A 57,671-nucleotide genomic window follows, 5' to 3' on the forward strand; every position below is an offset into this window, starting at 1 on the left:
TTTCTATGCCCTTTTTCTGTGTATAACTAGATTCTCCAAAATTAACGAGCATATTTATTTATTGAATTAAATTTCCCTTTGTGGATAACCTTAGATAATTTCAAAACTCTATTCTGCAACTATCTATGAAAATATATCTTGAAGGCTTTCAAGGTATATATCTCCACCTATTTCTTTATACATATCCTTTGATTTTCTAAAAGCATCTCCTCCTAGTATAAACTTTATACCATAATTGAAGTGATTTTTTATCATATCTATTGTTCGCTTTGTTTCTATTATATTATAAAAGTTTGTCACACTTATAGATATTATATCTGGTCTTATAGTTTCTATAGCCTTTAAAACTGCCCTGCAAGGAGTATCTGCTCCTATAAATGTAGTTTGATATCCTGCAATTGTAAAGATATCTGTAGCCATTCTAGCTCCTATTATATGGTCTTCATACTTTGGGCAAAGTACCATTACTTTTCCTTTTTTCTCTAATCCTAGCTTTGTTCTTTCTTTTAAGACGTATCTATAACAGTTTTCTATTATACTTAGTATAATAGCACTTCTTACATGTTCTTGCCAGATAAGAATATCTTCATCTTCAAATTCTTCTTCAACGCTATTTAATGCCTCTGTAAGTATCTTTTCATAGAGTGATATTATATCTATATTTCCATTTTCTAATTCTTGCATACAAATCTTCATAGCTGTTTCTTTATCTTGTTTTCTAAGTGCTGTTAAAAATTCAACATACAAGTTTTCCATTTTATACCCCCCTTAATTAAAAGTGAAAATAATAGCTCTCTAATAAATACTTATTTTCATACTTTACTGCCATCTTAAGCCATAGCCCCTTAACCGTATTTAGTTAATAGATACCCTGAATTTAAATTTCCAATTTAAAAAACCTCTTAAATTTAAGAGGTTTTTAATTTATATTCTTTTAGAGCACCTTCGTAAACTATCTCTAATTCTTCACATTCTAAAAAGTCTACCGGGCATGTAAGACTTGGAGTCTTTTGTATTATATTTATGCCACTGTTTGAAAGTACTTCTGAAACAAATTGTGAACAAAAGTAACTATATTCCCTATGTACTGGTCTATTTATCATTACTCCTACTAAGCCTAATAGATTATATCTATATTTTTCTTGTTCCTTTTTAAATTTTTCTATTTCTACCTCTAATCTTTCATATTGTGATTTTGTAACGGTTAGAAGATATATTGCACATTTTGTATTGGGAAATCTATTGTATGTTCCGTTTAATATATCTTCTTTTATAAATCCTCCTAAAACTGGGTTATAAGGCCTTAGTCTTCCAAAGCTATATAGTTCGTCTAAATCTTTATCAAGACCTAATGATACATGAGTATAATTTTTTCTAGTGTATATATTGATAAGTTTAGAAAGTATAGAACCACTATGAGATAATAAAATATAAATTTGTTTTTGCTTTTCCATTTTACACCTCTATAATTATTTTATAATATCATTATTATTATATCTCTTTTTTCACTAATTTGATACCATTATATTATCTATCTTGATAGTTATCAATCTCTCTTTGTACTTCTAGTTTTATAAGGTCTATTACTCCAATTTCCATGAGCCCATATATGCCTATATTGATTAAAAGAATAAATATAACTATAAATATAGAAAACACATCATACTTTATTTTTATGTCATCTCCATTTATATATACATAGTATAAAACCTCAAGACCTATAATAATTAGTATAACAGGCCAAAATTTTATAAACAGTTCTACTCCAGAAACTTTACTCACCTGTGATATAAGAAGTATTACTCCAAAGAATATTAGAACGAAAGCCATAGATAGAGTACCTACCCTTTTAGTTTTCATCTTCTTCACCTCTTAGTATTTCTTTTTTAGTTTTAAGCATTTTTATACCTATAACGATAAATATTATAGCTACAATACTTGTTTGAATATAGTTTACAAATCTATAGTCTAAAAGATCTGCGATAATTGGGTAAAATATATTGTTAAAGAAGATTATTATACCAATACCTATAAGAATCTTACCTATAAGACTATTGCTTACTTTAGGTAAAAAGCTTACTATATCAAAGTCTTCTGTATCTTCACCATTAACTAAATGAAATGCATCGAAAAATACATAAAACCAAATTACAGGTAGTAAAAATATTAAAAAGTTAAGTCTAAGCCATCCCATAAAAAATATAGTAAAGAAAAATATACTCATAAAGCTAAGACCTTTCTTTTGCTGACCTAGGTACATGTGCCCTGCACCTGGTACTATTGATAGTGCTAGTGTTATCATTTTTTTATTTAAAAAACTTGTAGGTTCCACCTTTTTCTCCTCTCCTTCTATATGATCTTCTTGTGTCGCATTTATTGAAAGTTTATTTATAACAGAAAACGCATCTATTAGTGATATAAGCCATATTATTGGATATGAAAAGATGAATATTAAAATAAACGCATCGTCTCCAAATACAAATGAAAGTCCTAAGCTCCCAACAAATATAGCAACTGTTAATATTAAATATATAAGCCCTCTATCCCCATATCCTATATAAAAGTGTGACATTCCGGGTATAAACGATAATAAAAATGTAATAAATTTACTTTTGCCCCTCATTTAGTTTCCTCCTCTATTTTTTATTCCAAAATTATATATAAAACTGTTTGTCTTATTTGTTATCTTTTCTGTTAAACCATAGATATCCTCGACTCCCTTAGGTGTTGTTGTATCTAACTGTATATTTTCTATAGGTATTTCTGCCATCTTTGTAAATACTCCTCCAGCTGTAAGAACAAGGACAACTGAAGCTACTGCTATATAATACATAAATATATTTTCCATCATCTTTTTCTTTTTTATAGGTTTATTTCTAGCTTTGAAGATTGGTGTAACTCCTTCTATTTTTTCCATTACACTTTGAGTAAAATCTGAAGGGATTATTTCTCCTGCAAAGTCTAAGTCTTTACTATCTATTAAACTTAAAAATGTATCCATGCAAGTATCACAAGTGTATAGATGATCTTCCATCTTTATTGAATCTTCTTCTGATAATAAATTCTTTTTATATAAAATCCATTCTTCTTTGCTAAAGTGAGTCATCTTTCATCCCTCCAATTCTCTTTTAGTATTAGTCTTGCCCTATATAGTCTTGATTCTACAGTCTTTATAGCTACATTATCTTCTAGGGCTATCTCTTCATAAGACTTTTCTTCCAAATAAAACTTTATTATAGTAGATCTATAGATTTCTGGTAAAGAATCTATTTTCTTTTTTATTTCTTCTCTATTTTCCTTATCTATGAAAAGTGATTCTGGCTCATTTCTATCTACTGATAAAAATTTTATATCTATATTTTCTAGTTCATCAATTTGTGACTCTTTTACTCTTGCTCGCTTCTTTCTTAAATAATCTATTGCTTTATTTGTAGTTATCCTACTTATCCAGGCCTTAAAATTATCTTCTTTGAATTTAGGAAGGGAGATATAGATTTGTAAAAAGACTTCTTGGGATATGTTTTGGACTTCTTCTGAGTCTTTTATAAAGTTTAAGATAATTGCAAATACATAGTTTTTATATATGTTTATTATTTTTTCAAAGCTTTCTTTCTCTCCCTTAGAAGCTTTTTCAATTAATAATTTTTCTTCCATCTCTCCCCTCCTTCCTTCATTAATTATAACGCATAGAAAAATAAAACTACTGCAAGTTTTAAAAAGTTTTTTAAGTTTTTTTATTTTTATACTAAAATCTTCTTATATTGACCGATTCTCTTAAATTTGTTAGTATTAGCATTATAGATAAATGGGTAAACTATCCATATTATACTTTAAAATAGAGGATGATAATTTTGATAGAAGAAAAGTTTAAACAGATAATAAAACGGGAAGAAGATACTATAAAAAAAGAAACAAGCTCTTTTAATATACTAGGTGCCCTAAGACTTATATCTTTTATGGTTATAATATACTTTTCCTATAAATATATAAAAGAACCCTTAGATATACACTTTTATTTACTGCTTTTAAATATATCTATCTTTATAGTTTTAGTAATTTTTCATATAAAAGTAAAAAACAGATTGAATTATTCTAAAAAAATGATAGCTATAAATAAGAAATATTTAGATAGGATAAGCGGAGACTGGATTCATTTTACAGATATAGGTGAAGAATTTGTAGATAAGACTCATAGATATTCTTCAGATTTGGATATAGTTGGTGAAAGGTCCCTCTTTCAGCTTATAAACTTAACTCATACATTTTATGGAAGAAAGATATTAGCTAAAGATCTACTCGATCCTAAATACACAAAAGAAGAAATAAAAACAAGACAAGAAGCTATAGAAGAATTAAAAGATAAATTAGAGTTTTGTGAAAAACTAGAGTTAAAAGCTTCAGATGATAGTATAAAGAATCCTCAAAAGATGATTGAGTATTTTACCGAAAGTAAGAAAGCTTATTCTAAGGCGATAATAAACATCTTAAGGATAATGCCTATAATAGCAGTTTTATTATCTATCACTATTATCATTTTAAAGATACAAAGTCTTTATAGAGTAGTATTTTTCCTATTTACTCTACAAAGTATAATTTGGCTAGTAGGAATGAATAAAAATAATGAACTCTTGGAAAAAGTAAGTTATTTAAGTAGCAGCTTAGAGGACTATTTAGAGATATTACGTCTTATAGAAAAAGAAGAATTTAAATCTACACTTTTAAAGGATATAAAGGAAAACCTACTGGGTAAAGAAGTCTCTGCTTTAACTGGTATACAAAAGCTTGAAATGATAGCTCAAATGATAAGCATAAGGAGTAATGGTCTTATATATATAGTTTTTAATATATTGTTTCTATGGGATTATCAAAGTGCATTTGCCTTGGAAATTTGGAAAAATAACTTTGGTAAAAACGTAGAAAACTGGCTACATTCTATAGGGGAAATAGAAGCTCTTATGAGTTTAGCAGTTCCACTTCAGATAGAAGATGGATTAACTTTTCCTATAATAGATAACAAAAACTTTAAGATAGATGCTAAGAAAATAGGTCATCCTCTTATAAAAAAAGAAGAAAGAGTTTACAATGATATACTAATAGACGATAAGATTTTAATAATAACAGGTTCAAATATGTCTGGTAAGACTACATTTTTAAGAACATTAGGTATAAACATGGTATTGACTAATGCAGGAAGTGCCACTTGTAGTAGTGAACTTTCTCTTCCAATTATGGATATCTATACTTCTATGAGAATAACTGATGACCTTAAAAATAAGATTTCTACATTTTATGGAGAACTTTTAAGAATTAAAGATATACTAGATTATAGTAAAACTCATAAAAATACTTTTTTCCTAATAGATGAGATATTTAGAGGCACCAATTCAAAAGATAGAATATATGGAGCTAAAAATGTCGTTAGAAATTTAAATAATTCAAGTCTTATGGGAGCTATAACAACCCATGACCTAGAACTTTGTGCACTAGATAACCATAAGAGAATAGTAAACTATAACTTTAGCGAAGACTATATAGATGGAAAAATAAACTTTGACTATAAGATTAGAAAAGGAAAGTCTACATCTACAAATGCAAAGCATTTGATGGAACTTGTGGGAATTGATTTATTGGAATAAAAAATAGAAGTCTAGGCTTCTATTTTTTTATGTTTTTTAAATTTATTTAATTAAATATTAGTTTATTTATATCTCGAAAATCTTCATAGAAAATATAATCTATACTCTTTTGATCTAAATATTTAGCCAGAGAATCTTTTGCAAATACTACATCTGCTACTTCTGCAACGGGCATATCTGTAGTGCCATCTCCTATAAATATTACTTTTTCTGCATCTTTTTTATATCTATTGTAATGTTTGATCTTACAATTTCCACAAGGACCTTTATCACAGCATTTAAAATCTTGTCCATCTAAAAATTCTATATGAGGAATGTCCCCATCGAATATTAATTTATTTGAAAATATTTCGATATCTTTTATTCCATGTTTTTTTAAAAAAGATATTATACCATTTTTAAATCCACCACTAATAATTCCTATTCTTATTCCTTTTTCCTTTATATTTTCATAAAACTCTAAAAAACCAGGGGATATTTCAACTTTCTCTAATAAAAAATTTATATACTCATCTTCTGTAAGCCTTAACTGGGACATTTCCCCTTGAAAGTATTCTGGGAAATTAAGTTTTCCCTCTCTAAACTCCTTTTTAAGTCTATCAGTAGTCTCGTTTCCATATACTTCAACAAGTAAATTGTTTGTATCCTTTGTAGTTATCGTTCCATCAAAATCTACAAGTATTGCAATTTCATTAAAATCAATATTTTTTAATAGCATATCTATCTCCTTTTTCTTTATAACTATAATGTTATTGTATAGAAAGACTGTTGTCAATACGAAAAGACCTTTCATAGATGCTATGAAAGGTCTTTTTTATATTATTATATCTATTTCAATTCTAATAAGCTTTTAAGCTTACATCATTGGCATTCCCATGCCGTTCATTCCACCCATACCACCACCAGGCATTCCAGCCATTGGGTCTTCTTTTTCTATATCTGCTACTGCTGATTCAGTAGTAAGAACCAGTGAAGCAACACTTACAGCGTTTTGAAGTGCATATCTTGTTACTTGAGTTGGGTCTACTATTCCTCTTTCTATCATGTTTACATATTCTCCATTTAAAGCATCAAATCCCATTCCTTTTTCTAAGGATTTTACTTTTTCTGATATTACAGATCCTTCAAGTCCTGCGTTTATAGCTATTTGTCTAACTGGCTCTTCTAGTGCTCTTATTATTATACTTATACCAGTTTTTTCATCTCCATGAGCATCTTTTAAAAGATTTGTTACTTCCTCAATAGAATCTATCAGTACAGTTCCACCTCCTGGTACTATACCTTCTGATACAGCAGCACGAGTTGCAGCTAAAGCATCTTCTATTCTTAGTTTCTTTTCTTTTAGTTCAGTTTCAGTTGCAGCTCCTACTTGTACAACTGCTACCCCTCCTGCAAGTCTAGCAAGTCTTTCTTTAGTCTTTTGGAAGTCAAAGTCTGATTCTATAGTTTTAAGTTGTCCTCTAAGAAGCTCTATTCTCTCTTCTATTGCTTCTCTTTTTCCAGCTCCACTTACTATTACAGTGTTTTCTTTGTCAACTTTTACTTTTGCTGCACTACCTAACATTTCTAGAGTAGTATCTTTTAGATCATATCCCGCATCTTCAGATACCACTTGACCACCTGTAAGAATTGCTACGTCTTGTAACATTTCTTTTCTTCTATCTCCAAATCCTGGTGCTTTAACAGCTACACAGTTAAATGTGCCTCTTAATTTATTTACTACAAGAGTTGCCATAGCTTCACCTTCGATATCTTCAGCTATTATAAATAGTGACTTACCTTGTTGAACTATTTTTTCTAATATAGGTAGTATCTCTTGTATACTTGTAATCTTTTTATCAGTTAAAAGGATATATGGATCATCCATTTCAGCTACCATCTTTTCAGTATCACTTACCATATAAGGTGATACATATCCTCTAGCAAATTGCATACCTTCTACTACTTCTAAAGTAGTTCCAGTTGATCTAGATTCCTCTACTGTAATAACTCCATCTTTTCCTACTCTATCCATAGCTTCTGCTATAAGGTTTCCTATTTCCTCATCACCTGCTGAAATAGAAGCAACTTGAGCTATATCTTCCTTAGTTTCTACCTGTCTTGAAAAGTTTCTTATTTCTTCTACAGCTTTTGAAACTGCTTTATTAAGTCCATTTTTAAGAATAATAGGGTTTGCTCCTGCTGCTACGTTTTTAAGTCCTTCTCTTACAATAGCTTGTGCAAGTAAAGTAGCAGTTGTAGTACCATCTCCTGCTACATCTTGAGTTCTTGTAGCTACTTCTTTTAATAATTGTGCACCCATATTTTCAAATTTATCTTCTAATTCTATTTCACGCGCAATAGTTACACCATCATTTGTAATAAGTGGCGCACCAAATTTTTTATCTAGTACTGCGTTTCTACCCTTAGGTCCAAGAGTTACCTTTACAGTATCTGCTAATTTATTTATTCCTATTTCCATAGAACGACGTGCATCTTCGCCGAATTTAATTTCTTTAGCCATTTATCAATCACTCCTAATTAATTTTTTTAATTTATTGATAGCTTAAAATTGTATAGCTCCTTGATAAGTAAGAACTATATACTAGAAAAGTTCATCTAATATAAGCTTTCTTTATTCAACTATAGCTAATACTTCATCTAATTTTAAAATTGTAAGTTCTTCATCATCTAATTTAACTTCAGTTCCTGCATATTTAGAAAATATAACTTTATCCCCAACTTTTATTTCGTCGTTTTTTATTTCTGCTCCAACAGCTAATACTTCAGCCATTTGTGGTTGTTCTTTAGCAGAACTTGGTAATACTATACCACTTTGAGTTTTTTCCTCAGCCTCAAGTTTTTTGATAACTACTCTATCTCCTAATGGTCTTAAATTCATGATTATACCTCCTAATATTATATGTTTTTTATTTTTGTTAGCAATTAAGTGTCCTTAGTGCTAATCCTTATAATGTTTATACTACCTTAAATACTAATCTATTTCAAGTAATAAATATCATCTTATTTAAAGCCTATAGCGATTTATGTCCAAAATAAGTCAATAATATTCATTTTTACTTTGAATTTCATCAATTTGCTTTAAAATCCTACAAATCCTTTTACTAATATATAGATTATAGGTACTATTAGTGCTGGAAGCATATTGGAAACTCTTATTTTTTTTATTCCCATTAAGTTTATAGCGATCCCTGCTATAAGTACGCCTCCGACTGCTGACATCTCATTTATAATTGTAGGAGTAAATACATCTCTTAGTATTGTGGAAAGAATGGTTATTGTTCCTTGATAGATAAATACGGGAAAAATAGAAAATATAACTCCAATTCCAAGTGAACTTGCAAATATAATAGATGTTACACCATCTATTACAGATTTTGCAAATAAAGTTTTATAGTTTCCAGTAAGTCCCGCTTCAATGGATCCCACTATAGACATAGCGCCTATACAAAACACTAAGGTAGCCGTGATAAATCCCTTGGAAAAGTTTGAATCCCCTTTTCCAAACCTTTGTTGTAATTTAAATCCAATCCGATCTAACTTTTTTTCTATTCCTATAATTTCCCCTACTATACTTCCAATTACAACGCTAGTTATTACAAGTAAGAAATTCTCCGTTTTCATAGTAGACATTATTCCCATTATTAGAACGGATAATGCTAGTCCATCGATGATAGTAGCTTTATATTCCTCTTTTATTCCATTTCTCATAAAATATCCTAAAAGAGAACCTGTAATTATCGCTAACACATTTACAATACTTCCTATCATAGATCCGCCACCTTTATCTTCCTATTTTCGTTTCTCTAGCATAGTAAAATAGATATTGTTGTGCAAAACCTGCAAGTTCTCCAAATATCCTCTTACCATGCTCTCCTATATATTTTACATTGGTATCTTCCTTCAAATAAAAATGCTCCATAACTCTTTTTACCCATACATCAACAGGAAAAGCCTCATCCTTATTAAATGCAAATAAAAGTATACAATCACTAACCTTTGGTCCAACTCCTGGAAGTTTCATAAGTTCAAGTTTGCCCTCATCCCTTGTCATATGAAATATTGGATTAAGATCTAAATCCTTATTTGCAATTATTTTACTTGTAGCAAGTACTCTCTCTCCTCTAAAACCTACCTTTGTTAAAGCGTTGAACTCTTCAAGCTCTACATTTTCTAGCTCCCAAGGGGTGGGAAAACTATAGTACTCCCTATTATTTAAATTGGTATCTATCCTTTTACCATAATTTAGTGCAATTGATTCTATAGACTTCTTTATCCTTGGAATTTGATTGTTCGCAGAGATTATAAATGATATTACAATTTCAAATGGTTCTTGATTTAATATTCTTATTCCCTGTCCAAACTCTATAGCCTCTTCTAGTATAGGATCTACAGATAAGGCCTCTTTTATAGCTGTATAGTTTCTTTCTAAGTCAAAATAATGAAGCCATATATTATTAAAATCATTTATATCAGTTGGGTAAAGCACTACATCTCGTCCTTCTTTTTTTACATTCAATACTTTCCCATAGGCAACTGTTGTATAAGAATTGTCTTTTTCCTTATACCATCTAAACGCTTGCCCACATTCAAATATATCTTTGGGATTGAAATTGTCTATATCCTTTAGAATTATCTTGTCTTTTTCTTCTACTAATTTATACTTTTCTATCGTAATCACCTCGGGAGTATTTATACCCTTTTAGCATGAATAATAATACCTCTAAAGTTTTAAAACTTTAGAGGTATTATTATTCTACAGTTTCTTGTATAAAGTAAGTCAATGTGTAAAGACTTTCGCTTAGTCTTACATCTTCTAATTTTACATTTTTAGGAAGTTTTAAGTCAACAGGTGCAAAGTTCCAGATTCCTTTTATACCAGCTTTTACGTAGATATCGGCTATTTCTTGGGCATATTTTTTAGATATAGTTATTATACCTATTTCTACATTGTGTTTTTTTATAAATGATTCTAATTCTTCTATTGGCTTTACATCTAATTTCTCTATATTTGAATGTCTAGGATTTTCAGGATCTTTATCAAATACACCTACAATATTAAATCCTGCTTCTTTAAATCCTTTGTAGTTAGAAATTGCATGACCTAAATTTCCTGCTCCTGATATTACTGCATTATATTCTCTATCAAGACCCAATATTTTTCCTAATTCATCTCTGAGTTCTTCTACATTATATCCATAACCTTGCTGACCAAATCCTCCAAAATTATTTAAATCTTGTCTTATTTGAGAGGCAGTAAATCCTATAAGATTGCTCAATTCTTGAGATGATATTCTATTGACACCTTTTTCAAGAAGTTCTGTCAAATGTCTATAGTATTTAGGTATTCTTCTTATTACTGTAATTGATACTTGTTTATTCATCCTATAATTCAACCTTTCATCCTTTGTCATAATAATCTTATTATACCACTTTGCTAAATAATAATCAATTATATCTCCTTGTGATTTTTAGCATATTTATCAATTGTTTTGGAACAATATTTAAAAAGGAGTGATTTATTTATGGCAAGTTTAGAACAGTTTAGAAAAATAGCAATTTATTGTGAGAGATATAATAAAAAGACAGATGATAATTCTTCTTTAAAAAACAACTCTTCAGTGGAGTATGAATCATGTACAAATTGTACTCATTTTACAACTGGAAAATATTGTGAGTTAGATTTAATAGATAAAGTACTTTCTTCTTTATCTATGGAGCAAGATTTAAAAAGTTAATTCTACTTTTATTGGATAAAGTTTTTTGATACAATGATAGTATTAACATTTAGGGGGATTTTTATGTCAGTGCTATCATGTAGAAGTTTAGAAAAAACATATGTAATAGATACAATACTTGAAGATGTAAATTTTAATTTAGAATTGGGTGATAGAGTAGGTGTGATAGGGTTAAATGGCTCTGGAAAAACTACTCTTTTTAATATATTATCAGGAAATCTTGAAAAAGATAAAGGCGATATATTTATCCAAAAGGATGTAAGGATAGGATATTTAAAACAACATATAAAGATAGATAGTGAAAGAAGCATATTTGAAGATTGTTTAGAAGTTTTTGAAAAACTTATAAAGATGGAAAAAAACTTAAGAGTCTTAGAAGAAAAAATAGCTATTAATAGTGAAGATGAACATTCCACGGTTTTAGAAAAGGATATGAAAGAATATGGTGATCTGTTAGAAAAGTTTATATCATTAAATGGCTATGGTTATAAATCAGATATAAGAGGAGTTTTGATAGGTTTAGGATTTACTGAAGAAGATTTTGATAAAAATATAAACTTATTAAGTGGTGGTCAAAAGTCAAGACTCTCACTTGCTAAACTTCTATTAGAAAATCCAGACCTATTGTTACTAGATGAACCTACTAATCACTTAGATATAGAAGCTATAAGTTGGTTAGAGAAGTTTTTAAGGGATTATAAAGGTGCAACGCTTATAATCTCCCACGATAGGTTTTTCTTAGACAATGTAGTAAATAGAATATTCCTTTTAGAAAATAAGACCATAAAAATCTACAATTCAAATTATACAAAGTTTATGGATAGAAGGAAAAAGGACTTAGAAATATTAAAAAACCAATATGAAAACCAACAAAAAGAGCTTAAAAGACAAGAAGAAATTGTAAGTAGATTTATGAACTATGGTGGAGCTAGATATATAAAACAGGCTCAGAGTAGACAAAAGCTATTAGATAAGATTAAAACTCTAGATAAGCCTATGGAAGAAGCTAAAACCCGTATAAAGTTTGAACCAAAGATAAAATCAGGAAGAGATGTGCTATTAGTAAAGGGAATAAAAAAGAGCTTTGGAGATTTTAAACTTTTAAAAAATATAGATTTAGAAGTTTATAGAGGTGAACGAGTGGGGCTTATTGGAGCAAATGGTATCGGAAAGACTACTCTCTTTAAGATAATACTGGGAGAATTAAAACAAGATGATGGAGAAATAAAAATAGGTCATAAAGTAAATTTTGGATACTTTGATCAAGAGATGGAACGCCTTCACTCCCAAAAGACTATAATAGATGAAGTTTGGGATGAAAATCCAAAGCTTGATTACTATGATATTAGAAAGATACTTAGCCAGTTCTTATTTGTAGGAGATGATATATTTAAAGAAGTAAAAGATTTAAGTGGTGGAGAAAAGGCTAGACTTAGTCTATTAGATTTAATGCTATCAAATGCAAATTTTCTACTCATGGATGAGCCCACAAACCATTTAGATATAGACTCTAAAGAAATACTTGAAGATGCACTTCTAGATTATAACGGAACCTTATTTGTAATATCTCACGATAGATATTTTTTAAATAGAGTCTGTAATAAAATATTAGAACTAACTCCAGAAGGAGTAAATGAATATTTAGGAAACTATAATTATTATCTAGAAAAGAAGAATGAATCCATTGTTTCAGAAGAAGAAACACAAGAAAAGACTAAAACTCAAATTAAGCTAGATAGAAAAAAGATAAAACAAATTGAGTCAGAAAAAAAATTCAAGAAAAAACAAATTAGTTCTATAGAAGAATCTATTTCTCAAAAAGAAGCTAAGCTTCTTGAGATAGATGAAAAACTATGTGATGGTGAAGTTTATGAAGATTTGGAAGTAATTGTCGAATTATCTCAGGAAAGAGAAGTTATAAAAAATGAACTTGAAGAGTTATATGAAGAGTGGATAATTGTGAATGAGGAGTAAATAGACTGAAAAGTCATATTTACACACACCATCCACAAACTTATCCACAAACTAGTCCACCTTTTAACCGTATTCCTTCTTTTTTCCCACATTATCCACAATAATAACTTATGGTTAAAAAACATAGTGTTAACTAATTGTGGATAATATTTATCACTTTTTGTCAGTTTAAGCCTAGATTTGGCTCTACTGTAAAGCCAAGATCACTTTCTTTGCCATTTATATAGTTAAAGTATGCAGCAGATCCTATCATAGCAGCATTATCAGTACAGAGTATTTTAGAAGGATAGAAGATTTCTATGCCTTCTTTTTTCCCCTTCTCTTCTACTAAAGCTCTAAGACCTTTATTTGCAGCCACTCCTCCAGCTAAAACTATTTTTTTAGAATCATTTTCCCTTGCAAGTCTAAAAGTTTTATCCACAAGCACATCTAGCACGGCTTGTTGAAAACTTGCAGCTACATCCTCTACTATTATTTCTCTTTTGTTTTGCTTTTCACCATTTAAATAATTAAGCACAGCTGTTTTTAGTCCACTAAAACTAAAGTCATAAGAATTATCCTCTAAAAATATCCTTGGAAAGTCTATAGCATGTGGATTTCCTCTTTTAGATAACTCATCTATAACTGGTCCTCCAGGATAAGGAATTCCAAGGGCTCTAGCTACTTTATCAAATGCCTCTCCTGCTGCATCATCTCTTGTTCTACCCACTAGTTCATAATCCACATACCCCTTAGCATAAAGAAGATAGCTATGTCCTCCAGAGACTACTAAACATGTAAATGGAGGCTCTAATCTCTCATGTGTTAAATAATTTGCACATATATGACCTTCTATATGATTTACTCCTATTAAAGGTATATCTAGTCCATATGCCAACGCTTTAGCACTAGATATACCAACTAGCAGCGCCCCTACAAGTCCAGGCCCACGAGTTACCCCTACTAAATCTATATCTTTAAATCCTACTCCTGCAGTATTTAAAGCTTCTTTAATTATATTGTTTATACTTTCAATATGTTTTCTTGATGCAATTTCCGGGACTACTCCTCCAAATTTTTTATGAATATCTATTTGAGAAGAGATTATATTGGATAAAATCTCTCTTCCATTTTTTATAACCGCAACCGATGTCTCATCACAAGAAGTTTCTATCGCAAGTGTTAATAAATCCATTGTACCCACCTCTTATCTATTTATCTATTCATTTTCTACTCGATTAGTTCTCCACATTATTATAGCATCTTCACCATCATCTGAATAATAATTAGGTCTTTTGCCTGAACTTACAAAACTATACTTCTTATAAAGATTTTGAGCTATCAGGTTTGACTCTCTAACTTCTAAAGTCATATTGTCAATACCATTTTTCATGCAATAACAAATAAGTCCTTCTAATATATGGTTTCCAATGCCATTTCCTTTATATTCCTCTTTTACTGCTATATTTGTAATATGACCTTCGTTTAATATAAGCCATATCCCACCATAACCTACTACTTTTCCATCTACTTCTGCTACTAAATAATAGGCAAGTAAATTTTCTTTTATTTCAGTTAAAAACGCTTCTCGTGACCATGGTGTTGTAAATGCTTCTTTCTCAATTTCTAAAATGCTATCTACATCTTCCTCTACCATCTTTCTAACAATTATCTCCATATATTTATCCCCTTTAAGAAAAACTTCTATCTCTATTATCGTTTTTCTTTCAATTCCCTTTCTGCTTGAGATGGTCTTATATAATCTGGTGTAAGAGTAAATAAATCATCTCTCTTTCCTTCATGATATTTTTCAAGTGCAAGTTCACATATACTTACTCCTCTAGGCATATTTTGCCCAGAAGATGCAAACTTAACTTTTTTTCCCAATGCTTTTTTTATCTCTTCTCTATATACAAGACTTCCCTCACCATTTACTATTATACTACTATAAGTTTCAAGTTTCTCTTTTATATTCTCTATCTCTAGTATTTGTGAACTTTCAATTTCCTCTATTTTAGAATCTTCAAATCTATACAAGGCTGTGTATACTCTATCACGTCTTGCATCTAGCATAGGCATTATAATAGAGTTATTTAGGTACATATTATGAGCTAGAGCCTCTAAAGTTGAAACTCCTACTATAGGCTTATCAAATAGATGGGCAAAACTCTTTACAGTAGCTACCCCTATCCTAAGTCCAGTAAAAGATCCAGGACCTAAGCCCACAGCAAAAAGATCTATATCTCCTATCTTTAACTCTATATTGTCTAACACTTCTTTTACCATTGGTATAAGTTTTTCTGAATGGCTCATGTCTTTACTTAAAGAATACTCACCTATTACTTTTTCTTCATCTATTACAGCAATTGTAGCTACCTTTGTCGATGTATCTATTCCTAAAACTTTCATTCTACACCCAACTCTCTTAAAATCTCTTTATATCTATCACTAGAACCTGTTATATAAACTATTCTCTTATCTATATCTTGCCCTTTTTCTATATTCAATATAATTATATCTTTAGGAAGCATCTTTTCTATTTTTTCCGCCCATTCTATTATACATACTCCTTCACCAAAAAAATACTCATCAAATCCTAAGTCATCTAATTCATCTATTCCTTCTAGTCTATATACGTCAAAATGGTATACCGGCATTCTTCCTCTATACTCATTTATAAGAGAAAATGTAGGACTTGTAATATATTCCTCTACTCCAAGTCCTACTCCTAGTGACTTTGTAAGAGTAGTCTTGCCTGCCCCTAAGTCTCCGTTTAAGCAGAGTATATCTCCCTTTTTTAATAGACTTCCAAGTTTTTCTCCAAGTTTTTCTGTATCTTTTAAACTGTTAAGCTCGATCTTCAATTTATTCAGCCTTTCATTAAGTTTTTTTCAATATTTCATTATATCATAAATTTAAGTTTAATCTATAAAAAGCAAAAAAATAGATAAGTAAATGACTATATTTATACAGGCATCTTACTTATCTTTATATTATTGTAAAAACTATACTATCTCATTACTTTTTCCATAAGCATCTCATAATTACCTATAGCCTCATATCTTACTGTTTCATTGCTTATTTTTTTAAAATGTTCCTTAGCACAATGTATTTTGGCACTTTCTATATCATCTGTTCTTATCTCAAATGAATTAAGCATTCCCTTTGTTTCAGCTATAAAATATATATGTTTTATTCCATTTTCATTAAACACTATCGCCCAGTCTGGATTATAGTTCCCTACTGGAGTTGGTATAAAAAATCCCCTTGGTAGTTTAGCATATACGCAAACTTCACTACTATTATCTAGTTCTTCTGCAAACTTTCTTTCTAACTCCGAATCATATTTTACATAATCATAGATATGTCTTTTTACCGCTATTGCATCTTTACCTAAAGTTCCTTTTAAAGTACTGTCAGTAAATATAGTTGAACCAAAGACTTCACCTATAGGATTGTAAGTTATATGTTCTATTATCATACTCGCCTTTTGTTGATTTATAATTCTAGAAGCTTTTAATATAAATTCCTCTGGGTTTTTTCTAAACATATAAAAAGTATTAGGATTTATCTTTTTTAGTATTTGTACTATATCACTTCTTATAAGCTTTGTTCCATTTACTAATTGTCCTACTATATCATATTTTATTGTAGTTTTTAATGTTGTATATTCCTTGTTCATTTCACTTTCTCTAATCTTAAATGATTCTCCATTTTCAAGCTCATTCTTAGATAATATATTTTCCATTTCTCCTATTTTAATATGATAAGTTAAATCTGATATTCTTAAATCTTTGTCCAACGCAATAACGGAATTCTTTATCAGTTCTTCACTATTAAAATCTACATAATAGGAAGTCTTTATATTAATTTTATTCCATAGCTCCTTAAACTCTCTCTTTTTATAATTTTCATTCAATTTCATTTCAGTGATATTTTCTTTTCTTCCATCGCCAACAAGCTCTGTAATATTACTAGAGTATATCTTGCTTACCAATTGAAGTATACCCTGTTTAAACTCTTGAAATTCTTCTGGTAATTGTATATTATTAGTTTCTAAGTCTTTATAATAATCTTCGGTTAAATAATCATCCGTATCTATATAATTACTCTTTATAAAAAAATGATATAACTTTTTAGCTAAGATTTTATTTAATAATAGTTCTTCGTCGTTTGAATTTTTAACTAAATTATTTAAGAAGAATTCTTCATCTACCTTTCGTGGTCTTTCAGATAAAGTTTCAGCAATTTCTGATTGTAACTGTTTAGCAAAGTTTTCATAAGATTCAGAAGCTATCACTGTAAGTATATTTATATCATGTACGTTTACTCCTGGAGTCTCTCCATCTATTCTAACGCCCTCCTGGTTTATACAAAGCCTTAGTCCTCTACCTACTTCTTGTCTTTTTCTCATAGTAGAGTCACTATGTTTTAATGTGCATATCTGAAATACATTTGGATTGTCCCATCCTTCTCTCAGGGCAGAGTGTGAAAAAACAAATCTGGTAGGCTCATCTAAACTGAGAAGTCTTTCTTTATCTCTCATTATTAAATCATAAGCAGACTCATCATCTGATATCTTTTCTTTTCCTTTAGCCTTTGAATCTTTCATTCTTCCTGTTTTATCTATAGAAAAGTAACCATTATGAGTATCTTCTACATTTATTTTCTTTAAATATCTAGTATATGGATCATCAAATAATGTTATATATTCATTTAAACTATTTATATATTCTTCTTTGAATACTTTTCCATATTCTCCGTCTACAATATCTCCATTTTCATTATATTTTCTATATTTAGCAACTTCATCTATAAAAAATAAAGATAATACTTTTATTCCCCTATTATATAAAACTCTTTCTCTTTCAAAGTGGGATTTTATAGTTTCTCTTATTTGTATTCGTCTTAAATATTCTTCACTTATATCCCCTTGAACTTCTCCAGCATACAAAGTAACCCCATTGGTGAAACTTAGGGTGTTTTTATACCCATTTATTTCAGATACTCTGTAGCCTTTATATTGCTCCATTCCCCCTGACTTTTCATAAAGATTATAATCTAGATTCACATTTCTTGACACTCTTTTTATTCCATTTTTTTGTCGGACTTCAAACTCAATTTTAGCAACAGGCTTATTTTTATCTTTTAAATCTATACCTTCAAAATAAATATATTCATTTGTACCTGTAGTTCCTTTTACAGATATACCTTTTACTTTTATTTTCTTAACTATTTTATTATTATAAGCATCTAGTGCATCAAGTCTATATATTTTATTATAATCTTCTTTATGTGTAGCTGAATACCTTAAGGTAAATAGAGGGTTAAATAATTCTAAAGCCTCTTTTGTTTTCTTCCCTTCTACAGATTGAGGTTCATCTATTATAAATATAGGATGAGTTTGTGCAATTATATCTATAGGTCTTCTACTCCTAAAACTATCTTGCTCCTCATAAATTCTTCTAGCATCTTTGCCTCTTGAATTAAATGCTTGAGAGTTTATAATCATTACATTTATTCCTGGGTCACTAGCAAAGCTATCTATTTTGTGTAATTGCTTAGAATCATATATAAAGGATCTTATTTTATGACCATAAATATTTAAAAAATGTTCTTCTGTTATTTGTAAAGACTTATATATTCCCTCTCTAATTGCAATAGAAGGGACCACTATAATAAATTTATTCCATCGATAATTTTTATATAACTCATACATTGTTCTGATATAAGTATAAGTTTTCCCAGTCCCCTATCGTGTCAAGGGAATGATACTATTTTTTCTTAAAAACTTTATAGGAAAAAGGAGACCATAATTAATTGATCTCCTTCCATTGTACTAACAATATTCTATTTTTTCTATGCCTTTACCTGAAATGTATATTGTTTTGATATATTTAGCTACTACATCTTCAGTAAGACTTTCTATAGTTCCACTTTCTTTCAGTTCCTTATCAATAACTTTTATACGTTTATTATTCTCTTCAGTGGATTCTTCTAATTGATCTTTTAAGCCTATAAAAGCTTCTCTTGAAATCTTACCAAACTTATAATTTTCAAATTCTATTCTTTTCTTCTTTAAAAGTTCATCATTCTTATCATAGAGTTTTTTCTGTTCCTTTAGGAGTCTTTCTTTTTCTGCCTTATCTGTGTGAAACCTATCTTTAAGAATTTTAAAGACATCCTCTTCTAAATCCTTATAATGATGCAACTTTTCTTCCTGGTCTAGCATCCTGCAATAATAACAGTAGAGATTTATACCTATTAACTCTTTTCCATTGGAACTTTTAAGAAATCTTATTTTATAACCGCACTTGTTGCATCTTACAAAGGGAGCAATAGGACTGTTTTTATATTTGCTCTTTCCACCATAGAATTTATTTTTATGCCTTGATTTTAGTAGTTCACTTACCCTATCAAAGGTTTCTTTGCTTATAATGGCTTCATGGTTATTGTAAATCTTTTCCCATTCTTCCTTAGGATGATAAGTAACACTACCACCATCAAGCTTACTTTTGCTTGTCTTATTAAAGACCATTGTTCCAGTATATACTTCATTTTTTAAAATCCTTCTAACCATACTATGAGACCATATTGTTTGCTCTACAGTAGAAAACCACCTATTAGAATATGAGTCATAACCTTTAATCTGGTTTCTTCTTGCTCTAGCAGTAATAACACCTTCATCATTAAGGATTTTCGCAGTTTCATTTAAAGTATATCCTTCAAGGATAAGCTGGAATATATATCTGACATTATCTGAAACCGATTCATCAATGATAAGCTTGTACTTATTTTTAGGATCTTTTAGATATCCATATGGCGGTGTTCCTGTGGTATATTTCCCTTGCTTTCTAGCTGTGTAAAGGGCAGTAGTCATCTTTTCTGAAATATCTCTACTATAATAATCATTAAGAAGATTTTTAAATTGAATATCTAGCTCTGTACCATTATGGCCTTCCTTATCACTATCATAGCCATCATTTATTGCTATAAATCTAACTCCCATAAAAGGAAAGATGTTTTCAAGATAGTCCCCCATTTCAATATAATTTCTCATAAATCGTGACATATCTTTTACTATAATACAGTTAATCTCTTGTCCCCTTACTTTTTTAAGGAGCATATCAAGTCCTGGTCTTGAAGTAGTACTTCCACTATAGCCTTCATCAACAAATTCTTCTATATTTGCTTTTTTTAGTTCTTGGTCATTAAAGATGAAATGCTTAATTATATTTCTTTGAGAATTTATAGTTTCTTCTGTTTGTTTTTGTCTATCTCTTTCAGAAAAAGAAATCCTCATATAAATAGCAATATTATTCATTTGATTTCATCTCCTTCCCAGCCAGATATCCCTTTAAACTAATTTTTATAGTTTCATTATCATATACATCAATACGGTCAATGTATTTAGGGATAATTTCTTCATCTAGTTTAATATCATTATAGGAAGTTAAATAATCAAATAGCTCTAACTCTTCTTCAGTCTTAGCTTCTATAGATAGAATTTCTAAATCAAGATTACTTAATTCTTTTTCATAGGTGTTTAATCTATTTCTATTTAATATCCTTTCTTCTAGGTATTCTTCCTTTTCAAGCTTTCCTAAACTATAGGCTTCATATAACTTTTTTAATTCCGAATTAAGCTTAGAAATCTTAAGGGAAAGGGATATCCGATGTTTTTCCACTACCTCAATATTCATCTTGCTTATATCAATTATTCTATCTTTGCAATCTGGTCCACTTGCATCAATACTCAATACATTCCTTAGTTTATTTATAACTAATCTATCTAAATCCTCTTCCATGATAGAAATATAGGGTGTTTCTAGTATAACCCCATTGTTTTCTTCATTTGTAAATTTATAATAATAGAACTTAGCATTCTTCTTTCTACTTTTTATGCAATTTCTTTTTAAAATAAGCTTAGTATTGCCATCGAAGATTAGACCTTTATATTTATTAATTGGCTTTCTTTTAAGGTCATGTCTTGTTATTTTAAAGTGATCTTTTTCCTTATTATTATCCAGTATCTCCTGGGCTGCTATAAATAAATCCTTTGGAATTATAGCTTCATGAGTATCTTCTACAATTATCCATTCATCTTTAGGCTTTTGCCTATAATGTCCAGACTTTTTACCTGGAACATTTTCCTTAGTTCCTTGAACAAGACAACCTGTATAGACTCTTTGCCTAAGCATATTTGCTATTGTACCTTTCCTCCATTGTGGCTCTCCAGGTTCACGCAAAATATTACCTGTTTTATTATAGGCACTTGATGTAGAAATATTATCTTCATTAAGCTCTTTAGCAATTTTTAATGTATTTTCACCAGCCACATATCTAGTAAATATTCTCTCTATTATCTTTTTGCTTACTTCATCAGGCTCAAGTTTTCTTCCTCCATCTTTTTCTACTACCTTATAACCAAATGGTGGAGTTGAACCTATAAAGAATCCTTGCTTGGCATTTAACCTTTTGCTTGTTTTAACCTTATAACCAATATCTTTTGCATACATGTCATTTATAAGGTTCTTTATTAGCATTTCAAAGGATAATTTTGCATCAATACCTCTTTCTGTATCAATCTTATCTACTACAGAAATAAATCTTACTCCTAAAAATGGAAATACCTTGTCTACAAGTCTGCCCATTTCAAGATGCTCTCTACCAAGTCGTGATAAGTCTCTTATTATAATACAATTTATAAGACCACTTCTCACATCATCCATCATTTCAATATATCCAGGCCTGTCAAAATTTGTTCCAGAATACTCATAGTCTGTATAAACCTTGACTAAATTCAGATTTTCCCTGTTGGCATATTCCTGACAGATTTCTATTTGGATTTCAATAGAAGATGATTTATTCCTCCATTCCTCTGTTCTTTCTTGTGAGAGCCTAGTATAAATTCCAGCCCTAAATGAATTGATAATTTTTGCTTCCTCTATCTTTATAAGATTCCTTCTAGATATTCTAGCCATTAACAACCACCCCCTCTCTTGGAGTGGTTAGGTTCTTAGTAGCTATAGTGTTAAAGGAAATAAGGTTTGAAGCATTGCCTTTCTTTACTCCTCTTATTATTCTCTTTAATATATCTAGTTTTTCCATATCATTAAAAAATACTGCTATTTTAGATCTACCTTCTTGGTCTTTTTCCTCTACCAATATCCTATCTACAAATAAAGCGAGGGTTTGCCTGTCTATACTTTCAATGTTTTTATACTTCTCCAAATCAGTAAGCCAGTTTTCCTTAGAGGAAAGTATATCTTTTAAGTCTTCATAGGCTTTCTTTCTGCTTATCATCTGCCCCTCTATATCCTTAATTTTAAACTGATAGCTTTTTCTAAAGGATTGAAATTCATCTTCATCAATTAGCCCATCTTCCAAATCAAGGTAAAGAGATTTTCTAAGGGTCTCATACTTCTTCCTATCAGCAATTAAATCATCTAAATCCAGTTGGTATTTTGTTTTACTTAAATCAGTTTCTCTTATTCGTGTAAACAATTCTTCTTGGTATTTTATATGCTGCCTAAGGATAAAATCCAATGATGATAAAATTTCTTCCTCTTTAATACTGTGTCTTGAACAACCATTTCCTCTATTGTATAAACCACAGATATAATAGATTTTATAACCATCCTTTGTTTTTTGTCTTCTTCTAATAAGTTGATTTCCACAATCTGCACAATAAAGAAGACCTGTTAGAAAATCAGGTTTTGATTTTCTATTAAGGATATCTCTTCCCATCATCTTATTGGCTACATTAAACATAGTTTCAGTCACTATAGCTTCATGAGTTCCTTCTACCTTAATCCAATCCTCTTCTAAGACCTTAATCTCTTTATTAGACTTATAATTAAGTTTGGTCCTTTTTCCTTGTTCAAGAACTCCTATATAAACCCTATTTTCAATAATCCTATTTATCATCTTTGCCTGCCACTTGTTTTTATTACTAGCAAAGCCTGTTGAATAATTAGAACCTTGACTTTCCTTATAGGTCCCAGGGGTTTGGATCCCAAGTTTATTAAGCTCATCTGCTATAACCTTTGAAGAATAGCCTTCAATTTTCATTTCAAATATCTTTCTTATTATATGAGATACATTTCTGTCAACTATAAGATGGTTCTTTTGCTTTTTATTTTTCTTATATCCATAGGGTGCAAATGCCCCTATGAATTCTCCTCTTTGTCTTTTAGTTTTTTGAGAACTTTTTACTTTCATAGATATGTCTCTGCAATAACTATCATTAATAAAGTTTTTTATAGGAAGAATAAGATGTGTGTCACTTACATCAGCACTTTCACTATCATAGTTATCATTAACTGATATAAATCTGACTCCCATTTGAGGAAAAGTTTTCTGAAGAAACTTTCCTGACTCAATATAATCTCTTCCAAATCTTGAAAGGTCTTTAACAATAATTGTTTTGCAGTCTTTCTTTTCTAAGTCATTAAGCATTCTTTTAAAATCTGGTCTGTCAAAGTTTGAGCCTGTATAACCATCATCAATAAATTCTTTGATAATCTTAAAGCCTGCCTTGTCAACATAATTTTTAATAAGCTCCCTTTGATTAGTAATAGAATTGCTTTCACCTTCCTCACCATCGTCTCTTGATAGACGAAGATACATATAAGCTTTAGTTTTGTCCATTTCTCTTCTCTCCTTAATAAATATTTTGGGTGCAATTTATTAAGGATTTCAGAAACTTTATATTTTTATCTTACCGCACTTATATATATCTGTCAGCACCCTAAATCCTTAATTCTAATTTACATAAATCTTCAACAAAATCATCCATACTAACCTTTGTCTCTCCTATACAACAATTAACAAGAACATTGCCTACCTGGATAAAAAGATTCTTTCTACCTTCAGGTATTGCTTCTAGTTCTTGGGCTAAATATCTTTCTTTTGATAAATCATCTTTATATCTATAATTGACAGAAGAAGAGTTCTCATTTTTGTTTTTTATAGTTTTCATCTTGATACCTCTTCTTTCTTTTAAATTTTTTATGTAAGTTTTTTGACATTGACAAGTGCTTTGGCAGCTAACATAGGAATTTCACCTCTCCCCTTTTCTCGGTAGGGAGCAACAACGTATAGAAGTATCATTGTCACCATTTATATCTTTGCAAGAAAAGTTGCCAATCATTTCTTGTAGCAAACTATTTATCGCTTACATTTTTCTATCCTTTGCATTTAGCGTTATGCAAGTATGTATTTAAACCAAGGCTTGGCCTTAGCAAAATGGTCATGGCGTAGTTTCTACTGGCTTCATAAATGGATAAAGTCTTGTCCTGGTCTATTTAGTTTTCAAAGTTCAAAATATATAAATTTTTATTGTTATATAAAGGACTGCATTTTGTCCCTTATATATAACAGTGAAAAATCCACCCCTTTGATTCGCTTTTTTTAAAACTTTTTATTTTTCTTTCCAATCTTCTAAAAAGATTTTTAATTTCTTTAAGGTTTTTTCTTTTCTTCTAAATACTGCTCCTTGGCTAATATTTAATTTTTTTGCTAAATCTCTTTGGGGAACTTCATCAAAAAAAAGAGCCTGAATAATTTCCCTTTCTTCTGGGTTTAATTTATCCAAGGCTTTATTAAGTGCTTCTATTTGAATTTTTACTGCTACTAATTTTTCTACATCAACTGCTTTATCTACAAGTCTCTCCTCCATGCTCCTATCTGTTCCATCTAATACAAATTCTGAGAAACAACCTAATTTATTCTCCTTGTCTAGCCTATTAAGATAATTCTCTCTATTTGTTTCTTGCCAATATCCTTTATATACTTTTTCTGATACATCCACCTTGGTATCTTCAAGGAATATATAATAGTTCTTTTTATTTTCTTTCATTTTCTTTCCTCCTGTGAATTTAAAATTTTCAATTTAAAATTCACAAAGAGGAGGATCTCTAATGTATTTCACCTGTTTCACCTCAATTTAGGGCAAAAAAAATACAAGTGTAAGAGCCACTTGTCTTCTTCAAACCTTATATTTAGGCATAAAAAAACCTCCATTTTTCCAAACAGAGGTTGCCTATTATATTGAGTGTAACAGGCTTATAGTCTCATTACAGTACCAAAAGGGTTCCAGTTTTATCCCATTTTAGTCCCATAAAAGTCTCATTTTATAATTCAATTTTATAATCTATCTTATCTTCTGCTACTTTTAGCTTACAATTTGGTAGGTCCTCATAATTTCTATCGAAAACACTATATCCAAAAAGCATGACTCCAAATATAAGTATAGCTTTATTCATATATCTATAATAGGTGGATCTTGAAATTAAAAGCAATTCAGAAATTTCCTCATTACTTCTTATTTTCTTCTCAAAATATTTATAAGTAATAATATCTGCATAAATTTCACCCTTGTTTGGATAAGCACTTAATCTAGATAAAGCATCATCCATAAGCTTAAGTAAAAATATGCTTTGTTGTGTATTTAAGAGCTGGCTTTCAACCTTCTCTATGTTAATATCCTTATCTATTTCTAATATAGATAGGACAATATCATCCAAATGTTTTCTTTTTGTTTCGTAAAATATATTATCTAGATTTTCTATATGGTCCTGGATATGGAAATCTACTTTTCGATACAAGCTCAGGAGAAGTTTAATATCATTCCTTAACTTCTTCTTATCTATATTTTCTAATTTATATTCCTTTATCATTCCATTAAAATTCATGATATACCCTCCTCCTAGCGAAAATAAAGTTTCTTCTGTGTCCTAGACCAAAGTCCCAGAATACCCATTCCGTAATATCCCAGGATTTTGCATTAACTTGCATTTTACTCCCTCCTTAATATGTTGTTGTAACTAGAAATATTCTTCCCATAAAGTCCTTTTCTTTTTTACTAATTGCTTTTGCTATCCTTACTCCATCCTTCTTATTTCTCAAATCCTTAATTATAATTAAATCTCCCTCTTTATAACTTGCCTTGGTATCTACAAAAATTATACTTCCATTGACTATACCATGTGGTAAAATCCCCCTGCTATCATCAGCTAGGTAGGAGATAATCTGTCCCTTTGCCTTATATCCTCTTATTCCTATAATATCCTCACAATTTCCTGGACCATACTTGATTTTCTTTTCTCCAAACTTATCCCCATCCATCTTGTCTCCCCCTATCTAGTTCCACCAGGTAGAGTTACTATTTCATTTCTCTCCTTAGGCACCTTAATATCTCCCATAAGACCAGCATAAGAAATAGAATAGTCACCAAATCTCTCTCTGATTTTAAAGAAGGCATCATCTACCTTCTCTCTCTTTATTAGTTTTGAATAGTCCTCATAGAAGCTTAGCTGACTTCCACTCTTCTCTCCTATTAGATTTATTGCTCTAATAGTTAAAGCTCTGATAGGATTTTCCCAACTATATTTTTCTAAGAAAAGGTCATAAGCTTCTTCTGCTAAGATAGTAGAAGATAGGCTAGGGTAGGATATCTGTCTTTGATATTGCTTAGAAAACAGATTATTATTTTTAACGGATATTTGAATTCCTCCAGCTAAGTATCCGTAGCTCCTTAAGGCCTTAGATACTCCAAAGGATAATTCTCTAAATACCCTATAAACCTCTGAGTTGTTTTCTAAATCTTCTGTAGTAGTTATTCCTCTTCCTACAGACTTAACTGGATCCCTATAGTCCCTATCAGTTACTAAACTATAATCTCTACCATTGGCATAGTTCCATAAATAAACTCCATTAATGCCTAGCTTCATCCTAATTAAATCTGCATCCCCCCTAGCCAAGTCTCCTATAGTGAAAATCATTAGCTTATTTAATTTTTTCTTAGAAGCCTTACCTACTCCTAAAAGTTCTTCTACTGGTAAATCCCAAATCTTCTCCTTAAAATCTTCCCTAGCTATTTCTGTAACTGCATCTGGTTTTTTCATATCAGAACCTAATTTTGCAAAAATCTTATTAAAGCTTACCCCTATACTTACTGTAATTCCTAGTTCTTTTTTTATCCGACTTCTTATCTCTTCAGCTATGTCTCTACCTTTTCCAAATAAATGGATAGAACCTGATACGTCCAACCAACACTCATCAATACCATATGCTTCTACCTGGTTAGAGTAGTCATAATAGATATCCCTAGCCCATCTTGAGTATTTTAGGTATTCATCATAATTAGGAGGAACTATTAAAAGATCGGGACACTTTAGTTGAGCTTCCCAAATAGCCTCTCCAGTCTTTACTCCTAATACTTTAGCTTCTTGAGATTTAGCTAATACTATCCCATGCCTGTCCTCCCTTCTTCCACATACAGCTAGAGGAATACCTTTTAGTTTTGGATTAAGCATGGTCTCAATGGAAGCATAGCAATTATTCATATCTGCATGTAAAATAACTCTTTCCATTAAACTCCCTTGACAGTGACTGTCTGCTATTGTACAATAGAATTATATTCAAGCTTGTAATGTCTATTATAGGACAGTCAGTGTCCATTGTCAATTGGAAAATAATTTTTATAGAAAGAAAAGGTGAAGATAATGAAATTTGGCCAAAAATTAAAGATTCTTAGAGAGGAACAAGGCCTGACACAAGATGATCTAGCAAAGATGGTTGGTATGTCATCTAAGACCATATCCAGGTATGAGTCTGGAGAATCAAATCCTAGGTATCCTAGAATTTATGATGATCTGGCAAAAGCTTTAAAAATTGATAAACTTGAACTTTTAAGTGATGAAGATGCCTTTGTCCTTTCTATCAAGGAAAAGTTTGGTTCTTATGATTCTAACTATGCTTCTGATTTAGTAAACGGTATGGTGGGTTTAATGGCTGGTGGGGATATAACTGATGCTGATAAAAGGGTAATCTTGGAAACTCTCCAAGAAGCTTTTATCATTTCTAAGAAAGAAAACAAGAAGTTTATACCTAAAAAATTTAGAGTAGTTGATGATGAAAATAAGGAATAGATATTATGAAAAACAGGTATGGATTAATCTATGAAGATGCCATGAAGTTAATTAAGAATCATAAAACCAGAGACCCTGAATTGATTTTAAAAAACAGAAATGTCAATCTACTACCATTTACTGGCGAGACCCATGCTTTAGGTATGTATGTAGTTATTAAGAGGAATCGCTTTGTTTTCTACAATCCTTCTATTGATGATAATTTTAAAAGAATGATGTTTGCCCATGAGCTAGGCCATGATCTTTACCATCGGGCGGAAGCCAAGGAAGGACTATCAGAGTTTACTCTCTTTGACGTTAAGTCAAGCCTAGAGTATGAAGCTAATCTTTTTGCTTCCCACTTACTCCTAGATGAAAGTGAGATTATTGATTATGGGAAAATGGGCTATGACCTAGATCAAATCGCCCAGGTTATGAAAGTTAATATTAATCTTTTACTCTTCAAGTTTTATGGAATGAATAAATTAGGATATGATTTTAATCTAGACCAATGTCTAAACAGGAAATTCTTTAAGGACATTGATGGTACAAAATAAGCTATAGGAGGTCAGTATATTGATAGGATTATTTATAGGTATATGTTTAATAATATTAGTGCTTTTTATAAAACTTTATAAGAATATTACCTTGCTTTCCTTCAAAACAATGGCATTTGGAATTGACTTTTTTGTTATCCTATTTTATACAATATATTTCTTCCATCCTAATGTGGCTGCAAAACTTGTAGAAGGAAAGCTACAGTATTTACTTGATGCAGGTGCTGGAATCCTTGCAGTAATTCTCTATGGACTTTTGATTCTATTTATCAATGATGCTTTCCCTAGAATAAGCAATATACTTAATTTAATTATTACATTTATAGGTGTTGGCATAGCACTACCTTTTACAATTGGACTTCTAACCCCTGTAATTCAAATTTTCAATAACGGCTTTACATTCAATGGAGATATTATTTTATCCCAGAACCATATGCTTAATCTTTTTCTGAAATATATTATTTTGGGAATTATTGCTCTTCCAATATGGAGATATAGGATGAATAAGCTTGAAGAATTTTAATATAAATAGGCAAATAAAAAGCGACTACTCTAAGAAAGGTTTTCTTAAAGAAATCTCTTTATTTTTTATCCTTATCATTATGCCAAAATTGATTGGAAGAGACAATTTTAATATCTTAATAAGCCCATGCTTATTAAAGACTAATAAAGGCTTTACTATTATTTTCTGGTCATTCTATTCTTTTCTTGTTAGTTGCATATAAAATAAATTATGCGACATAGTTATTTTTTGTTTATTTATGTGTATTAAGATTTATATATTAACCTCATTTATTCCTATTTCAGTCAAATCGATAAATTCTAGTTCCATTTCCGCTTCTGCTTTCGAAGGATAAAAGGTGATTTTATCATAAGGTTTCAAGTTGTTTTGCCATGATTCTATATTACTTAGAAAATCTGCTCCATTTTCAGAAATTATAAAGCACTCTAAGTCTTTATTGATATAACAAATTGTTGCATCACTTTCTAAGTCACATGGTTGACCAACGGTTCCAATAAATCCACCTCTACTATCTTTCGCCATAATATCTACTCGTGGAACAGTATAAAATTCTAAATGTGGTGGAATACAGTCATCAAATATAAATTGAATATCATAATCGTTAGCATATCTCTGATACTCATCATTTCTGTCATTAACATTCATAGAATAAATTGTTGTACCTGCTGTTATAATCTCAGCATCTTCTAAAAATACTGCTCCAGTAAATTCTGTCCTATCCAGATAAATTTTTCGCATCTTTAACCTCCATCAAACCTATATATATGCAGATATAGATATTATTTTAATGTCACACTTTTCTACAAATCTTTATCTCTAGTATATAATTCACTCACTATTTTATCAACCAAATTTAGCCAATTATCCCTCAAATGTCTCTGTTTATCGAATGTCATATGTTGTCATCTATCAAAACTATCTACATATAGTTATAATTGTGTATAGTTTAGAACTAAAATATGCCCTATTTTTTAATTAACAGGAGCATCCCTGAATAATACTGAACTCACCACATCATAATACCCATATATTAATGGACATGTTTCCAAGTATAATAGGACATTGAATGTCATCCGTACATTCAATGTCTCATATTCTCTCAAAGCATTGATATTACTAAATTTTACTGTTCCTCTAGTTTCACCATAACCTCACAATGGGCTGGGGTGACAATAAAGATGTCGTAGGAAGATACTACTCCCTTGGTGGTAAAGTGCATATTTAAATATATAGCATCTTATGACATTTTATATTCCAATTAATCTTTTTATAAAAAAAGAGACAAAATCTATAGTCTTATCTCCTTTGCAAATTCTCCATTATATGATACTACATTAAATTTACTTTCTTCTCAAACTCCTCATAACTATCTACAAAGTGATATGGCTCATATTCACCATAGGCTGAAGGTCTAGTTATGGTAACTAATTGAATATCATATCCTATCTTTTCCTGGAATTCATCAACAAAGTAAGCTAGCTCCTTACCCCTAACAGTCTTAAGTGCAATACTCCCTGATTCATTAACCTTTTTTGCAATTAGATAACACATACCTTAACACCTCCTCAAATTCCTTTCTTGATTCACCTATCTACCAATTATAGTTATTCTGATTTTATAATATTATCATTTATTTCTCAACCCTCTCCATACTATTTTAGTCATACAAATGGAGAAGGTTATTTGGTCTTGCCTGACCTAAACTTCCATACTATTATTTATTAATATAAATTTTTGATAATTTTATTTTGCTACTTCTTCCACCCTCTTAATTTACCAAAATTCTTTAATATACTTCTTTTCCATTTTTTAAATTTTGTTATATCATGATTGGTTTCATATATTCCAAATATTAATAAAGATATACCTATTCCTACTATAAAGCATACGATAGCATCTGGAATTACTATAAATTGTTTGGCACCTATGGTCAAACCATTTAGTAATAAACCCCATCTTATATATTCATTCATCTTACCTTCTTTCACCTAACATCATCCTCCTTATAAATTATTCCGATAATATAACTTAAATAATCCTTTAACTATCGCTACAAATAAAGTAGCTCCTAGCAAGGTAAAAAAGACTACTTTATTAAAATACTAAAACTACTAAGGGCACCACCATGAAAATTTATAATATCATTTGAAGGTCTGGATAACTTATCTTGGTTTAAAAATAAGATTAAATAAATAGATATCATGCTAACAAATAATATTATTAAAAATATTGTCCTATTACGAATCTTTGCTTTAAATTTATTCATTCCATACCTCCTCCACTTCTGAAAAGTCAAATATCTCCTCTATGGTCATATTAAAATATCTTGCAACCTTGTATGCTAAAATTAAAGACGCTGTATATTTTTCTCCCTCTATAGATGTAATTGTTTGTCGAGTCACGCCTACTGCTAAGGCAAGTTCTTCTTGGGTGATTCTATTTTTTTGTCTTAACTCTTTTATTCTTGTTTTCAATACCCACCCTCCTTTTGTATAGTTCACCTTGCATTTTGAGTATAGTATGCTTTGCATATAATGTCAAGTATACTTTGTAAATTTATCTTTGAATGTTCCCTAGTACAAAAAAGACATTGAATGCCATCTGTCCATTCAACGTCTTTTTACCTGTCAAATCATTGGTATAACTGGATTTTGTAGCTTTTTAATCTTTACAATTACTTCAACGTGGCTTGAGAGGACAGAATGAATGTCTTTCGAACTGTCTGTTCTCGGAAACATATCCACAGCATTTTTATTGCTATCGGTATGTGGAAACATATCGACATAAAAATATGCAGACATTTTCTCAGTATTTTGCCTGAAACAATCTTTCTCATCTTTTTATTGGAGAAATTCCTATCTAAATATTTTTCTTCACCAGTTTGCACAATCGTTTCACATAAGGATGCTTTTAAAATCTATAAAGCAAGAAAAAATAGAGTTTCCTATACTATTTGCATTTAACATTAGTTTTGTGTGGCTATCGTCATTAAAAAGTATTTACCAGCCTTTTCATTTACAATAACTTTACTTGTTTTTAGTACATTTCGATACACCCAAATCATCAAAAGTCATTTCAAATTGAATATTAAATTCTAGACTACTCCATTTATCTTTCCATGTATCTCCGTTGAATGGTTTTTGTGTTAAGGTTTTTGTATAACGACCAATACCTAGACAATCGCTATTAGCCTTTTGAAGTTTATTGACCAATTCTTTTGCTTCTTGCTCCAAGGAAGATTGAATTCTATCTTCCAGTTTCAGATAATTCTCATGTATATCAGATTTCATCCCGTCTTTGTATTCTCCGAGGTGAGACGATAATTTTACAGATACATTAACATCATTATAAGAATTTGAAAAGTCTATCTTTGTGGTAGTTTTTGTGTTTAATAAAATTATGTCACATATGGTGATAGGTAGCACTTTATGATATTTTACTAAGGGGTGTAAAAGCCTAAAAATGCGTTCTTCTTTAAGTGTCAAAGTATCTGTCAATGCATCATTGTTAAATACTGCAATACCTGAGTAAACCAATTTATTATTTTCTATTTTGTAGAAGGGCAGATAAGGGTCTTCATATGTAGAATAGTAACTCTTTAGAAAGTAATGCAGGTTTTGTGTTAAGATTTCTCCTTGAGATTCATTAAAATTCATTTTTTCATAGAGAAATATATCTATATTTTCCTTAAGTGTAGTATTTAAAAAACTTTCCATATCACCTTCCACTACTGCTAAATAAAGTCTCTGAGAAATGGAAGGGTCCCTAAAAAAAGTATTGATAACATCAAAAAGTCCCTGTTCTGCTAATTTCTTATCGATAAAAACTATCCTCAATTGACCAGTTTTTACTTCTCTAAAATAGTTTGCATTTAATTTCAATATTGCACCTGTCAAGGTTCTGTCTTCTGATTTTATAATTTTCCTTTCTTCTTTTTTTATAGGAGGTACAATTGTAGTGACCTCTATATTGTCGTCATCAGTTGGTCGAATATAAAATAAAACCGAAGGTGCTATATTCTCAATGTAATTTTTGTTAGGTATCCTATGTTTTGTACAACCGGTCAAAAATAAACACACTAACATAGTAAATATAAAATATCGCTTTAAGAATGACATTATTTTACCCTCCCGGACTTAGCTAAAATTGCAATGAATATTATAGCTGGGATTGAAGTGTAAGTAAATACAGATAAGTATAATAGAACATTGCCCCAAAAGAGTGCTTGGATTTCAGTTGTAAAAAGCTTTAAAATAAAAAAAATACAGGCGAATGTAAAAATAGAGCTTATCATAAAAAATGTAAGTGTGGTTTCTTTTGGTATTTTCTTGCTTCCCGTAATATAAACAATAGCCTTAAAAGAAGAAAGTAGAATTACAGCAAGGGAAAGAGTAAAATTTACCATAAGAACCGGCAGGGTAATCATTTCAATTCTTTGTATGGATTTAAATTGCAAAAAGTTGATCATATTAATATAACTATGTTGAACATAAGGTAAAAAATCGGATCCATAAAAGATAAATGTACCAAGAAAAAAAGCTACATACTCGATAATAGATATTAAATTTCCAATAAACATGGATTTGTGAATGTTTACATCAGAACGAATATACGGTCCAATTAAAATAAGACATTCAGGACCGCTAAAGAACCCCCATATTAACAGCATAGAGTTAAGAAAATTAGAATTAAATACATTTCCAAACAACGGAAATATATCTTGAATGCTAACAAAAGTATTAAACATTAATAGTATGTACAACAATAAAATCCCAATAGAAAAAACAAATGCAATAACTGAAAATTTCAAAGCATTTGCAAAACCTTTACTTGCCAAATAGACGATTGAAATGATTAAAACAAGTACTAGAGTTAGTTTCGGGTGTTGTGTCATAAGATATTTGTGTAGTAGATAAACATAGTAGGAACTAGCAATAATGAATTTTATGAGCATAAAACACAACCAAACAAACAAAAAGATTCTAGTAAATACATTTCCAAACAAGTCAAATATACCGATAACACCCTTTTTTCCCATGTTACTTGAAAGCCATCTAGACAATATGTAAATGTAAAGTTGAGAAATCACCCCGCCAAGAATAATAAGCCATACCATATGAGGATATTGTAATCTTTCAGTTGAAAATATAATAAAATGAATTATTTGCAATCTATTTGTCAGTAAGGCAAGCATAACAGAATCAATTTTATGCTTGCTTGAAAAATAAGATTTATTTGAATTGATAATATTAACCCTATCCATCTATTTTATGTTCTCCTTTCGTCTAGAGGTTCTATTTTTATTTTGTGTATGCAGATATTCTGGTCTTGTTTTCATATATTGTATAGGTGAACGAATAATAATATCCTTCCAGTCTTTTGAATAAAAGGGGGCTAGGGGAGCAATATAAGAGCGATCTAAAGAAGTAAGTGAATTCAAGTGAATTCCTAGAAAGAGTAATCCAAGAATGATACCAAAAGACCCCCACAAGCCAGCTAATCCAATAAATATGAATTGGATTAGTTTACTAGAGTTTGTCATTAAATAGTTAGGAACAAGAAACGAAGCCAATCCGGAAATAGCTATGCAAACAACCAGAACAGGACCAGCGATTCCACTGTCTATTGCAGCTTGACCTATTACTATACCCCCAACGACTCCAAGACTTGGTGCTATTTTTGAAGGCATTCTTAAACTACCCTCTTTTAGAATTTCTAGTGTTAAAGTCATTAGAAAAGCTTCAATCACTGGGTTAAATGGCACATCACTCCGGTAGGTTAGTACGATTATCAATGATTGGAGCGAAAGCATCTCATAATTATACGTAGTTATTGCTACGTAAGCTGGAACTAATAACAAAGTAATTAAAAAAGCAATAAACCGAATAGTTCTTAAAAAAGAGCCTACTAGCCACCGATGTACATAGTCTTCTGGAGATTGAAATAATTCAAAAAAAGTTATAGGTGCAGCTATAACAAAAGGAGTTCCGTCCAAGATAAGTGATATCTTACCTGATGAAAGAGCTGAAACAATAACATCAGGTCTATCACTTAACTGGTATTGCGGAAAGAGGCTGTTTTTATTATCATCTAAAAATGAAGTTATGTCAGACGTATTTAAAAAAACATCATAATCGATATTTCTAATTTTTTCTTCCATTGTTATTAATATTTCAGAATCTACTAGACCATCTATATAAATTAAATAAAGCTTTGTTTTACTCATAGAACCTATTGTAAAGTCTTTGCATTTTAATTGTGCAATAGGTAGTCTTCTTCGAATAAGTGTTATATTTTGATCAATTTGTTCAACAAAGCTATCATTTGGCCCATATAAAATGCTTTCCTGCTGAGATGTATCAATAGAACGACTCAAATCCTTAGGAATTACTATACTCCAATACTTTTCTTGGACTATATCTTCAATCAATATTGAGCCAGTTAGTAAATTCTCCATTGCCTTATGTAAAGTATCTATTTCTGTTACTTCAATAGAACCAATGCTTAAAGGGACACTGCCTTTGTTTCCGTGTAATAATGGCAAAATCACAGTTAAATTTAATTGGTCAACATTGATTAAGGATTTTAAAAAGTGAAGAGTATATTCGTTACCACCAGGTGTGTTTAAATTTATCTTGTTGAAATCAGCCATGTTAGAAAACAGGTTTTCTATTGTTTCAGCTGATAGATTCTCGGTGACGCTATCTGAAGTTGATTTTTTATTTGAACTTGAACTATTTCTTCTAAAAATCATTTTCAAAGGCTCCTATTATTTGTATTTTTACTAACTATTTTTTAGGTTTCCCAATAAATTATAATATATTCTCCTAATTAGATTATAAAAAAATCTCCATAAAGATGTTGTAAAAGTGTGACTTTAAACCTTTATAAAAAAATTCCAGTTCTTATGTTTTATTATTATACTTCAATTTATTTTAAGTTTTTTTAAAACTACATAAAATATTTTTGGGGTTCTAAATATTATAGGTGTTTTATTATTATTAAATTTTAGATAGAATTGAAACTTATGAATACCTGGAGAAGGATTACCTCCAGCTTAAATAGCCAGTATATTAAATACTCAAACCAATCTTGTTGTAATCAAGCTTTGTGAAATAAATAGGATGGGTTATAATTTAAAAATTCCATATGAACCTAAGAAGGATTTTTAAAAGGATATAAAAGTATAGAGGCCCCTACTTTTAAAAGTGGAGCCTCTATATCGAATCTTCTTTATTTAATGTATTTTAAATAGGTTTTATTATAATTGTATATTTCCCACTACCTCTGCCCGAATCTGTAGTTATTGTAAATCCTGTAATATAGTTATCTCTAAGTATAGAATCTTCGTATATATAATTTGCAACATAGGGTTCTTCAAACCAGCCTTTACCTTGGAAAATTGAGTTTGCAAGTTCTTCGTTATTTATAATGGAATTCTTTACAATCTCCTTAGAAGCTTTCTTAATATAAGTTAGTATTTCTATGTTTTTCAAATCATCAAGATCCCCAGAATTAATGAAGAATTTTACAAAATCCTCTAAAGAAATCTCCAAGTCATTTGCCATAACAATATTTTTATCAATTTGCCTGGGATCCACATAAATTAAGTTTCCATAAAAAACAAAAGCTACATTATCAATATAATTTTCAAAAGCCTTATAAAATGAATCCCTAGTAAATTTTTGTAGAGTATAACTTTTCGAATCTGGCCTTTTTACAGAAATTCCAGATTTAGCAACCTTCTTATATTCAAATTTAGATATATCATCTTCAGTCAAAATAAATTGATTTTCTAGGTGTGTGGAGTAAGGAATTTCACTTTCAATTAGAAAGGCATCCGATTTTGTATTAACCTTTCTATTACTTAAGGATGATTTTTGTTTGGTGGATACTTTTACCATGTAGCTTGTCCTAGAAGTTGAGTGCTTTCTTCTTCCAGACTATCAAGTTGACCAATTTTACTGAGTCTCAATTCATTATTTTCAAGAATTTCAACTTGGAAATCCTCTATCTTTTTAACATGAGTAACAAGTGAGAAAACCCTACTACGATACTCATTATCCTGAAAATCTGAAATCTTAGATATGCCTTCGCTAATTACTCCGAGTTCAGCATTAATCTGTGTCATATAGTACTGACCAACAACCATTGAGGCAACTCCTATAGCAGCAGCTGCGGTATTAGCTACAACTGCTGTTCCTTTTTGTGCTTCAACAGCTACTAGGTTTGCATGACCTTTAATACCATCTGAACCACGATAAATACCACGAACAGCATTTTCCATAGCCTTTGAATCTGCCAACTTCGTACCTGCAGGAATTATTGCTCTATATAATACTTCCCCATTGGCTTGTGCTGCTTGGGCTGCATTGTGAGCCACATTCCCCACCTGTGCTAAACCAGGCACTAGATTATTTACATGAGCTAAGACTTTGCTATTTGTAATCTCAACAAGCTTGTTCTCGTCAATATTTTCCTCTGCAGGGAGCATTTCCATTTTGATAACTAATTCATTTTGTATGTTTTTCGTAGTAAATTCTAGCTCGCTTTTTTCCCCATTAGAATTATCTGTTGTGCTAAGTACAAGACCTTGGCTCCTTTTAAATTTCAGTACTAATACAATACAAATCATAATTATAAGTATCATGAAAATGATAACCCCTATATACTCCATATTAACACCCCTACCATTCTATCTTTGACTTATAAAGCCTTCATATACAGGCTCATATTTATAATGCAGTGCAGCTTCTATAAGCTCTAACGCAAATATTCCTAAGTCAGAATCAAATAATATATCAATCCTATAACAATTCTCCTTTATCCATACTCCAACATTAGATTCGGAGATGCTTTTATTAGCAATTGATCCATCTGCTAAAATAGAAGCTGCTAATGTACTGCTAGCTGATTTAGGATTGTAATGTTGACTATAAAATCTTGCATTGCTTTTTGGACCAGCTTTGCCAATCTTTAAAAACTTATTATCATATAAAAACATATAGATACCCATTTTCCCTTTTGGAAGGGATGCTGGTTTATGCGGAAGACCCGAATCTACTATTTCAAATTTATCCTCACTTATAGGCTTACCTAAAATGGAAGATAACTCTAGAATAATCTCTGCTAAATCTTTATTTAATGCCTTAATGTCCATAATTTTATCCTCCATAACTATGATTAGCTATCAAAATCTACATCAGCAGCCTTTCTGACTATCTTCTTTATTTTATTCATAGGAAAAGGAACATCCCCTTCCTTGAAATACTCTATCTTTACAACCTTTACCATAGCTAGATGATCATCTATTCCAGCAGGGACCATGACTGAGTCTCCAACTTCAATACTATCATCATCTGTTAAATAGTAATAAGTTTTATAGCTATCGTCAAAGGTAACGCTGCAATATATGTATTCATCTTTCCGCCTTTTTATCAAATTATAAATAGATGGATCAAGTATTTCACCTAGCCCATAAAATAACATAAAATCTAAAACAGCCTCCGCAAAGTCTTCCCAATCTTCAGGCAGTCCTTTTTTGTCAAATGTTCCTATAATTATTCGCTGACCATCTTTTTCTAGGTCTATAGTAATTTTATAGCCTTTCATTTCCTCTGGATTTTCAATAACATCTGGTGGATTTCCCTCAATATATTCAAACAAACTATCTCCATCTAAATCATCGAGAAGTGCCTCTACTCCTCCCTGAACTTGAAATTTCCTTGAAACAATGCATCCAGACCCCACATTTTGTATATGTTCAATTGTTTCAGTCTTCCTATCAATTGTTAAACTCTCCAGGTAATCCCAAGTTACATATTCTTCTGATTCACTTATTAATTCTTTGGGTTTTATTTTTGTTACTCTATTATATTCAATATTGATTTTATTCACCTTATCCGGCTTATTGTTCCCATCAAATATATATAAATTTTTTATACCTATTTCATCACGAATTAGATTAGATAAGTCTATCCCATCAATTTCAAAATCTGCACACAGTGAACCTCTGAAGTGGTAGCTCTCTCCATCTGTATTGATTATCTCCATATTCCAATCGCCAATATCTGTCGCAAAGATTTCAATATATTCATTACTGAAATATTCACCTACTGCATTTAATATTTTTCCAGCTACTGGTTTTCCTATATTAAACTCTTCGCTTCTTCCTTTTTCATATTTTTCCATTCCATAACCAAAGTTAAGTGATGAAAATTTTACTTGTCCTTCAGAACTAATTGTTAGGTGTTGTTCTACTTCATCTGTAGGCTCTGGACATGGGCCATAGCAAATATTATTAGATACAATATTAATAGTCTTTGGTATACCTTTAAACATAGCATTATTTTCAGCAGATAATACAAGCAATCGCTTTAAAGCTAGAATAAACCAAGAACGATTTCTATCTTCTAAAATTTCTTCGCCATCATATGCCCAGTGGTTGAAATATCTCCATCTTGAATAAATAGCAGAACCTAGTAGTTCAATATCATTTACGTAATCTATAATTTTTTTGAGTTCTTTATAGTCATAAACGGCACTTCCATATCTTTTAGAAAATTCTTCTCCACTATCCATTTTAAAGCCAAGAGCATCACAATCATCGGCCAGATAATGGTCTACTAATTCTATATAATCAATTTCTTGATTCCTAAATTTATCAAGCCATTTTACTGCAAAGTTATGAACTTCTTTCATATCTTTCAATCATCTCACCCCCAACAAATGCTACTTATGATAATTTTAACCTAACAATTCCCTTATCTTTACAGTTAATATCTCTTTTCTTTTTTCATAAAATTCATCAAAGTTTTCTAATTCTAGCGATACATCTTCAGGAATAAATGCTTGTCTTCTAAATTCTTCTTTTTGAGAATCATTCATATCATTATAATAATCTACAAGTCTCATATCACTTTTGCTTGCATTGCTTCTACCTTCTAAAGAGTGTAAATTTGCCAACCTATTACGATTTCCTCTCCAGTTTCTCCAGTCTTCCATAGATACTGCAATAGGTTTATTACCATCAAATCTTTCAAAAGGGTGAAGGTGATCTTGTTCGTATTTAAAATGGTTATTTCTCCAATCTAAACTCAGAAAGTATAAAGCTTCTCCAGCAACTCTGCTACCTTTTTCTTCATTTAAAATGTCTTCAATCTTCCCATCTGTTACCCTAAGATCATTCATTTGGTTAAGCATTTCAACTGATATTTCATGGTCATTTTCATTAATTCTACTCTTCATTTGTTGTAATTTACTTGTCGTTCCAGATTGGAAGTAAGTAAATAAAACTGCTCTTATTAGATATGCACGAATACCATCAAGATTATTTCTGTAGTCTGAATTATAATAAATAAAATATATAATCGGTAATAGGACGTTCCAGCTACCTGAGAATCTACTTACTCCTATCTTCATATCTTTTAATATGCTCTCTAAGTTTTTCAAAGCCTTTTTAAAATCATTCCAATTATTTTTTAATTCTTCAGCTATATTCTTATTAATATTTGATTTTACAACATCTCCATAAAGCATAAGGGCGGAACGAATTATAAAGTCTGTACCAAAATTTTCATATGAATCTACAAGTAATTTTCCGAATTCTGTCTTTGCACTTGGCCAATATGCTTCAAGTATAGACATGGTTATTTCAGATTTACGAAGAGCCTTACCACCACTATTAAACCTTACGAACATCTCCAAGGCATCGTCCTGCTTCATATCATGTATTTCAGTATATCTAATTAATTTTTCTACAAACACTTTATTATAAAGCTTATTTAAAATATTCCTGGCATAATCTTTACTATCTGCTGGAACATTAGAAATTGCATCTTCAATGGCCATCTCTCTAGTTGTTTCATCTTGAAACTTTACATCTAATATATTTTTTATCTCAAATTGTGTAGGACTTTGCTTCCCAATTTTATCGCTGAATTTTATATCAAATTTTTTACTATTGTATTCTTCTTCATCAACAGTTATCTTGTTTTTATTTAGTTCAATTAGTAGTTTTGTTACAATACCTCCACTACTTTTTCGCCTTGCATATTTTTGCCTTATAAAAGCTTCTCCATATAAAGATAAAAATAATGAAGTCAATCTTTGTTGTCCATCAAGGACTGCAGTGTCAGTTAAATTAACATTTATATTACTTAACTCGTAATTTACTGTATCTGCCTGTTTACGATTATCAAATGTAACATCATTTAAAAAATTACAAAAATATGTATCCCAAGTTACATTATCATCATCAACATGCCAAAATAAAAAAGTAGCTATAGGATAGTCTAAAAGAATAGAGTCCCATAGTTTTTCCACTTGTTCCATACTCCATACATACTGTCTTTGAAATGCAGGCATAACATATTTTCCATTTTTTATATTTTCTAATGCTTCATAATTACTTATACTACTATCAACTAGTCTACTCATTCTTATCCTCCCCGCTATAAAAACTTGATTTATGTTTCAATAAAGTATCTTCTATTTCACTCCATAGCCATACATTTTCTCCATCGTCTTCAAAGACTTTCCCATGACTTTTTGCACCATCTATCTTCATTTGTGAGTAATTATTTTTAAAAGTAGGTACATATAATTTGGGGTAAACCTTTTCACTACATAATTGCTCCATCATACTTATAGTGGCAGACCCTGCTATGTCAAGAGCAGTAAAATATGCCCTTATAATTTTATGATTATACTGCTCCGGCTTTAATGCCCAAATAGGAATACGCCCAATAGCTTTCCCATAATAATCATTAACACCTTCAGGAGATTTAGAAACCTTTTTAGGATTGTATTCATGAGAAGCCTTTTCAAAAGTCTTTGCTATGTACCATCTCATAGACATTTCAATAGCTTCTTCTTCGGATTCTTTAGAAATGTCCATAGCAAGTAAAAACTTTTCGTATACATCCTCGTCTATAAAAAAATTTACTTTTTTGTTCATTTTTCACACTCCTCCATTAGTAAATCTTAAAAAGAGAATATCAGTATTTTAGTCATTAGTCAATACTAATACACTAACTTAGTCTTTGGAAAAATAAACCTTTATCTCGAAATGATGTTTTTATGAACTTAAAGTAAAACATCCAAAACACGCTGACATTTTCTCCATAGTGCGGTAATATAAATATATAAATCAAATACTTAGCTTAATGCCTGCTTTTAAAATAACTTTAATAGCAAGCACAGTAAGTGTAGACACACTTACGAGAAAATTGATGAAGCGGACCCATTTAGGTTCGCTTCTTTTTATCCAATTTTCTACTTGTTCTTATCAGAATGATTTAGGGGTTCCCCCTAAGACCCTGCTATAAATAAAAAGAAAAGGAGAATTCATATGGCAAATAGACTTAGGAAGAATGATATTCATGTTATGGTTACTGATGAGGAAAAAGAACTTTTTAAGAAGAAACTTGAAATAAGCAAGTCAAAATCAATGGGACATTTTATAAGAAAAAGTGTTCTAGAAGCCCCTATATTTGTGATTGATATGAATATCTTTAGAAAACTACAAACTCTTATAGGAAAGAATTCAAATAACATCAATCAAATTGCAAAGAGAGTAAATAGTACAGGAATAATCTATAGAGAGGATATTGAAGACTTAAAAAAAGAGAATGATGATATATCAAAAGAAATAATAAAAATTCAAAATATCTTAACAAGAAAATATATGAATAAGGCTAATTAAAGTGGCAATTACAAAGATACATCCCATTAAATCAACTCTCAGCCTTGCAATTGATTATATTACTAGTGATGATAAAACTGATGATCAAATATTAATAAGTTCTGAGGGTTGCTCTCCTGCAACTGCCCATCTACAATTTATTAATACAAGGGAAGTCAATGATACTAGAGGAACAGTTTTGGCTAGGCATTTAATACAAAGTTTTGTTCCTGGAGAGGTAAGCCCTGAAAAAGCACACGAGATAGGTCTTGCTCTAGCCAAAGAAGTTTTAAATGGTGAATACGAATATGTACTAGCTACCCATGTAGACCGTAACCACATTCATAACCATATTATTTTTAATAATGTTAATTGGAAAACAGGAAAATGCTATCAATCTAACAAGCGAAGTTACCATAGAATCAGATACCAAAGTGACAATCTCTGCAAGGAAAACAACCTAATGGTTATAGATGAGTATTATGAGAAATACAAGAAAAAATATAAAACTAAAGGTAAATCTTATAAGGAATATCACGAGAGAAAGAAAGGCACCTCATGGAAGGCTAGGCTTCAATTTGATATAGATAAAGCAATTAAGAAAGCTAAAGATTGGGATGCTTTTCTTAATCTTATGAAGCAATATGGATATGAAATAAAATATGGAAAGCATATTTCTTTTAAAAAAATAGATGGTCAGCAACGTTTTACAAGGGCTATGAGAATGGGGGATGATTATACTGAGGAAAGATTAAAAGAACGTATCCTAGAAGAAGTTGGCATGAAAAGCAAACGCACTAGAGCCTCTTTTAGGCCTTTAGATAATGTTATTGATATAAGTGATAATGATAAGGCTAAAAGCTCTCCTGGGTACAGGTATTGGGCAACAAAGCATAATCTTTCTACTATGGCAGATACTATTAACCAGGTTAGAAGCGAGGGTTTTAAAACACGAGAACAATTAGAAAAAGCTCTCTATGAAAAGGCTACAGAAGTTCAAAATCTTCTTACAGAAAATAAGGAAATAGAAAAACTCATAGAAGAAAAAAAGAAGGTTATGGAGAGCCGCTATATCATAGATCAGTATAAAGAAATTCATAAATATGCTAAGGCACACCCTGAAGATAAGGCTTTCACTAGTGAATACAGTCCTCAACTTATGCTTTATAAAAAGGCAGTTGCCGAGAGTTTTCAGGACTCCGATGTCCTGCCTACTACCAAACAAATATACGAAGATCTTGAAAAACTTCATACAAAAAAAGAGTCTCTCATTGAGAAGCTCAATCAATCCCGCCAAGAGCAGGATAGGCTATATCAGTATAAGAAGAACTATGATAATTATTTAGGGAAAGAGGTCGAACGTTAATAGTTCTACCTCTTTTAATTAAATTAAAATAATTATATATAATTTCCTAAATTATTAATACATTTTCTTTAATCCATTCAGCAATATATTCAGCCATTAAAGGAGGAACAGCATTTCCAATCTGTGTGAAATTAGATGTTCTCGATCCTTCAAAAAAATAATTATCAGGAAAGGATTGAAGCCTAGCCGCCTCTCTTATCGAAAGAGATCTATTTTCTTCCATATTAGGATGTATATAATAGTGTCCATCCTTTGCTATGTGGGCAACTATGGTCTGTGAATAATTCAAATCCCCTGCAACTACTTTAAATCTATCTAAAAAAGATTTAGTATTTTTATGAGTAATAAGTTCATCTGGTAAATCTGAATATTTTAATCTTTCATCTTTTTTATTCCATAACTCCACTGCGATTCTATAAATGTTCAGATCTCTATCATTATTAGGCCTTGAAATATGGTGGGTCAATAAATCCTCTTTATCTCTTATTTTTGTATATAACAGTGCCTCTGTTGGCTTATTTCTATATTTAAAGTCTTTATACACCTCACCTGATTTAATTGATGGTAAATCATTTAAAAAATCTTCCACCATGTAGATATTCCCTTTGTTTTCAGGATATTTAAAATCATCTACATTCAAACCTTTTTTAAAACCCATGATTATTACTCTTTTTCTATTTTGAGGAACCCCAAAATCAAAGGAATTAAAATCAAAAGATTGTATATTATATCCTGCTTCATCAAATTTTTCTTGAATATCCTCAAATATTTTTCCATTTTTGGCAGTATAAATACCTGGAACATTCTCAAACACAAACACTTTTGGCTTGTATTTTTTTAAAAATTCAACATATAATTTATATAAATAATGCCGTTTATCATTATTATTATTTGACCCTGTTCTAGATCTACCTATTACTGAATAAGCCTGACAAGGTGGTCCGCCTATAATTACATCCAGGTTTTTTCCCCTATTAATTTCAAGTTGTTTATCAATTTTCTCAAATAAAAACGGTAAGTTTTCATAAGAAATTTCACAATTTATAACTGAATTTTTAATATAACTAGGAATTTTTTCTAAAAACTTTTCTCTTTGTTCTCTTCTTTCTTTTACAGATAAGAAATAAGTTTTCTGATATTCTCTATAAATATCTAATTTGTTCTCTTCCTTCAAATAATAATATGCCATCCTAGTTTCGAGCGTTTCTGCGGCTGATTTATTAGACTCAATATGAGCTATACCTTTATATCCCAGTCTTGCAAAACCTTCTGATAAGCCTCCCGCCCCTGCAAATAAATCTAAATAATTCATTGTTCACCTCCTCTATCTTTTAATTCGCCTGAAATAATACTTTTCTATTAAAGTATTAAATATTAATCTTATTTCTTTTGCCTTTTCCTTGGAATTCAATATTACACCCAATTCTAAATTTCCATCCATGCCATTATAAGATAAATTAGATGAAGTAATTATTGACTTCTCATTGTCTATAGTTAATACTTTTGCATGTAGAGATTGAGTATGATTTTCTGCCCCAATATATTCATAGACGAAAGCCCTACTATTATCTAATTTAATAATCTTGTCCAATAAATCACTTTTGCTAGCATAATCATTTACATACATTTCTACATAGATTCCTTGTTTGATTTTTTTCTCCAATAAATTAATTAAACTACTGGCATACTCACTTAAAGAATAGATAGAAAGAATAATACTCTCTTGGGCACTTGAAATATACTCTTCAAAAACAATTTCGGTATCCCTACCTGGTAACCCAGATATACTTGGTCCCGACCATATTAATTGCATCTTTTCCGAATTTGAACGACTATAAGCCTTAGCCATTAAGTATAAAAAATTTAACTTTTCTTCTGAGGATGAGTTAGGAAATAGCTTATTTAGTTCTTGAAAAATTGTACTTCTAGAATCAAGAATATTAGTTGAAACTTCTCCTTTAAATAAAAGGCCCTCGATAAAATATCTATGGTTAAAAAGAAGCCCTTCGAAAACATCTAATCTTAAAGACTTATCCCACATACTTCCCTCACCAACTTTTCAAAATAACCCTTGAAGTTTTTTTCCTGAGTAGGTACTATTGTCCGCCTATCCAAAAGCCTATTTCCATTTTCACAAGCTGTTTCAGGAATCATTAAACATGCATGACAACCTGCACCATTTAAATTTTCATTACCTGGGTAGGTTTTCAAACATCCAGGATCTGCTGAACATATCAAGGCATTTTTAAGTGCATTGATCAAAACATCTTGAAAATTATTAATTTTCCCCATTTCTTCTAAGCCACCTAAGGTCCCTTCTGAATCACCACTTGCTGTGTAGATCAATAGCCCACACATGTTTTCACTATAGTATATTCTTTCCTGTAATTCTGTTGTAGAATACCCACTTCTTAAAGATAACTCTCTTATTAAGGCATGTGATAAACTATGGAGTAATACATATACCAAGTCACGATTTTGCCTATACTCCCATCCCTTGCTTTCCACATGTTTCCTATATTCATTATCATAAATTTCTGATATAGCTTTGGAATCAAAATTTGATAACCAATTTTCAATTTCTTCTCTATTCAATTCTAGAAATATACCCTCGCCACTAGTCCTAACTGCTGGTAGCCAACCCGTATCTTTACCCGCTAGATTGACAACACTTGCAAAGTTATCATTATCTGGGTCTGGGAAACTAGCTCTAGTAAAGCCTTTTAAAGCCATAATTTCTCTGACCTTTTCAATTCTAATTAATCTTGTAAAATATATTTTTAGATAATCAGGAAGGTCTTCTTCACTAGCTAGAAAACTTGAATAGTTTTTTGATAATGCTTTATGGTTAAGAATAGAATTATATTCAGATTCTTTTATTTCACTATATTCAGAAGCACCCTCAGCAATTTTTTTGTATATCTCAATAAACTTCTCAAAGGTCATAAGATTTTCTTCTAACTTTCTATAGGCAACTTTTAAGCCTCGCATTTGAGCTTTTTCATAATCAAAAACTTCATCATCTAACTCAGCCTCAATTTTTTTATCTTCAATATAATTATCAATTTCCACCTTCATCTTTTCAACTCTTTGAAATATTTTATCAGACCAAGGCGGTATTTCTAAGGCAGATCTTACGATTGAAAAATATACATTTGTGGCACCTCTTAAGCTAGGAATGAGGTCAGCTGAACATTTGTCATTTGGATTAGAAGGCCTATGTGCATGCCTACCCTTACAAGAGTAATCTGAAAATGTTGCCTTTAATAAAGCATCCCCCATTGTTTTTCTAGCTTTACAACTTTCATTATCACAAGATAAAATCAAGGAGCTTAATGATGATGTATAACTTGCTGACCTTAACCTTATCTTTCCTTCACATTGAGTCTTCCCTCCATGCAAATATTCTCTATAAGGAAACTCATCAATATGCCCATTTTCGCAAAACATTATAAATCTAGAAGGGTAGGCTCTAAAATCACAATCAGGACATCTAGGCCCCTTACTATCATAGATTTCAGGGTTTCCAGTTACTGACTCTGATAGTTGAAAAACTAAATTGCATTTAATATTAGAGCAAACGTGCCAGTCAGGAAATATAATAACAGGAAAAGAGTTTTTCCCTTGCTTCGGCTCTAAGAAATATCTAACTCCTAAATAAGAAGCTAATTTATTAAAATAAATCCTTCTATATTCTTCCCCATCATTATTCCAGTAGTTAATATCTAAACCCATAACAGAGTCTTCCTTGGCATCTATAATAGAACCAGGCCCAAAAGTTGTTATAATTTGATTTTGACTTAAATTACCTATCTCCATGCTAATCCCTCCAAAGGTACAAACCAGATTCTTTTTGAACATTCCTCATACTATTTAGTGTTTCTTTCTCATAATAATGTTTACCAAATGACCCGTAAGTCTTTAGTAGTCTCTGAACTCTCCCTGTCATATATCCAACATGATGATAGCTATAGTAATATAGGTTTTTCTCACTTCTAGAAAGTTTTTTCCACTCATCTAAGAAATATATTAGATCTTCTTTTACTTTTTCTAGGTTATTTGGAGCTACAATTTTTACCCTCTCTAGAATTTTATTTATAACATTATCGATCTCTACCTGGTCTATGTTCTCAATATTTCTTGCCCCCATTTTTGTTGTTCTCAATTCTTCATATTCACTTCTCAAAATTGCTATGAAAGCAGCATGTAAGGTTCTTTCTCTTGCTCTCGCAGAGAAGGGAGTAGCTGATGTTCCTTCCACATACCTATAAAGGTGTGAATGGTAGGCCGTAAAATTTTCATAATGGGATAAATCTCTTGCCCTGTAGGGATTATAAATTGTTACTACTAAACCTGGACTTTGCCTTCCCACCCTAGAAGTAGCTTGGATGTATTCAGCACTTGTTTTAGGTTGACCAGTCACTACCATTAGACCAAGCCTATCTACATCCATGCCTACTTGTATCATATTAGTTGCAACAGCTATATCTAAAACTTCTCTATCATTACCAATATTAATTTCCTTTTCAAGTTTTTCTAATACCTGAGGAATTTCCCAACCTTTTTTTCTTGAAGTAATTTCATCATATTTAGGGAATTGTCTAGCCCATTTATCATCATGTTTCTCCTTCAACACTTTAGTTCTATCTGGTATATCGTCTTGTATAAGTCTAACCGCTCCACCTAATTCTCTTTTACTATTATAATATCCAATTAGGGTCCAGTAGGCATCAATATAATCCTTATACAGTGGGTCATCTTTATATCTAAAAGCGGTTTGTAACAATACTGCATAAACTCTCAAGATCGTTGTTTTCATAGATGCAAAAGGTGAACTTATCCCCAAATATAGCCTGAATGGATCCTTATCTAAGGATATCTCCTTTGAAAAAAAGGAGTCATCTGATTCATGTCCACTTGGTGGAAATTGATTATGCTTTCTACCATATAAAGCTCTCACTTGTTCCTCTGCATTTTTTATTGTTGCTGTAGAAGCTATATATTTTGGACTAATTTTTTCTTCACCAGTATAGACAGTACAAAGCTCATCTATTGCCATCTCATAATTTCCATATATAGTTCCTAAAGGCCCTGTTATCAGATGTAATTCATCCTGCAATATTAATTCAGGTGGATAAAAGTTCCTACAAGGTTTTTGCTTTTGTTCAAATAGATGTCCCTTATGGACACAATTAGTCACCTCTTCTTCATCAGTGGATAAAAAACTCCCACAATCTAGACATTCAATGTCCCTTTTCCCAAACAATAAATGTACTCTTTCTTCAAAAGTTATCCTTGCAAACTTATCCACTGTACCAATAATAATCGTCGGGGTTTTGCTATATATTTCTTCATCTACTAAATATACAGGTATAGGCCTTTTATTAAAAAAACATTCCTCTCTAGAGCACTTGATAGTGAAGCTTTTATTTACAGTATCTAGTTCATAAGATTTTTTTTCATCTAAAATTTCACCGCAGCAAGGACACTTTAGTATTTGAGATCTAAGATTTCTCTCCTTATATTTTGCTTGACCCGCTGTATTATACTGATCTACTTCTAAATCTTTAAATTTATTCACAGTAACCCCACTACCAACCCAGAATCCAATTGAAAATTCCTTTTCTCCATATAGGCCATCTTCCCTTATCCTAATCATTTCACAAGCAGATACAAGTTTTAGGATTCTGTCCCTTTGCTGTGTGGTTAAAAGCCTTAAGGTATAACGGATGATTACTGTTACTCCACCATCTTTATCATAATCCTGACATTCATCAGCTGTTAACCTTCTATAAGCCATTAAAAAAGCTATAATACCAAGATAAGCCTCTGTCTTACCCCCGCCTGTCGGGAAAAATAAAAGATCTAACAAATTCCTTTCATCTGATTCTGGCTCTACAATGCTTTTTATGTTCAATAAAATAAAGGCAATTTGAAAAGGTCGCCAGTATGAATGATTATTCAAATAGTTTTCTAAATTATCTTCGGCATTCTCTCTTTTAGAAAATAAATTCATCCCTCTAGATAGATGCATAGCTTCATTCATAAAGGTAAAGGCTTGATAGGCTTTGTCATTTCCCCTAATAATATTTAATCCATTTATCATCCTATCTAAATTCTCATTGCATATTTTTATCTTATCTTTCCCAATAGATAGGTACTCTTCATCCTTCATATACTCGTGAGATTCTAATCGACTTATCCATAAAGCATAATCCCCTAAAATTTCCTCTAATTCTTGGAAAGTACTTTCTCTTTTTTCTGAATTAGAAAAATCTAACATGGAGAAATAGCCTTTATACTTATCTAAATTTAAATCTACGCCATTTATCTCTTTTTCTGGTATAAAATCACTTTTAATTATTCTAGCAGTATTACCATCTATATTAGTCCATGTAGCAGCACAACCATAGCCCCTTGCAAAAATTGGTTTCCTATTAAAAAAGTAATCTTCTTCCTCTTTCATCCCATAAGCTAAATTTTCTGATACAAAGCCTAACTTGTTATTCATCACTTCAAGTTCTACTTGAAAAATATTTTTTGCTACATAGTCCTTTATTTTATGTCTCTTATTTTCAAGGTAGATAGAGACCATCCTATAGCCTGTGTCTAATCTATGAACAATCCAAGACAAATATATATCCTTTTCAATATGTATGCCTGAAATATTGCTTGACTCCACATTTATTTTTTCTTGAAAAGTCTTTGGAAATCTTAAAAAAGAATATTTGCCTTCCTCTTCACGTCCTAAATAATCTGCCCATTTCATATTTACAATCACTTCATTATTTCCTTTGAAAAGAAAAAATTTTAGACCTAAAGAACCTTGCTTATTTTTACTTATATAAAGACTATCATCAATTTCTAAATCCTCAATTAAATCATCTTCGGAATCATTTTCAGAAAATCCATCCTTATCTAGAACAAATGAATAATCTTCTCCTTCTGGAGATAAACGTCCCATAATATAGCTAGATGTAGGACTTTCCCTAAGCTCTTCATTTTCCCCATAAGGTCCTATAAGGTCAGTTCTCAAACTATCTATAAATTTTTGCCTAAGATCTTTATATACAAGCCTCACTAGTATCCCTCCCTATTTAAAATTTTCTTTTAAACTTATAGCTAATTCCCCTCCAAACCTATCAAAAGAAAACATATTACTTTCCTCCAAAACTCCTACATCAATACTATAATCAAAAGGGAACATTAAACTATCATCAATCAACTCATCAAAGGATAAATAAAGCTTATCTTTTAGATGGATTAAAGTAGCTACAATCAATATTATTGCTCTTTCATCATCTACCCTATGCTTCTTCACCTTATAAACCCCCTGCTTAACTGTCTCAAGAACACTAGTATCTCTCATGGTCCTAATGTTTTTAGGTATAGCATGGATTAAGGTTGGCCTTTCACCCCACATATCCGTCATTTTCTCTCTTATAAGTTTACTAGTTATTTCTATTTGCATATATTCTAATTTGCCTATAACAGATGCTATATCTTCAAAGACCTTGTAGGTTATGAGTATCATACACCAATGAGCAACAAGTCTTAAGTTGCTGTTGCTGGATTTAGCTACTTCTTCTCTAGCATAATCTTTAATTTTTCTATTTTCTTTATCATCCTCAAGCCAAATATTAGATAAAATATTTGCGGTTTTTCTAATATTAGTATTGTCATCTATATAAAGTCCAATATACTCTCTTAAATTTTCCCTCACCTTTTCAAAGTCATCTTCAATTTCCATAAATTCTATTGTTTTATTCAAATAATCTAATGATATATTTCGTGACATTCCAACTTGTTTACTCATAGTTATCTTCTCCCTCTATCTCTATAAAAGGTACAATAACTTCCTCTATTGATATCCCACCATGAGACATTATTCTTGCATTTTCAAGTGTCAAAGCTTCATCATCTCTAGATAATAAGTAAGAATAGTCTTTGGGTAGATAGTAGCCGGGATATTCAAGGAGATTATAGTCCTCAATTAGTTCCTTAGTTTCAGCATAATCTTTAATAATCATCATTTTCTGGGATTTTGTTTCTACTTCAATGCCCATACCTCTTGGCCTACCAATCCCAAAAGACTCTTTATTACCATGGTCAGAGCCAATATAAACTTCAAAACCAGATTCTAATAATTTTCCTATCAATTTATTCAACTTCCCTGTTTGAGCCATTCTTGTAATATCTGAAATATGCCCCTCCATACCATACATTTGTCTATGTACCATGTCGTCAATCTCATTAATAACCGTGGTTATGAAGAAATCTTTAAAGGAAGGATCTAGGTCATATCCCCTGTAATAATTAATAAGGGATTCCTCCATATATTCTTCCACTTTGCTATAATATTGCTTCTTTTCGTTTACTAAGCTAAAGGGCTTTTCAAGTTCTTGAGGTAGAAGCCCTGCCAATAAGCTTTGCCTTGATATGGAGGTTACTGTTGGTATCATGGCAAAAACAAAATTTGTTTTAGCCTTATAATCCAAATATCTTTCTAAAACCATCCAGTCGCTAATAGACATACCATCTAAAACTATAAAAGCAGTTTTCTTTTTTCTTCTTAAGAGAAAATCCATGGCCTTAGAAACAAGTATTGGCCCCTTATATGTAGATTTCCCACTTAGACTTCCAAAATCTTTGAAAATATAAGCTTGAAACTCTTTTGAAAAATCAACAAAATCTTTTTTATCTAAATCAAGTTTCCCTATAATTAAATTCCTTTTTGCATTTATATAGGCTATTTGAAACCATTTTCTATAATCATCAGCTTCTTTAAGCAGCTTATTTAAGTCTTTTTCTAACTTTTTTAAATAGGCCACCAAGTGTTGTTTTTCATAAATAACTTCCTCTAGAAACTTATGAGTCATTTCTTCAGAACTATAATCTTCATAAGTATTTTCATAAACAATAGAAATATAATCCCAGTCTAAAGCTCTTGTTTGGTTTAAAATTAACCTATTTAATCTAGGAAAGATTTCTCCATAATTCAAATTACAGATTGAAAACCACTTTATAATATCATAAGCTACATAAGTATCCTCATTAAGAACCAAAAGAACTCTTTTTAAATCTCCTGCCTTTATTTGACTTTCAAAAACATATCTGAATTCTTCTACATCCTTGTAAAAAATTATACTATAACCCTCTGCCTCTATGGCATCTATTATCCTTTCTTCTCCAAGTATCTTATCAGAATCTTTAACTAAAATATAATCTTTATAGGTCAAGCCTAGGATGCTTTTTATTTTTTCTACTAGCATAATTACTTCACCAACTCCGCAATAAAAACTGGAAGCAAAATAGGTACAAGACCTTTTTTATCTTCATAGTCTTTTTTTATTTCTATTGATTCTTTATCTAAAGCTTTTAACTTTGAATTTCTAATATTGTCTATGCCTATTTTCATAGCAGCTTCTTTTTTAATTTCTATAGAGTGTTTGTATTTTCTATAGTTATCCTTATTTTTCAATTCATACTTGTTTTTAAGAACCAGGAAATTATCATAGGTTATTTCTTCAGCCACTTTACCAATTCTCTCATATAAAGAAGTCTCTAACCTTGACATACCTATTAGCTCAATGTTATCCTCTTCCTTATAAAGCTCTTCCCATATTCTTCTACCAGACATTGGTCTATATAGCATCTTCTTAGTCAAGAAAAGAGGAATATACTCCCTATACTGTCTTTCTTCTCCTAGCGATATCTGCCAAATCGAAAAATAACCATCCTCATTAGGAAAATTCCTGATGGAAAACTTAGGGATTGAGTCTAAAATGTGCCATTCTAAATCTTTATTAATATGTTTTTCAATTAAAGGATTACTTAAAGACAAGTTTTTCCTAGGCAAAGTTAAACCTTTACTAGCCTGATAATAATCTAGTATTCTATTAAGATTCTTATCTAAATCAAAATTACTTTCACTATAGGACTCATCAGACAGATCTTTATTATCTCTAATAATTTCCTTGTATTGATTCCTTATTTTAACTTGTTTTCTAAATTCCTCTTCAAATTTGTTTACATTATGTTCAATAAACTTTTCATCACGAATAGATTTCATATATATATCAGTAAAATCCATTTCAGCCATCTCATTATCCAAGAGATCAGATAGTTTATTTATGCCTGTTTCATCTAGGATAGTTGCTAATTTACTTTCTAAAATAGATCTTACCCTATTTTCAACAGTGTCTATATTTATAAAATTATATACCAATACATCTTTTTCTTGGCCAATTCGATCTACTCTACCTATTCTTTGTTCTATTTTCATTGGATTCCAAGGAAGATCATAATTTATGACAATATTAGCAAATTGAAGGTTTAATCCTTCTCCCCCTGTATCTGTAGAAATTAAGATTTTACTTTCTTCCTTAAATTCCAACAATATCCTATCTCTTTCTTCCATGTCCATAGAGCCATTTAGAATAGATATGGAATAGCCCTTATTATTCAAAAACATCCTTAAATACTTTTGGGTCTCTACAAATTCAGTAAAAATAATAGCTTTCATTTCATTATCTTTAGAATAAAGTTCATCTAGATATTCTAGAAGCCTCTCTACCTTAGCATCTAAGGCTTGATATTCTGCTTGTTTTGCTAGAGAAAGCATTTCTTTTAAATCCTTAATTTCATTTTTTATATCTATTGATGCTAATTCCAAAGCTTGTCCCATACCTTCTTCTAAATCTATATCTGCCAGATCATCAAAGGACAAATTATGAATTCTTACCTGCTGACTTTCTAAAATTTCTATTCTTCTACCAATGGAATCCTTAATAGCTGCTGTAGAGCTTGTAACCAACCTCTGCATCAAGACCATAAGAAAGCCAATATAAGATTTTTTCTCTTTTATTGCTCTATTGTATCCGTTTTTTACATATTCAGTTACCTTATCATAAAGTAAGCTTTGGTTACTGTATTTTTCATTCCATTTAACTTCTACTAATTGTGTTTTCCTATCCTTAAATAGTTTCTTTCCCTTGTTATCTATAGCTTCTCTTTTCTCAGTTCTTATTATATATTGACTAACATTTTCCTTTACTAAAGACTGATAATTAGGAAAAGTATCTTGGTCTAAAAGTCCTAATAGCCTAAGAAATTGATCAGTTTTTCCTGAATGAGGAGTTGCAGTTAGAAGCAACAAATAAGGGCTAGCCTTACTAAGCATTTTCCCCAATTTATATCTAGCTACTTGGTCTGAACTTCCAGCCAGTCTATGGGCCTCATCAATTACAATTAAATCCCAGTCTGCTTCTATAATTGAGTAAATTCTTTCTTCATTATACTTATGAATTTCATCTTGAGTCCATCCTGCTCGTCTTTCTATAGGTTTAATGGAGTCTATGGGACTTATCACCTGGTCAAATTGATTATAAACTTGGTCTTTATTTATAATCCTTTTTATAACCTCATACTCAGAGGGTAGTATTATATTGAAATATTCATCAAACTTTTCTTTTAGTTCTAAATTCCATTGGGAAACTAGTCCTTTAGGACAAACTATTAATATTCTCTTAATTAATCCCCTAGCCTTCAACTCTCTAATTATTAGGCCTGCTTCTATAGTTTTACCTAAACCTACTTCATCAGCTAAAACATAGCGTATTCCAGATTCTGATAAGGCTCTTTTGAGGACATAAAGCTGATGGGGAAGGGGAATTACCCCTTCCTTTAAAGATGTTAGCATACCCTGGGAGATCTCCTGAAAAAGCTTAAGTAACACTATCTTGTATTTAATATAGTTAGCATCTATTTCCTGATCCCATTCCTCTAAAACCCTGTCAGCTGATAAGAATTCAATCTTATTTTCCTCTGGATTGTAAACTTTCAGAGATGAATATCCCCAGGTCTCAAAAACTTCTAAAACCTGTACTCTTTGTCCGTTTTCAATTTTCTTAATCCATTGGCCTAATTCATACATTTTATCCCTCATCCACTAATCTATCCTACTGGAGGATATATCATAGTACATTAATAGTTTATCATCTTCTTGTAAAACATTTTCTGGAATTCTATCTCCCATCTTTACAATAAGCTTATAATTCTTCTCTTTCCAAAGTTTGGCAAACCCTACTCTAACTGCCTCCGTTCTAAAGTTTCTTAACTTGCCTTTAGAATTGAGATACTCTCCAAATTCCTTAAGTAGTTTCTTCTCCCTGAGTTTTTGAATATCACCTGACTTAGTTATATCTGGTATATACCATTTTTCTTCATCATCCTGCAGAAAGTTTTCCTGTAGAAGGTCTATTAATTCAGGCATCTTTTCATGCCTAGCTGGCTTAGCTTCTTTCATAAATTTAGGTTGTAATTCGCTATAGGTTTGGGGACTATCTAATTGATAATACAGCCAAGCTAAAGCAGATTTTTCATCCTCTACAAATAATGAAAATTGAATTTCGGGTAAATCAAACTTTATTCTAGCATTATCATATTCATTGACTTGGTCTGAAAGGAAATACATATTATCCCTTTTTATAAATCTTTCATCCAAATCTTTGAAAAACTCTTGGATATCTAATGGTATAGCTACACCATTAACAACATGGTAGGCAATCATCCTATCAAAGAGTGAATGAGCATCCCTTTCAGCCACTCTTTCTAAATAGGAGCCTCTTTCAATTACAACAGGAAGTTTTTCTAAATGTTCCCTAACAAAATCCCAGACACTTTCTTCAGAGCCTGCTTTCTTTATAAAGTTTTCAACAAATTCTTCCCTAGGTTTATAGGCAGAAATAACTAAATCCTGCTTAACAGCAGATGAATAATTTACCTGTTTAAAGGACCCTTGTTTTTTATCTAAAACCCTAACATCTGCAATTATAAAGCCAGCCCTTACTAATGACTCCTGGATGGCATTCCAAACTGAATTCTTAGAATTAGAAAATTCTACAGTCATCCATCTACTAGGTTTTAATACTCTATAATATTCTTTAAAACACTTAGTCATTAGGGACTGGTACTCGACCAAACCCTTCCCATGACTTCTATTTACCACAGCCTCTGTTTCATTATTAGTAACAACTTTTAACCAAGCTTCCCATATAAAGCTTAATTCAGAATAACTTAAGTTCGAACCAAATGGTGGATCCGTAAATATATAATCAATAGAACTGTTTTTAATATTTTTTACGCTAGTCATAGATGATGTGTTTGTTATAGACTCTGAGCTTTTTATAAAGTTTTTCATTTTTAAAACATCTCTTAATTTATTGGAAAATAATTGAAATATGTTTCTTTCTACTGGTAATGATGGAATATAAAGTGTTCCACTTAGTCCTCCTGTAC

55 protein-coding genes and 1 pseudogene (1 of these 56 running past the window's edge) are annotated in these 57,671 nt (G+C 30.8%); 8 read left to right on the forward strand and 48 right to left on the reverse strand.

The window, feature by feature from the left end; translation table 11 throughout:
• Window positions 1-123: 123 nt before the first annotated feature.
• The 6 genes from TICRE_RS02275 to TICRE_RS02300 form a co-directional block, all read right to left on the reverse strand.
• A complete protein-coding gene (locus TICRE_RS02275; RefSeq protein WP_075724719.1) occupies window positions 124-756 on the reverse strand; it encodes a cobalamin B12-binding domain-containing protein in 633 nt (210 codons plus the stop codon).
• Window positions 757-908: 152 nt separating this feature from the next.
• Complete coding sequence (locus TICRE_RS02280) at window positions 909-1,454, reverse strand: hypothetical protein (protein WP_075724721.1); 546 nt, start codon at window positions 1,452-1,454, stop codon at window positions 909-911.
• Window positions 1,455-1,527: 73 nt separating this feature from the next.
• On the reverse strand, window positions 1,528-1,860 hold the full coding sequence (locus TICRE_RS02285; RefSeq protein ID WP_075724723.1) for a LiaI-LiaF-like domain-containing protein: 333 nt from the start codon (window positions 1,858-1,860) through the stop codon (window positions 1,528-1,530).
• Window positions 1,850-2,623, reverse strand: coding sequence for a hypothetical protein (locus TICRE_RS02290; protein ID WP_075724725.1), 774 nt, complete (start codon window positions 2,621-2,623; stop codon window positions 1,850-1,852). Before TICRE_RS02290 ends, TICRE_RS02285 begins: the two co-directional genes overlap by 11 nt.
• Window positions 2,624-3,106, reverse strand: a complete 483-nt coding sequence (locus TICRE_RS02295; RefSeq protein ID WP_075724727.1) for an anti-sigma factor — start codon at window positions 3,104-3,106, stop codon at window positions 2,624-2,626.
• Window positions 3,103-3,654 carry an RNA polymerase sigma factor gene (locus TICRE_RS02300; protein ID WP_075724729.1) on the reverse strand — a complete coding sequence of 184 codons (552 nt, stop codon included), beginning with the start codon at window positions 3,652-3,654 and terminating at the stop codon, window positions 3,103-3,105. The genes TICRE_RS02295 and TICRE_RS02300 overlap by 4 nt, the downstream gene beginning before the upstream one ends.
• 188 nt (window positions 3,655-3,842) lie before the next feature.
• Here TICRE_RS02300 and TICRE_RS02305 point away from each other — a divergent pair, with 188 nt between their 5' ends.
• A complete protein-coding gene (locus TICRE_RS02305) occupies window positions 3,843-5,636 on the forward strand; it encodes a MutS-related protein (RefSeq protein ID WP_075724731.1) in 1,794 nt (597 codons plus the stop codon).
• Window positions 5,637-5,682: 46 nt separating this feature from the next.
• On the opposite strand, the gene TICRE_RS02310 is transcribed toward TICRE_RS02305, so the two are convergent.
• The 6 genes from TICRE_RS02310 to TICRE_RS02335 all read right to left on the reverse strand — a co-directional run bounded on the left by TICRE_RS02310 (window position 5,683) and on the right by TICRE_RS02335 (window position 11,020).
• Complete coding sequence (locus tag TICRE_RS02310; protein WP_075724733.1) at window positions 5,683-6,354, reverse strand: MtnX-like HAD-IB family phosphatase; 672 nt, start codon at window positions 6,352-6,354, stop codon at window positions 5,683-5,685.
• 138 nt (window positions 6,355-6,492) lie between these two features.
• On the reverse strand, window positions 6,493-8,139 hold the full coding sequence (gene groL, locus TICRE_RS02315; RefSeq protein WP_075724735.1) for a chaperonin GroEL: 1,647 nt from the start codon (window positions 8,137-8,139) through the stop codon (window positions 6,493-6,495).
• 111 nt (window positions 8,140-8,250) lie between these two features.
• Complete coding sequence (locus TICRE_RS02320; RefSeq protein ID WP_075724737.1) at window positions 8,251-8,517, reverse strand: co-chaperone GroES; 267 nt, start codon at window positions 8,515-8,517, stop codon at window positions 8,251-8,253.
• Between the two features lie 200 nt (window positions 8,518-8,717).
• On the reverse strand, window positions 8,718-9,407 hold the full coding sequence (locus tag TICRE_RS02325; RefSeq protein WP_075724739.1) for a DUF554 domain-containing protein: 690 nt from the start codon (window positions 9,405-9,407) through the stop codon (window positions 8,718-8,720).
• A 13-nt stretch (window positions 9,408-9,420) separates the two neighbouring features.
• The gene (locus TICRE_RS02330; protein WP_269843970.1) at window positions 9,421-10,317 is read right to left on the reverse strand and encodes a DNA-3-methyladenine glycosylase family protein; all 897 of its coding nucleotides are present in this window, start codon (window positions 10,315-10,317) and stop codon (window positions 9,421-9,423) included.
• A 70-nt stretch (window positions 10,318-10,387) separates the two neighbouring features.
• Window positions 10,388-11,020, reverse strand: a complete 633-nt coding sequence (locus TICRE_RS02335; RefSeq protein WP_075724741.1) for a redox-sensing transcriptional repressor Rex — start codon at window positions 11,018-11,020, stop codon at window positions 10,388-10,390.
• 141 nt (window positions 11,021-11,161) lie between these two features.
• Here TICRE_RS02335 and TICRE_RS02340 point away from each other — a divergent pair, with 141 nt between their 5' ends.
• Window positions 11,162-11,374 carry a hypothetical protein gene (locus tag TICRE_RS02340; protein WP_075724743.1) on the forward strand — a complete coding sequence of 71 codons (213 nt, stop codon included), beginning with the start codon at window positions 11,162-11,164 and terminating at the stop codon, window positions 11,372-11,374.
• Between the two features lie 63 nt (window positions 11,375-11,437).
• A complete protein-coding gene (locus TICRE_RS02345; protein ID WP_075724745.1) occupies window positions 11,438-13,348 on the forward strand; it encodes an ABC-F family ATP-binding cassette domain-containing protein in 1,911 nt (636 codons plus the stop codon).
• Window positions 13,349-13,511: 163 nt separating this feature from the next.
• Here the strand turns inward: TICRE_RS02345 and tsaD are convergent, their stop codons facing one another.
• The 14 genes and pseudogenes from tsaD to TICRE_RS02405 form a co-directional block, all read right to left on the reverse strand.
• Window positions 13,512-14,522 carry a tRNA (adenosine(37)-N6)-threonylcarbamoyltransferase complex transferase subunit TsaD gene (gene tsaD / locus TICRE_RS02350; protein ID WP_143583016.1) on the reverse strand — a complete coding sequence of 337 codons (1,011 nt, stop codon included), beginning with the start codon at window positions 14,520-14,522 and terminating at the stop codon, window positions 13,512-13,514.
• 24 nt (window positions 14,523-14,546) lie between these two features.
• The gene (gene rimI, locus TICRE_RS13600) at window positions 14,547-15,005 is read right to left on the reverse strand and encodes a ribosomal protein S18-alanine N-acetyltransferase (RefSeq protein ID WP_143583018.1); all 459 of its coding nucleotides are present in this window, start codon (window positions 15,003-15,005) and stop codon (window positions 14,547-14,549) included.
• Window positions 15,006-15,040: 35 nt separating this feature from the next.
• Window positions 15,041-15,736 carry a tRNA (adenosine(37)-N6)-threonylcarbamoyltransferase complex dimerization subunit type 1 TsaB gene (tsaB, locus tag TICRE_RS02355; RefSeq protein WP_075724747.1) on the reverse strand — a complete coding sequence of 232 codons (696 nt, stop codon included), beginning with the start codon at window positions 15,734-15,736 and terminating at the stop codon, window positions 15,041-15,043.
• Window positions 15,733-16,191, reverse strand: a complete 459-nt coding sequence (tsaE, locus tag TICRE_RS02360; RefSeq protein WP_084191762.1) for a tRNA (adenosine(37)-N6)-threonylcarbamoyltransferase complex ATPase subunit type 1 TsaE — start codon at window positions 16,189-16,191, stop codon at window positions 15,733-15,735. Before tsaE ends, tsaB begins: the two co-directional genes overlap by 4 nt.
• A 146-nt stretch (window positions 16,192-16,337) precedes the next feature.
• Window positions 16,338-18,359, reverse strand: a complete 2,022-nt coding sequence (locus tag TICRE_RS13810) for a restriction endonuclease (RefSeq protein WP_332881336.1) — start codon at window positions 18,357-18,359, stop codon at window positions 16,338-16,340.
• A gap of 270 nt (window positions 18,360-18,629) precedes the next feature.
• Window positions 18,630-19,067 (reverse strand): annotated as a pseudogene (locus TICRE_RS13720) (DEAD/DEAH box helicase family protein); the annotation flags it as partial.
• Window positions 19,068-19,166: 99 nt separating this feature from the next.
• Complete coding sequence (locus tag TICRE_RS02370; protein ID WP_075724751.1) at window positions 19,167-20,651, reverse strand: recombinase family protein; 1,485 nt, start codon at window positions 20,649-20,651, stop codon at window positions 19,167-19,169.
• The gene (locus TICRE_RS02375; RefSeq protein WP_075724753.1) at window positions 20,644-22,311 is read right to left on the reverse strand and encodes a recombinase family protein; all 1,668 of its coding nucleotides are present in this window, start codon (window positions 22,309-22,311) and stop codon (window positions 20,644-20,646) included. Before TICRE_RS02375 ends, TICRE_RS02370 begins: the two co-directional genes overlap by 8 nt.
• A complete protein-coding gene (locus TICRE_RS02380) occupies window positions 22,304-23,980 on the reverse strand; it encodes a recombinase family protein (RefSeq protein WP_075724755.1) in 1,677 nt (558 codons plus the stop codon). Before TICRE_RS02380 ends, TICRE_RS02375 begins: the two co-directional genes overlap by 8 nt.
• A 100-nt stretch (window positions 23,981-24,080) precedes the next feature.
• Window positions 24,081-24,311: a hypothetical protein gene (locus TICRE_RS02385; RefSeq protein ID WP_075724756.1), complete on the reverse strand. Its 231-nt coding sequence runs from the start codon at window positions 24,309-24,311 to the stop codon at window positions 24,081-24,083.
• A gap of 441 nt (window positions 24,312-24,752) precedes the next feature.
• Window positions 24,753-25,190 carry a sigma-70 family RNA polymerase sigma factor gene (locus tag TICRE_RS02390; protein ID WP_075724759.1) on the reverse strand — a complete coding sequence of 146 codons (438 nt, stop codon included), beginning with the start codon at window positions 25,188-25,190 and terminating at the stop codon, window positions 24,753-24,755.
• Between the two features lie 274 nt (window positions 25,191-25,464).
• The gene (locus TICRE_RS02395; RefSeq protein WP_075724761.1) at window positions 25,465-26,025 is read right to left on the reverse strand and encodes a hypothetical protein; all 561 of its coding nucleotides are present in this window, start codon (window positions 26,023-26,025) and stop codon (window positions 25,465-25,467) included.
• A gap of 115 nt (window positions 26,026-26,140) precedes the next feature.
• Window positions 26,141-26,458, reverse strand: a complete 318-nt coding sequence (locus tag TICRE_RS02400; protein ID WP_075724763.1) for a hypothetical protein — start codon at window positions 26,456-26,458, stop codon at window positions 26,141-26,143.
• An 11-nt stretch (window positions 26,459-26,469) separates the two neighbouring features.
• Window positions 26,470-27,705, reverse strand: a complete 1,236-nt coding sequence (locus TICRE_RS02405; protein ID WP_075724764.1) for a DNA polymerase Y family protein — start codon at window positions 27,703-27,705, stop codon at window positions 26,470-26,472.
• 132 nt (window positions 27,706-27,837) lie between these two features.
• On the opposite strand from TICRE_RS02405, the gene TICRE_RS02410 reads away from it, so the two are divergent.
• From TICRE_RS02410 to TICRE_RS02420, 3 genes are read left to right on the forward strand one after another with little or no spacing between them, the layout of a single operon-like run.
• Entirely contained in the window at window positions 27,838-28,263 is a 426-nt protein-coding gene (locus tag TICRE_RS02410) for a helix-turn-helix domain-containing protein (RefSeq protein WP_075724766.1), read from the forward strand.
• A 5-nt stretch (window positions 28,264-28,268) separates the two neighbouring features.
• The gene (locus tag TICRE_RS02415; protein ID WP_075724768.1) at window positions 28,269-28,799 is read left to right on the forward strand and encodes an ImmA/IrrE family metallo-endopeptidase; all 531 of its coding nucleotides are present in this window, start codon (window positions 28,269-28,271) and stop codon (window positions 28,797-28,799) included.
• Between the two features lie 19 nt (window positions 28,800-28,818).
• Entirely contained in the window at window positions 28,819-29,322 is a 504-nt protein-coding gene (locus TICRE_RS02420) for a hypothetical protein (protein WP_075724771.1), read from the forward strand.
• A gap of 252 nt (window positions 29,323-29,574) precedes the next feature.
• On the opposite strand, the gene TICRE_RS02430 is transcribed toward TICRE_RS02420, so the two are convergent.
• From TICRE_RS02430 to TICRE_RS02495, 14 genes are all read right to left on the reverse strand, one after another.
• On the reverse strand, window positions 29,575-30,060 hold the full coding sequence (locus tag TICRE_RS02430; RefSeq protein WP_075724775.1) for a hypothetical protein: 486 nt from the start codon (window positions 30,058-30,060) through the stop codon (window positions 29,575-29,577).
• A gap of 591 nt (window positions 30,061-30,651) precedes the next feature.
• Window positions 30,652-30,873, reverse strand: a complete 222-nt coding sequence (locus TICRE_RS02435) for a DUF6718 family protein (RefSeq protein ID WP_075724777.1) — start codon at window positions 30,871-30,873, stop codon at window positions 30,652-30,654.
• A 200-nt stretch (window positions 30,874-31,073) separates the two neighbouring features.
• On the reverse strand, window positions 31,074-31,310 hold the full coding sequence (locus TICRE_RS02440) for a hypothetical protein (protein ID WP_075724779.1): 237 nt from the start codon (window positions 31,308-31,310) through the stop codon (window positions 31,074-31,076).
• Window positions 31,311-31,408: 98 nt separating this feature from the next.
• A complete protein-coding gene (locus tag TICRE_RS02445) occupies window positions 31,409-31,588 on the reverse strand; it encodes a hypothetical protein (RefSeq protein ID WP_075724781.1) in 180 nt (59 codons plus the stop codon).
• Window positions 31,581-31,796, reverse strand: coding sequence for a helix-turn-helix transcriptional regulator (locus TICRE_RS02450; RefSeq protein WP_075724782.1), 216 nt, complete (start codon window positions 31,794-31,796; stop codon window positions 31,581-31,583). The genes TICRE_RS02445 and TICRE_RS02450 overlap by 8 nt, the downstream gene beginning before the upstream one ends.
• 552 nt (window positions 31,797-32,348) lie before the next feature.
• On the reverse strand, window positions 32,349-33,440 hold the full coding sequence (locus TICRE_RS02455; RefSeq protein ID WP_075724784.1) for a Ger(x)C family spore germination protein: 1,092 nt from the start codon (window positions 33,438-33,440) through the stop codon (window positions 32,349-32,351).
• A complete protein-coding gene (locus TICRE_RS02460) occupies window positions 33,440-34,585 on the reverse strand; it encodes a GerAB/ArcD/ProY family transporter (protein WP_075724787.1) in 1,146 nt (381 codons plus the stop codon). The genes TICRE_RS02455 and TICRE_RS02460 overlap by 1 nt, the downstream gene beginning before the upstream one ends.
• Window positions 34,586-36,076, reverse strand: a complete 1,491-nt coding sequence (locus TICRE_RS02465) for a spore germination protein (protein WP_075724790.1) — start codon at window positions 36,074-36,076, stop codon at window positions 34,586-34,588.
• A gap of 493 nt (window positions 36,077-36,569) precedes the next feature.
• Window positions 36,570-37,226: a hypothetical protein gene (locus TICRE_RS02470; RefSeq protein WP_075724792.1), complete on the reverse strand. Its 657-nt coding sequence runs from the start codon at window positions 37,224-37,226 to the stop codon at window positions 36,570-36,572.
• Window positions 37,220-37,816 carry a hypothetical protein gene (locus TICRE_RS02475; RefSeq protein WP_198927467.1) on the reverse strand — a complete coding sequence of 199 codons (597 nt, stop codon included), beginning with the start codon at window positions 37,814-37,816 and terminating at the stop codon, window positions 37,220-37,222. The genes TICRE_RS02470 and TICRE_RS02475 overlap by 7 nt, the downstream gene beginning before the upstream one ends.
• A gap of 201 nt (window positions 37,817-38,017) precedes the next feature.
• Window positions 38,018-38,482, reverse strand: coding sequence for a hypothetical protein (locus tag TICRE_RS02480; RefSeq protein WP_075724794.1), 465 nt, complete (start codon window positions 38,480-38,482; stop codon window positions 38,018-38,020).
• A gap of 23 nt (window positions 38,483-38,505) precedes the next feature.
• Entirely contained in the window at window positions 38,506-40,032 is a 1,527-nt protein-coding gene (locus TICRE_RS02485) for a hypothetical protein (protein ID WP_084191766.1), read from the reverse strand.
• Window positions 40,033-40,068: 36 nt separating this feature from the next.
• Complete coding sequence (locus tag TICRE_RS02490; RefSeq protein ID WP_075724796.1) at window positions 40,069-41,760, reverse strand: DUF262 domain-containing protein; 1,692 nt, start codon at window positions 41,758-41,760, stop codon at window positions 40,069-40,071.
• Complete coding sequence (locus tag TICRE_RS02495) at window positions 41,753-42,280, reverse strand: hypothetical protein (protein ID WP_075724798.1); 528 nt, start codon at window positions 42,278-42,280, stop codon at window positions 41,753-41,755. Before TICRE_RS02495 ends, TICRE_RS02490 begins: the two co-directional genes overlap by 8 nt.
• A 393-nt stretch (window positions 42,281-42,673) precedes the next feature.
• On the opposite strand from TICRE_RS02495, the gene mobC reads away from it, so the two are divergent.
• Both mobC and TICRE_RS02505 read left to right on the forward strand, forming a co-directional pair.
• Window positions 42,674-43,027 carry a plasmid mobilization relaxosome protein MobC gene (gene mobC, locus TICRE_RS02500; protein WP_075724800.1) on the forward strand — a complete coding sequence of 118 codons (354 nt, stop codon included), beginning with the start codon at window positions 42,674-42,676 and terminating at the stop codon, window positions 43,025-43,027.
• A 1-nt stretch (window position 43,028) separates the two neighbouring features.
• The gene (locus TICRE_RS02505) at window positions 43,029-44,372 is read left to right on the forward strand and encodes a relaxase/mobilization nuclease domain-containing protein (RefSeq protein WP_075724802.1); all 1,344 of its coding nucleotides are present in this window, start codon (window positions 43,029-43,031) and stop codon (window positions 44,370-44,372) included.
• A gap of 46 nt (window positions 44,373-44,418) precedes the next feature.
• Here TICRE_RS02505 and TICRE_RS02510 read toward each other — a convergent pair whose 3' ends face one another.
• The 8 genes in view from TICRE_RS02510 to TICRE_RS02545 are tightly spaced (at most 12 nt apart) and all read right to left on the reverse strand, a layout consistent with a single transcriptional unit that may run on beyond the window.
• Entirely contained in the window at window positions 44,419-45,684 is a 1,266-nt protein-coding gene (locus TICRE_RS02510; RefSeq protein WP_075724804.1) for a DNA cytosine methyltransferase, read from the reverse strand.
• 12 nt (window positions 45,685-45,696) lie between these two features.
• On the reverse strand, window positions 45,697-46,413 hold the full coding sequence (locus TICRE_RS02515) for a phospholipase D-like domain-containing protein (RefSeq protein WP_075724806.1): 717 nt from the start codon (window positions 46,411-46,413) through the stop codon (window positions 45,697-45,699).
• Window positions 46,395-48,191 carry a DUF1998 domain-containing protein gene (gene drmB / locus TICRE_RS02520; RefSeq protein ID WP_075724808.1) on the reverse strand — a complete coding sequence of 599 codons (1,797 nt, stop codon included), beginning with the start codon at window positions 48,189-48,191 and terminating at the stop codon, window positions 46,395-46,397. Before drmB ends, TICRE_RS02515 begins: the two co-directional genes overlap by 19 nt.
• 1 nt (window position 48,192) lies before the next feature.
• A complete protein-coding gene (drmA, locus tag TICRE_RS02525; protein WP_084191769.1) occupies window positions 48,193-51,453 on the reverse strand; it encodes a DISARM system helicase DrmA in 3,261 nt (1,086 codons plus the stop codon).
• A gap of 12 nt (window positions 51,454-51,465) precedes the next feature.
• Window positions 51,466-52,188 carry a hypothetical protein gene (locus TICRE_RS02530; RefSeq protein ID WP_075724812.1) on the reverse strand — a complete coding sequence of 241 codons (723 nt, stop codon included), beginning with the start codon at window positions 52,186-52,188 and terminating at the stop codon, window positions 51,466-51,468.
• Window positions 52,181-53,644, reverse strand: coding sequence for a PglZ domain-containing protein (locus tag TICRE_RS02535; RefSeq protein ID WP_075724814.1), 1,464 nt, complete (start codon window positions 53,642-53,644; stop codon window positions 52,181-52,183). The genes TICRE_RS02530 and TICRE_RS02535 overlap by 8 nt, the downstream gene beginning before the upstream one ends.
• Before the next feature lie 2 nt (window positions 53,645-53,646).
• Complete coding sequence (locus TICRE_RS02540) at window positions 53,647-56,319, reverse strand: DEAD/DEAH box helicase (protein WP_198927468.1); 2,673 nt, start codon at window positions 56,317-56,319, stop codon at window positions 53,647-53,649.
• A 3-nt stretch (window positions 56,320-56,322) separates the two neighbouring features.
• Window positions 56,323-57,671, reverse strand: partial view of a DNA methyltransferase gene (locus TICRE_RS02545; protein WP_075724818.1) — the 3' portion only. It continues 1,210 nt past the right edge of the window; 1,349 of the gene's 2,559 nt are visible here — the last part of the coding sequence; the start codon falls outside the window, past its right edge — the gene reads right to left on this strand; it ends in the stop codon at window positions 56,323-56,325.

It is taken from the genome of Tissierella creatinophila DSM 6911, assembly GCF_001940565.1.
Classification (GTDB): Bacteria; Bacillota; Clostridia; order Tissierellales; family Tissierellaceae; genus Tissierella_A; species Tissierella_A creatinophila.

Excerpts from the sequence above, each read along its gene's own strand:
- TICRE_RS02275 (WP_075724719.1), bottom strand. The coding sequence starts at position 756 with ATGGAAAACTTGTATGTTGAATTTTTAACAGCACTTAGAAAACAAGAT.
- TICRE_RS02280 (WP_075724721.1), bottom strand. The coding sequence starts at position 1,454 with ATGGAAAAGCAAAAACAAATTTATATTTTATTATCTCATAGTGGTTCT.
- TICRE_RS02285 (WP_075724723.1), bottom strand. The coding sequence starts at position 1,860 with ATGAAAACTAAAAGGGTAGGTACTCTATCTATGGCTTTCGTTCTAATA.
- TICRE_RS02290 (WP_075724725.1), bottom strand. The coding sequence starts at position 2,623 with ATGAGGGGCAAAAGTAAATTTATTACATTTTTATTATCGTTTATACCC.
- TICRE_RS02295 (WP_075724727.1), bottom strand. The coding sequence starts at position 3,106 with ATGACTCACTTTAGCAAAGAAGAATGGATTTTATATAAAAAGAATTTA.
- TICRE_RS02300 (WP_075724729.1), bottom strand. The coding sequence starts at position 3,654 with ATGGAAGAAAAATTATTAATTGAAAAAGCTTCTAAGGGAGAGAAAGAA.
- TICRE_RS02305 (WP_075724731.1), top strand. The coding sequence starts at position 3,843 with ATGATAATTTTGATAGAAGAAAAGTTTAAACAGATAATAAAACGGGAA.
- TICRE_RS02310 (WP_075724733.1), bottom strand. The coding sequence starts at position 6,354 with ATGCTATTAAAAAATATTGATTTTAATGAAATTGCAATACTTGTAGAT.
- groL (WP_075724735.1), bottom strand. The coding sequence starts at position 8,139 with ATGGCTAAAGAAATTAAATTCGGCGAAGATGCACGTCGTTCTATGGAA.
- TICRE_RS02320 (WP_075724737.1), bottom strand. The coding sequence starts at position 8,517 with ATGAATTTAAGACCATTAGGAGATAGAGTAGTTATCAAAAAACTTGAG.
- TICRE_RS02325 (WP_075724739.1), bottom strand. The coding sequence starts at position 9,407 with ATGATAGGAAGTATTGTAAATGTGTTAGCGATAATTACAGGTTCTCTT.
- TICRE_RS02335 (WP_075724741.1), bottom strand. The coding sequence starts at position 11,020 with ATGAATAAACAAGTATCAATTACAGTAATAAGAAGAATACCTAAATAC.
- TICRE_RS02340 (WP_075724743.1), top strand. The coding sequence starts at position 11,162 with ATGGCAAGTTTAGAACAGTTTAGAAAAATAGCAATTTATTGTGAGAGA.
- TICRE_RS02345 (WP_075724745.1), top strand. The coding sequence starts at position 11,438 with ATGTCAGTGCTATCATGTAGAAGTTTAGAAAAAACATATGTAATAGAT.
- tsaD (WP_143583016.1), bottom strand. The coding sequence starts at position 14,522 with ATGGATTTATTAACACTTGCGATAGAAACTTCTTGTGATGAGACATCG.
- rimI (WP_143583018.1), bottom strand. The coding sequence starts at position 15,005 with ATGGAGATAATTGTTAGAAAGATGGTAGAGGAAGATGTAGATAGCATT.
- tsaB (WP_075724747.1), bottom strand. The coding sequence starts at position 15,736 with ATGAAAGTTTTAGGAATAGATACATCGACAAAGGTAGCTACAATTGCT.
- TICRE_RS13810 (WP_332881336.1), bottom strand. The coding sequence starts at position 18,359 with ATGGAGCAATATAAAGGCTACAGAGTATCTGAAATAAATGGGTATAAA.
- TICRE_RS02370 (WP_075724751.1), bottom strand. The coding sequence starts at position 20,651 with ATGAATAATATTGCTATTTATATGAGGATTTCTTTTTCTGAAAGAGAT.
- TICRE_RS02375 (WP_075724753.1), bottom strand. The coding sequence starts at position 22,311 with ATGGCTAGAATATCTAGAAGGAATCTTATAAAGATAGAGGAAGCAAAA.
- TICRE_RS02380 (WP_075724755.1), bottom strand. The coding sequence starts at position 23,980 with ATGGACAAAACTAAAGCTTATATGTATCTTCGTCTATCAAGAGACGAT.
- TICRE_RS02385 (WP_075724756.1), bottom strand. The coding sequence starts at position 24,311 with ATGAAAACTATAAAAAACAAAAATGAGAACTCTTCTTCTGTCAATTAT.
- TICRE_RS02390 (WP_075724759.1), bottom strand. The coding sequence starts at position 25,190 with ATGAAAGAAAATAAAAAGAACTATTATATATTCCTTGAAGATACCAAG.
- TICRE_RS02395 (WP_075724761.1), bottom strand. The coding sequence starts at position 26,025 with ATGAATTTTAATGGAATGATAAAGGAATATAAATTAGAAAATATAGAT.
- TICRE_RS02400 (WP_075724763.1), bottom strand. The coding sequence starts at position 26,458 with ATGGATGGGGATAAGTTTGGAGAAAAGAAAATCAAGTATGGTCCAGGA.
- TICRE_RS02405 (WP_075724764.1), bottom strand. The coding sequence starts at position 27,705 with ATGGAAAGAGTTATTTTACATGCAGATATGAATAATTGCTATGCTTCC.
- TICRE_RS02410 (WP_075724766.1), top strand. The coding sequence starts at position 27,838 with ATGAAATTTGGCCAAAAATTAAAGATTCTTAGAGAGGAACAAGGCCTG.
- TICRE_RS02415 (WP_075724768.1), top strand. The coding sequence starts at position 28,269 with ATGAAAAACAGGTATGGATTAATCTATGAAGATGCCATGAAGTTAATT.
- TICRE_RS02430 (WP_075724775.1), bottom strand. The coding sequence starts at position 30,060 with ATGCGAAAAATTTATCTGGATAGGACAGAATTTACTGGAGCAGTATTT.
- TICRE_RS02435 (WP_075724777.1), bottom strand. The coding sequence starts at position 30,873 with ATGTGTTATCTAATTGCAAAAAAGGTTAATGAATCAGGGAGTATTGCA.
- TICRE_RS02445 (WP_075724781.1), bottom strand. The coding sequence starts at position 31,588 with ATGAATAAATTTAAAGCAAAGATTCGTAATAGGACAATATTTTTAATA.
- TICRE_RS02455 (WP_075724784.1), bottom strand. The coding sequence starts at position 33,440 with ATGTCATTCTTAAAGCGATATTTTATATTTACTATGTTAGTGTGTTTA.
- TICRE_RS02460 (WP_075724787.1), bottom strand. The coding sequence starts at position 34,585 with ATGGATAGGGTTAATATTATCAATTCAAATAAATCTTATTTTTCAAGC.
- TICRE_RS02465 (WP_075724790.1), bottom strand. The coding sequence starts at position 36,076 with ATGATTTTTAGAAGAAATAGTTCAAGTTCAAATAAAAAATCAACTTCA.
- TICRE_RS02470 (WP_075724792.1), bottom strand. The coding sequence starts at position 37,226 with ATGGTAAAAGTATCCACCAAACAAAAATCATCCTTAAGTAATAGAAAG.
- TICRE_RS02475 (WP_198927467.1), bottom strand. The coding sequence starts at position 37,816 with ATGCTCCCTGCAGAGGAAAATATTGACGAGAACAAGCTTGTTGAGATT.
- TICRE_RS02480 (WP_075724794.1), bottom strand. The coding sequence starts at position 38,482 with ATGGACATTAAGGCATTAAATAAAGATTTAGCAGAGATTATTCTAGAG.
- TICRE_RS02490 (WP_075724796.1), bottom strand. The coding sequence starts at position 41,760 with ATGAGTAGACTAGTTGATAGTAGTATAAGTAATTATGAAGCATTAGAA.
- TICRE_RS02495 (WP_075724798.1), bottom strand. The coding sequence starts at position 42,280 with ATGAACAAAAAAGTAAATTTTTTTATAGACGAGGATGTATACGAAAAG.
- mobC (WP_075724800.1), top strand. The coding sequence starts at position 42,674 with ATGGCAAATAGACTTAGGAAGAATGATATTCATGTTATGGTTACTGAT.
- TICRE_RS02510 (WP_075724804.1), bottom strand. The coding sequence starts at position 45,684 with ATGAATTATTTAGATTTATTTGCAGGGGCGGGAGGCTTATCAGAAGGT.
- TICRE_RS02515 (WP_075724806.1), bottom strand. The coding sequence starts at position 46,413 with ATGTGGGATAAGTCTTTAAGATTAGATGTTTTCGAAGGGCTTCTTTTT.
- drmB (WP_075724808.1), bottom strand. The coding sequence starts at position 48,191 with ATGGAGATAGGTAATTTAAGTCAAAATCAAATTATAACAACTTTTGGG.
- TICRE_RS02530 (WP_075724812.1), bottom strand. The coding sequence starts at position 52,188 with ATGAGTAAACAAGTTGGAATGTCACGAAATATATCATTAGATTATTTG.
- TICRE_RS02535 (WP_075724814.1), bottom strand. The coding sequence starts at position 53,644 with ATGCTAGTAGAAAAAATAAAAAGCATCCTAGGCTTGACCTATAAAGAT.
- TICRE_RS02540 (WP_198927468.1), bottom strand. The coding sequence starts at position 56,319 with ATGAGGGATAAAATGTATGAATTAGGCCAATGGATTAAGAAAATTGAA.